Source organism: Actinomadura rugatobispora (assembly GCF_055379765.1).
Genome location: NZ_AP029191.1, coordinates 2,744,145 through 2,800,416, shown reverse-complemented (window position 1 = coordinate 2,800,416; position 56,272 = coordinate 2,744,145). Strand labels below are relative to the sequence as shown.

Here is a 56,272-nt window from a genome sequence, read left to right as displayed (position 1 = left end):
GCGCCGACATTCGGGATGACCAGCAGGTCACCGGGCCGGACGCCGGGCAGCTCCGCCCGCTGGTTGAGCAGGTCCAGGGCGGTGCAGAGCGGTCCCGCCAGCACCGTGCGGGACGCCGCTCCCGAGCCGCCGGCGCCGTTCGCGCCGGGGGCGGGCAGCGCCTCGGCCATGATCGGCGGGACGCGGCGCAGGCCCTGCATGCCGCCGAGCGCGTTGATGCCGCCGTCGGCGATCACGAACCGGGTGCCCTGGCTGGTCTTCACGTCCTGGACGCGCACGACCAGCGCACCGCAGCCGCACACCAGATAGCGTCCCGACTCGAACGCCACGACCGGCGGAGGACCACCGAACCCGCCCAGCGCCTCGGTGATCCGGCCGGCCAGGCCCGGCCACGGCGGGCGGGTTCCCGGCCGGGCGTACGGATGACCGAACCCGCCGCCGAGGTCGATGATCTCCAGGCGCAGGCGGAGCGCCTCCTGCGCCTGCCGCACGGCGTCCAGGGCCACCTCGAACCAGGTCGCGAGCCGCTCGACGTCGTCGATGTTGGTGCCGGCGTAGACGTGGTAGCCGACCAGCTCCACCCCGTCGGCGCGGAACCGGTCCGGCTGCTCGCGCACCCACGCCACGTCCGCGCCGAACTGCGAGGGCGCGCCGCCCATCGCCAGTCCGGCGCCGCGCGGGTAGTCCGCCGGGTTGAGTCGCAGGATCGCCTTGGCCGCCGTCCCCGCGCGCCGTGCGCACCGGCCCAGCCTGGCCAGGTCGGTCGGGGAGTCGACCGAGAAGAGGCCGACACCGCGGGCGAGCGCGTGGTCCAGCTCGGTCTCGGTCTTGGCCGGTCCCGTGTACAGGCAGGCCGACGCGTCCGCGCCGGAGTCCAGCGCGGTGTCCAGCTCGCTGGGGCTGCACACCTCGGCACGGGCGCCGAGGTCCAGCAACTCCCGTACCAGGGGCGGGTGGGGGTTGGCCTTGAGGGAGTAGAAGAGGTGACTGCCGGTCGGCAGGGCCCCGGACAGGTCGGCGTACGCGGCACGCAGCTCGTCCAGGTCGTAGACGTAGAGCGGGGTGCCGTACTCGGCGGCCAGCCGTTCCAGCCGCTCCGGCCCCAGGGAGCTCACACCGGCCTCCCGGATCCGGCCAGGGCGCGCACGGCGGGCCCGTCCACCTTGCCGTTGCGGTTCAGCGGCAGCCGGTCGACCGGCACGATCAGGTCCGGCACCTTGTACCACTCCAGGTGCTTCTGCAGTTCGACCCGCACCTGCATGGCGGTCAGCTCCGTCACCACCGCCAGCACCGGCGGATCGTCGCCGCGGGCGGCGGCGCAGTACGCCTCCAGGACGCCCGGGACCTCCTCGGCCGCCATCGCCACCTCGGTCGCCGACACGCGGAACCCGTTGGACTTGTAGATGTCGTCGTCGCGGCCCTGGAAGTAGAGGTAGCCCTCGTCGTCCAGCCAGCACTGGTCGCCGGTGAACAGCGCCACCTCACCGTTGGGCCCCCAGGGCCGGAACCGCAGCGCCGTGCCCTCGGGGTCGCCCCAGTAGCCCTGGGTGACGTGGGGGCCGCGCACGACCAGCTCACCGACCTCGCCCGGCGCGAGCGGGCGACCCTCGGGGTCCACGATCACGCATTCGGTGTCGTCCAGGGGACGGCCGACCGAGCCGGGTTTGCGCGGTAGTTCCTCCGGCAGCAGGATCGAGATGCGCTTGCACTCGGTGAGCCCGAACATCAGGAAGACCTCGAGCCGCGGGTAGCGGTCCCGCAGGCGGCCCAGCAGGTCCGCCGACATCGCCGCGCCGGTGTTGGTGAGGACGCGCAGCGGCGGCAGGGCGCCGGGGGAGCGGCGCGACAGCCGGTCCAGGTTGTGCGCCAGCCCGGGGACCGACGGAAGCACGGTGATGCCGTGCCGGTCGAGGAAGTTCAGCAGCCCGGGTCCGGCGTCGGTCCCCTTGCCCCACACCAGCGGGCAGCCGGCGATCATGCTCAGCAGGATCTGGTAGACGCCGTAGTCGAAGGCCAGCGGCAGCACGCAGCCGATGACGTCGTCCTCGCGCAGCCGGAACCGCCGCGCGATCGCGTGCGCCGCGAAGACCATGTTCCGGTGGGTGCCCGCGACGCCCTTCGGTCGGCCGGTCGACCCGGAGGTGTAGAGCACGCTCACCAGGTCGCGGGAGATCGGGCCGGGCCGCCACGGCTCCGGGGGCGGTGCCGGACGGCCGAAGCACGGCGGCGCCGCCACGGGAAGCCCCAGCGACACCGCGGTCCGCCTGGCCGGGCTGTCACGTTCCGCCAGCACCAGGACGGGCTCGCAGTCGCGCATCACATGCCCGGCCGCGTACTCGGTGGTGTCGCCGTTCATGAGCACGTAGACGCCGCCGAGCCGGGCCACCCCGAACATCATCGCGATGGCGTCGACGAACTCGTCGATCACCACGACCACCCGGTCGCCGCGGCCGGCGCCGAGCCGCCGCAGCTCGGCCTCGGCGACCAGGGAGGCGTCCCTGAGCTCGGCGAAGCGGCACCGGCGTTCCCCGCTGACCAGCGCGAGCCGGTCCGGCCACCGGCCGGCGGCGCGGTCGAGCATGTCCGGGAGGGTGGCGACCTCGCGCCCTGGCGGGGTGAACGCGGTCATGGCGCGGCGCCTTCCCGCAGGGCCGGGGCCACCAGGACCTCGGCGATCCGGGCGGGCGTCTCGAACGACTCGGGAGTGATCAGCTCGTCGGGCAGGGGCCGTTCCAGCTCGGCCTCCAGCCCCTCCACGACGGCCGCGAGGGCCAGCGAGTCGAATCCGGGCACCTCGAACAGGGGCGTCTCGGCGGTCAGGTCGGCCTCGTCGCCGAGCACCGCCTGCAGCACCCGGTTCACCAGATCCACGGCCGGTGAGCGCGTGGGCGTCATCAGTGCGTACCTCCCAGGGCGGAACGAGCGATCTTTCCCGTCGAGGTCGTCGGCAGCTCCCGGTGGACGGTCACCGTGGCCGGGACCATGTAGGCGGGCACCTGCCCGGCCAGCCACCGGCGCAGCGCGGGCGGCGTCAGCGGCGCCGCCCCGTCCGGGCCCGTGGTGAGGCCCGTGGTGAGGCCCGTGTTGAGGCCCGCGTCCAGGACGACGTGCGCCTGCAGCACCGTCCCGAACTCGGCGTGGGGGATCGGGCGGACCACAGCCTGGACCACCTGCGGGTGCCTGAGCACGGCCGCCTCCACGTCGCCGAGCTCGACTCGGAACCCGCGCGTCTTGACCATCCCGTCGCGGCGCCCCTGGAACCGCAGGACGCCCGCGCCGTCCGCGCTCGCGAGGTCGCCGGTGCGGTAGTAGACGCGCTCGCCGCCGTCGGAGGCGAAGGGCACCAGGGCGCGGGACGTCCGCTCCGGATCGTTGAGGTAGCCCGGTGTCACCGAAGGGCCGGACACCAGCAGTTCGCCCTCGGCGTCGGCCGAACGGAGCACGCCGTCCTCCCCGAGCAGCCTTACCTCGGTGCCGGGGACGGCGGAGCCGATGGGCATCCTGTCGCCCTCCAGCAGGGCGGGGGTCACCCACTCCCAGGTGACGACGTTGGTCTCGACCGGGCCGTACAGGTTCGCGACCTGGGCGTCCTCGGGGAGCGCCGCCACCAGCGCGCGCAGCCGGGGCACGTGGAACTCCTCCCCGGCGTACAGGAGCCGCCGGAGCCGGGGGAGGCCGTCCTCGGCCAGACCGGACCGCTGCAGCAGCGAGTTGAGCGCGGACGGCACCGCGTAGAGCGCGGTGATCTCGCGCTCGCGCAGGAACCGGTACGCCGACGCGGGGAACATCACCGTGCGCTCGTCCATCAGATGCAGGCACCCGCCGGAGACGAGCGTGACGAACACGTCGTAGACCGGGAGGTCGAAGTGCAGCGGCGCGTGCTGGGCCACCTGGTCGCCCGGCCCGAGGGGGAAGGCGGCGGCGGCCCAGTCGACGAAGTAGCCGGCGTTCGCCCTGCTGATCATCACGCCCTTGGGGGTACCGGTCGACCCCGAGGTGTAGAGCACGTACGCCAGGTCGTTGCGGGCGATCTCCGCCGACCCGGCCGCGGCGCGGCGCGCCACCCGCAGATCGTCGCCGAGGAGCGTTGCCGGCAGGCCCGGCAGGCCGCCGAACTCCTCCTCCGGCCAGTCATCGGCGGCGCCGGCCGAGACGACCAGCAGCCGGGGGTCGGCGTCGGCGAGGATCTGCAGGCGGCGCCGCGGCGGCGCGCCGGGATCGATCGGCACGTAGGGGACCCCGGCGATCAGGCAGGCCAGCATCATCACGATCGCCCGGTGGCTCTTGCGGATGCTCAGCCCCACGCACTCGCCGGGGCCGACGGCCGCGGCGATGGCGTCCGCGGCGCCGGTGGCCAGCGCGAGGCACTCGCCGTAGGTCAGGCTCAGCCCGTCACCCCGGACGGCCTCGTCCCCCGGCCGGGCCTTGGCGGTCTCGACGAACCGGCGCGCGATGTCGAACCGGGGGTTCATCCGGGCCTCCCCGGCACGGCGAACCGGGCGACGAGCTCGGCGGCCAGCGCCGCCTCCGCCGCTGCCGCCGCCTCCACCAGGCCCGCGAGACTGTCGTTCGGCCGCCGCCCGGCGCGCATCCGCCGCAGCGCCAGATAGGCGAACCGGTTCACCTCCGCCCACCGGGGGACGATCTCGGCCCGGAACCGCGCGGCCACCTCGGCCGCCTCGGCCGCGCCGCCGCCGGGCTCCGCGGCGAGATCGTCGAGCCAGGTGGCGTAGAGGCCGCGGCGGCGCTCGATCGTCCAGCACGCCTCGCAGAACGCCTCGAAGTCGCCCACCTCGACGCCGGCATGGCAGTAGTGCTCGGCGAACGGCCGGTACGAGGCGAAGCCGTTCCCATCCGCGAGCGCGGCGATGTTCGCCTGGAACAGGGCGGTCCGGTCGATCGCCGCGGTCGGCGGCACCGGGCGCAGCGTGACGACCCGGGTCGCCGGATCCCCTTCCAGGACGGCCAGGAGGTCGCGGTCCACGACGGCCTCCAGCGGGCGCGCGTCGCCCCACTCGGTGCGGTTGTCGTAACCGTCGACCACCCGGAGCTCCTCGCCGGCGGCGGTGACGGCGAAGCTGTGCTCGACGTGCTTGCGGCCCGCGTACGGGCACCAGGGCAGCAGGTAGGCGTCGGTGACCACCATGGGCGACTCGCCGCGGTCCAGCGCCGTCCGGCAGGTCTCGGCCAGCCGTCCCGGGCCGGGACGCCCGGTGTGCGGCCGGAGCCCGGCGAGCGCGGCGCACCGGTCGTCGACGGGCTCGAAGTCCAGGCGGGGCGCCCCTTCCCCGCCGGGGTCGAAGGCGAACCACCACTGGGAGCCCAGGACGGAGCGGACGTCGCGGCGGCCGCGGGCCAGCAGGGACATCGCGAGCGTCACCTCCCAGCAGTCCAGGAGGCGGCTGTCCAGGCCCGACTCCGCGAGCAGGCCGGGGGATGGGGTCGGCGAGGATGTCATGGGCAGTCGCTCCGCTCCAGCCGGTCGAACCGCTCGCGGACCCAGTTCAGCATCCGGAGCAACTCGACGGATCCGGGCGCCGGGTCATGTCCGGGCGCGCTTTCCGGGGTCGCCTCCAAGGGCATGGCTCCGACCGAGGCCCAGCACAGCCGGCCGTCTTTCCCGAGGTACGTGCGGGCCCGGTTCTTATTGTCATGGTGCAGGCAGTAAGGGACGTCCAGAAAACCGCGGCGGAAGCCTTCGAGCAAAGCCGCGCCGAGATCGTCGGAAAGGGCGAGAACCGTCTCGATCAGCGTCCGGGCCTCCCGGTACACAGTGGAACGGTGCACATCGCCGTTCCGGAAAGCGGCGCCGGGGGAGGCGTCCTGAAAACGCGCCGCCGCGGCGTGCGCGTCCTTGAGCGCCGCGACGTTGTCCTCGACGCTCGGAATGCGGAAGGCTTCGGCCCGCGTCTTCAGGACCAGGCGTTCGGTGCCGGTGGCCACGGCCAGCCTGACGCTTTCCCTGAGGAGCGCCGCGGCGCCATGTCGCGTTCGCGGAAAAACCCCCATGTAGGTGTACAGGACCACGTGCCAGTCCAGGTCTCCGAGAAATTCCCCGGCGAGCGTCCGCAAGGCGGCCAGCGCCTCGGCGTCCTGTCCGGAATCGGTCTGCTGCGCGTAGCTGAGCGAGACGCTGCGCAGGCCGTGCTGGCGGAAGAAGAGGCATTCCAGGACGTCCAGCGCCACCAGGAGCGAGGGCGGGCAGAGCTGGCCCAGCATGCAGCCGCCGAAGCTCTCCAGATGGGCGTCCGGATGCCGGGCGAGCATCGCGCACGCCCGCGCCCAGTCCGCGACCGCCTCGGCCAGCGGCACCCGGCTGTAGGGCAGGCAGTAGGAGACCGGCCCGCCTTCGGTGGCGGTCAGGCCGCACTCCAGCGCCGCCGCCACGAGCGCCGACGGCAGGGCCGAGCCGTGCCGGACCTGCACCGGGAAATCGGCGCCCGCGATCCCGGCGAGCACCCGCTCCGTCACCTCCGGAGGGTGCGTGACCAGCGGGTATCCGTTCAGCTCGGTGCCGCCCGCCAGCGCGATCGCCGCCTGCTCGTGCGCCCCCACGCGGGTGAAGCTGTCCACGGTGATCGTGCCGACCGTGCGTGGTCCGGCGGCCCGCACCGCGGCCAGCCCGCGCCGCATCTCGGCGGGCGCGCCGAAGCCCATCCTCGGCTGGAGCACCAGTTCCCCGGCCCGGGACCGTTCCGCGACGAACGCGCCGAAACGCTGCCCGGCCGCCGTCGCCGCGGGCGGCCGTTCAGCGGGCATCCGCGACGCCCCGGACGGCCGGCGAATCCAGGAAGAGACCGAAATCCGGCAGCGCCGAATCGCCGGTGAAGACCGCCTCATAACCGAGCCGGGTGAGGCTCGCGACCACCTTCTCCTGGTCCATCCGCCCGGTGGTCAGCATTCCCCCGATGACGGCGGGCACGTCCGACTCCCGCCGGACACTGGCGATCAACTCGGCGCCCTCGGTATGGCCGTGCCCGTTGACCGAACTCACCACGAGGAGATCGGGGCGGAGCCCGCGGCACGCGTCGAGCACGAGGGGAATCGGCGTGCACGCCCCGAGATTCCGGACGGCGAATCCGGCCTCCTCCAGCACCAGTTGCAGGAACACCAGATTCCAGGTGTGCGAGTCGGAGGGCGTCGAGGTCACCAGCGCGATGCCGGGACGTAGGAGGGCAGGGAGGTCCGGATTCCGTGGGAGCTCGACCATGACGTTCCTTACGTGCGCACCGGATATCGGTCGGTCGGCACAATCCGATGCCGGTTGACACACCGGCACCATCTTTGTCTCGGTCCCAGTCATCATCGGCGCGCACAGGCTAACCCGGTGTCACCCGGCTTGGTCCAACACAGATCGGGTACATATCGACAACTGATATTTGTCAGCCGAGGTGAGAGCCGTGGACCTGGATCTGGCCATAGTCCGAGCCTTCGTCATCGCCGCCGATCACCTGCATTTCGGCCAGGCCGCAAAAGAGCTATCTCTCACCCAGCAGGCCCTGTCCGCCCGCATCTCGCGTTTGGAACGCTCTCTCGGCGTCCGGCTGTTCGACCGGAGCGCGCGGGGCGTCGACCTCACCGCCGCCGGGCGGCTGTTCCTGGCCTCGGCCAGGCACCTGCTCATCGCGGGCGACCGCGCGGTGGCGTCGGTCCATCTCGGCGACCGCCCGCTGCGCATGGGCGTCTGGGGAGACCTCTTCTTCCCCGGGCCGGCCATCCGCGCCCTCACCGGCGGGCAGCCGGACCTCCGCCTGGAGGTCGGCACGTCCCAGCACGCGCGGGCCGCGGTCGCGGCCCTGCGCCAGGACGAGCTCGACGTGGCCTTCGGACGCGTGGCCGAACGCGACGAGCTCTCCACCGGCGCCCTGAGCCGATGCCTCGTCCGCCTGGACGCCATGGGCGTGCTCGTGCACGCCGACCACCCGCTGGGCTCCCGGACGGCGGTGCGCCCGGTCGATCTGCGCGGCACCCGCCTGTGGTTCCCCGGACGGCTCCGCCCGACCGACTTCCTCCACCAGCTCATCGACCACTTCGGCCTGGTCGGCGAGTCCGACGGCGTCAACCTCGGCCCGTACCACCTGCTCCACCTGATCCCGGACGACCCGGGCCTCGCCGCGATCGTCCCCTGCCACGTGAAGCCGCTCGTCGGCCCCGCCCTGCGCCTGATCCCCCTCACCGACCCGACGCCGCTGTACGGCTCCTCCCTCGTGTGGCGCAAGGACGAGCCGCACCCCGACTTCGAACGCCTCCTCCAGCGCGCGGCCGCCGCCGGCCAGCGCCACGCATGGCTCCGCTACGACGAGCACCGCCACTGGCTCCCCGCCGAAGAACTGGCCGACGTCTCGTCCACAAAGAGCCGCACGACCTGCGCGACCTGACGGGCTACCCGGTTCCGCGAGCCGCGGTGGCCGCCCGGCGCAGGTGTTCGTGGCGGGTGGTCACGGGGGTGAGCAGGTCGCCGTGGGTGATGGCGTAGCGCTCGCCGTTGAGCAGCGCGTCGATGACGTTGCCCGCCGCCTCCTCGGGGGACACCACGGCCTGCACCATGGCCGGGTTGCTGGCGGCCATCGCCTCGAAGTCCTCCTGCTCGCCGATCGGACGGCGCAGGTGGTCCGGCTGGGCGGCGGCGCTGGTCTCCAGGTGCCGCGACGCCATCCCGGAGGGGAAGAGGACGCACACGGCGATGCCGTCGTCGCCCAGCTCCAGGCGCAGCGTCTCGGCCAGGCCCAGTACCGCGAACTTGCTGGCCTGGTAGGCGGCCATCCGCCCGGCCGGGTCGAGCACCGACGAGGACGCGGTGAAGGCCAGCCGCCCGGCCGGGGCCGCGCGCAGCGGCGGGACGAAGGCGCGGGCGACGCGGGCCGCGCCGACGACGTTCACGTCCAGCACCCACCGCCACTCCTCGTCGGTGAGCCGCTCCACCGCCCCGAAGAGCTGGACGCCCACGTTCGACACCACGAGGTCGGCGCGTCCGAAACGGTCGAGCACCGCGCCCGCCGCGGCCCGCACGCCGCCGTCGTCCGCGACGTCGGCGGTCAGGCCGACGGCGTCGACTCCGTGCGTTTCCCGCAGGGCCTCGGCTTCGGCCTCGGCGCGTTCGCCGTCCCGGTCGAGCAGCGCCACGCGCAGGCCGCGCTCGGCGCAGCGGGCCCCGAGCGCCAGCCCGAACCCGGACGCGCCGCCGGTGATGACCGCGACCTCCGTCATGTCGCGGCCGGTTCGGTGATGTCCATGCGGAGGCGGGTCAGCGTCGAGGTCTTGATCCGCCACGTGCCGCCGGACTTCTCGTAGGTCTCGTGGTAGTGGCCGTAGCCGGTCAGCTCCCGCCCCTCGGCCCACTGGACGTGGTCCTCCATCGCCCAGACGCCGGTGGCCGTGGACGGGGAGGTGACGGTGATCTCGGGCGTGTGGCAGTGGTGCACGGTCACCCGGTCGCCCAGGGTGTCGAGGAGGAAGGCCATGAAGGCGTCGGCGCCGGTGATCACGGTGCCGCCCGAGCCGGTCGTGTCGATCACGACGTCGTCGGTGAAGACCCGGCGCATGGCGTCCCAGTCCTTGGTGTCCATCGTGCGGCAGTAGCGGGCCTTGAGCTGCTTGATGGCCTCGATGTCGTCCACGGGGATCTCCTCGTCTCGCGATCAGGTGAAGGCGGGCAGGACCTCGCGCTCGAAGAGGCGCAGGCTCGACCACGCCAGTTCCATCGGGATCCCTCCGCACAGCGGATGGAACTGCACGTAGGGGGACGGGGACGCCTTCAACTCCTCCACGAGCTGGGCGGGCGTCAGGACCCGGTACTGGCCGGTCTCCCGCAGCCGGTCGGCGCCGGCGGTGGTGCGGTAGGGCCCGGCGAGGTCGTCCTGGTCCCGCCAGGCGCCGTAGGCGTTGGTCTCGTGGAGGAAGAAGGGCGCCAGCTCCGCCCAGCCCTTCTCGGGGTCCTCGGTGAGCGCCACGACCCGGTTCCTGCCGATCGGGCTGGGGCCGGGGTCGGGACGGCCGAGCTTCTGGACCTCGTCCCGGTAGAACTCCCAGATCTCGGGGAGCGAGGGGATGAAGCCGTCGGCGATGCGGGCGGCCCGCCGGGCGGCCGGCTCGCTGCTGCCGCCGAGCAGGACGGCCGGCCCGCCCGGCCGGTACGGCGGCGGCGTGACGCGCACCGTGCGGCCCCGGTACTCGAACGGCTCGCCGGTGAACGCGGCCTTCATCGTGGTGACCGCCTCGGTCACCCGGCGCGCCCGCTCCTTCATGGGGATGCCGAACATCGCGAACTCCTCGCGCACGTAACCGCCGCCGACGATCAGGTCGGCCCGCCCCCTGCTCAGGTTGTCGAGGACGGTCATCTCCTCGGCCAGCCGCAGCGGGTCGTGGAAGGGGGCGATCAGCGCGGCGATGATGAAGCGGACGTCGGTGGTGCGCGCCGCCATCGCCGCGAGCAGCTGGATCGGGCTGGGCAGGTAGCCGTCCGGCGAGCCGTGGTGCTCGGAGACGGCCACGCTCGAACATCCCAGCCGGTCGGCCCACTCGACCATGTCCAGGGCCGCCGCGTACCGGTCGGCCATGGACGTCCCGGCGAAGTCGGGGTTGCGGAAGTCGAAGCGGAGGCCGAACGGCACGGCGGGACGGTTCATCGGTCCGCGGGTTCCTCTCGTTTCAGCATGGCGGGGGACTGGAGAAGCGGGCCCGGGTCAGGGGCGGGGAACGTGGCGGGACGCCTGGGTGGGCAGGTCCGCGTAGGTGACGATGCCCGGCCGCGCGGCGACCACCGCCGGGATGGCGTTGACGACGGGCATGGCCGTGATGACCGACCCGATCGCGAGCATGTCCTCCAGGCTCATCGACGTGAAGTCCTGCGGCAGGACCTCCACCCGCACGTTGACCTGCGGATGGCCGCGCACCTCGATGAGGTAGGCCATCGCGATCTCCCACGCGGGGTCGAGCTCCTGGGTCACGGCCCAGCGCACGTGCGCCTCGGTGACGTCCACGCCGCCGGAGACGCCGAACCACCGGACGTCCAGTCCGGCGACGGTTCCGGCCTTGACCGTGCGCCCGGGGATGTCCAGGTCCTTGGTGGCGTGGGCGAAGCCGACCTCGCAGCGGACGTCGTCGATCGTCGCGTCGAGCAGTTCGGCGAGGGCCTCGACGGCGTCGCCGAACGGCGCCGTCGCCTTCCGGACGTCGTCGGCGTGCCCGGGGTCCCCGGCCGGACGGCCCCAGCCCAGCTCGTCCTGGTTCGCGTCGCCCGCCCACATGCCGATGTCGAACGACTCCAGGACCCGGACGTAGTTCACCTCGCGGCAGACCCCGGACGCGACCGCGGCCAGCTGGTCGGCGTAACCGGGGTTGACGCCGCTGCCGAACAGGCTGGCGTTCCCCGCGCGGGCGGCCTCCTCCAGGGCCGCGCGGGCCTCCTCGCCGTACGCGCGCCCGGTGAGGAACGACGCGGTCGTGAGGACGTTGACGCCCGCGCGCAGCAGGCGGGTCAGCTGCTCCACGTCGGGATGCAGCGGCATGTGCAGGACGCAGTCCGGCGCCAGCGCGATGATCGCGTCGATGTCGTCGGTGGCGAGGATGCCGAGGAGGCGGCCGAGGCCGGCGAGCTCGCCGACGTCCCGGCCCGCCTTCTCCTTGCTGTAGGCGTACACCCCGACGAGTTCCAGGTCGGGGCGCTCCACGATGGCCGCGATCGACTGGCGTGCGACGTTGCCCGTCGTCCACTGGACCACGCGTAGGGGGCGGTCGGACGTGCGTTCCACTGTGCCTCCCTGGACAAGGGGGATCGTGCGAAGCGTCCGCCGTTCACCGGCGTCGCCCGAGCCTAAGCGGAGAATTTGACCACGGTCAACATTTGCGCGGCCGCCATTCCACGCGGTTCCGGCGGGCCGGGAGAAGGCACTTGCTGACCATGGTCAGCGCCCCGGCGTGAAAGAGGTGTGCCGGAAGTGGACGAGTGTGCCGTCCCGCCGCATCCCGCCTGGTATGACGTTGTGCGGGAGAGGAGGCGCCATGACCGGATCGATCGACGCGGCGGAGTCGTCCATCACGGCCCGGGCCGGGATCGCCGTCGCGCGCGTCGGCGTGGGGCTCATGTGGATCCAGAACTCCGGGTGGAAGACCCCGCCGGATTTCGGTGAGGACCGCGACGACGGCCTGTACGCGCAGACGCGCCTGGCCGTCGAGCACGAGGTGCTCGCGCCCTGGGCGTGGCTCGTCGAGCACGTCGTCCTGCCGAACTTCACGTTCTTCGCCTGGGCGACGATGCTTCTGGAGGCTTCACTGGGGGCGTTCCTCCTGGTGGGGCTGGCCACCAGGTTCTGGGCGGTGGTCGGGATCGGCCAGTCCGTGGTGATCACGCTGTCGGTGCTGAACGCGCCCGGCGAGTGGCACTGGTCGCGCTTCCTCATGGTGCTCGTCCACGTGCTGCTGTTCGCCGTGGCGGCGGGCCGGTACCACGGCCTCGACGCGCTGTGGCGCCCGCTGTGGCGGCGATCGCCCGGACGGGCCGGCCGGCTGCTGCTGAGGGCGTCATGAGGGCCGCCGACCGCGCCGTTGTGGCGCTCGGCGCGACCTCGCTGGCCAGCGTCCTGTTCGCCTTCACCGACGGGTATCCGTGGGAGATGGCGGCGATGCCGGGCCGGGCCGTGGTGGTCGCGGTGGTGCTGGGACTGGCGGCCTGCGCGGCGGTCGCGGTGCGCACCTCGATTCCGGTGCTCGTCGTGGGCGCGGCCTTCCTGGTCGCCGCCGTGGTGGTCGTGGTGGAGCAGACCCTCGGCGAGACGTGGATCGAGGGCACCGGGGCCACGTTCTCCCTGTGGCTCGGCCTGGGCGCGGGACTGGTGGCGGCGGGGCTCGCCCGCCGCCTGGAGTGAGGGCGCCCGCCGCTCAGCGGTCCGAGAGGAGGACCGGGCCGCCGATGTTGACCGTGCCCAGCGTCCAGAGAGCGCCGGAGACGGGATCGACGGTCAGGGCGTCCACGTGGACGTTGCTCCGGTTCGGGACGGCCGGGGTCGGCACGCGTTCCCAGGCGCCGCCCCGGTAGCGGATCAGGCCGGGCGCGGCGGGCTGGTCGCCGGCGTGGCCGTTGGCCCACAGCGTCCCGTCCGGCGCGCGCACGATGCTGCCGAGCGAGTTGAGCCCGGCGGGCACGGGGACGCTCTCCCAGGCGGTGCCGTCCCAGTGCAGCAGGATCGGCCTGCCCCCGCCGTCGCTCCAGTTGACGCCGACGGCCCACGCCTCGCCGGACGGCAGCGGCAGCACGTCGGTGATCGTCCCGAAGCGTCCTGGCTGGTGCAGCGTGGATCTCGTCCAGGACGTGCCGTCCCAGTGCGCCGCCTCGAGGGTGTCGGAGTAGTCGGAGACCTCGCCGAACAGCCAGATGTCGTCGGCCGACCGCACGCGCAGCGTGTGCTGCCACCGCAGTTCCGGGAGCGCGGTGAGGTGCGCCCAGGTCCCGTCCGTCCAGCGGTAGAGGTCGGTGGCCGTCGACAGCCAGACGCCGGACGCGTCGGCCTGCACATGCGCGGCGGTCGTCCCCGGGGGCAGCGCCACCTGCGTGAACGCCGAGCCGGTGAAGCGCGCCACGTAGGGCTGGTGCGAGTTTTCGGTGACGTGCTTGGTCCCGGAGATCCACACGTCCTCGGGAGCGACGGCGTCGACGCCGATGATCGTGGCGTGGCTGGGAAGCCCGCCGAGGGGGTACTCGACCCAGCCGCCGTCCTTCCAGCGCCGCACGACGGGGTTGCCGGGGATCGTCCGCCCGGTGCCGGGAATGGGGCCGGGCACGACCAGTTCGCCCTGGGTGCCGGCGATCCAGACGCTGTCGGGGGACGCCGCCGACACGTCGTAGAGGTAGTTGTTCGGCCAGAAGAAGGGCAGCGACACCCGTCTGAGGTCGCCGGGCGTGCCGAGCAGGGCGGTGCGCGCCGCGACGGCGGGCGGCGCGGCCGGTGACGCGGCCGCGGGGGAGACGAGCCCGGCGGCGGCGAGGACGCCGGCGGCCAGCGCGCCGGAGAGCGTGAGTCGGAGCATAGGCGCCAGTATTCACTGGCATGGTCGGGGGTTCTTGTCACCTCCCGCACAAGAACCCCCGACCGGCCTCCGCTCAGCGCAGGCGGGCCTCGATGGCCTCGATGATCCGCGGGCGCAGCTCCGCGGCGCGGATGACGGCGTCGACGGAGCCGACCTCGACCGCGCGCCGGATGCTGTGCACCCGGTCGAACTCGGCCGCCACCTCGCCCAGCTTCTCCGCCCGGACCGACGAGCGGAGCTCGTCCAGCTCCGCCGTCAGCGCGGCGCGGTCGGCACCCGAGGCGGGCGTGACCCGGGCCTCCAGCTCCCGCACCCGCGGGTCGGCCGCGGTACGGGCGTTGACGTCGCCGGAGAACACCGCCGCGGCGGCGGGAGCGCCGCCCAGCACCGACGCGAACGAGCCCTCCAGCGCCAGCACCGTCATGTTCGGGTTCAGCGCCTTGGAGAACACCACGAACGCGCCCCCGTGATACCGCGAGATCACGCAGAACACGATGGGCCCGCGGAAGTTCACGATCGCCCGGCCGATCTCCGCGCCGTACTCCAGCTGCAGCTTGCGCATCGACTCCGGCGAGCCGTCGAAGCCCGACAGGTTCGCCAGCACCACCAGCGGCCGGTTGCCGCTGGCCGCGTTGATCGCCCGCGCCGCCTTCTTCGACGACCGCGGGAACAGCGTGCCCGCGGTGTAGGCGTCCGGGCCGTCGGTCGGCGGGTAGCCGCGCCGCGGCACCGACCGCGACTCGATGCCGAGCAGGCACACCGGCAGGCCGCCCAGATGCACGTCCTGCACCACCGCGGTCTCCGCGTCGGCCATGCCCGCCCAGCGCTCCAGCACTGGGTGGTCCTGGTCGGACAGCGCCCGCATCACGGTCCGGATGTCGAACGGCTTCTTGCGGTCCGGGTTGGCCTCCGCGGAGAAGATCTCGCCGACGGTGGCGAAGTCGCTGCCCTCCACGGCGTGCGGGAAGCCGGAGATGTCGCGGTCGACCGGGTCGGACGTCGCCGCGCGGCGCGGCGCGTCCTCGCCGGGCGCGACGTAGGTGTGGTCGTAGTGCGCCATCAGGACGTTCCGCGCGGCGGCCAGGTTCGGCGCCCAGTACTGCGCCTGCCCGTTCGGGCCCATCACCCGGTCGTAGCCGCCGATGCCGAAGTTGTCCTCGGCCGACACCCCGCCGGAGAAGTCGAGCGCCTGCTTGCCGGTGAGCACCATCGCCGAGTCCGGCGTCATCACCAGGACGCCCTTGGTGTGCATGAGCATCGTCGCCTCGGCGTTCCAGTACGGCTGCGCGCCGACGGTGATGCCCGCGACCACGATGTTGATCTCGCCGCCGTCCTGGGTGAACTCGACGATCCGCTTGAGCGCCGCGGCCACCCAGTCCATGTTCTCGGTGCCCGACTCCATGGAGATCCGCGCGCCGGAGGACAGCGCGTACCACTCCACCGGCACCCGCATCCGCTCGGCCAGGTCCAGCGCGGCGATCACGCGGCGGCACTCCGGCTCCGACAGCGCGCCGAGCGACTTGGTCGGGTCGCCCAGCAGCACGACCCGGGTGACGCCCTGCGGGTGCCGCCGGGTCGGCGTGCTGACCACGCCCGCGACCATCGCCGCCTTGTTGCGGCCCTTCGGCCGGTCGACCGGCACCAGCGCGTGCCCGCCGTCCAGATCGTGCTCGACGAAGTCGCCGAGCAGGGCGGTCAGCTCGTACGGGTACACGGTGTTGCGGCTGCTCGCCCGCAGCACCTTCAGGCGGTAGTCGTCCACCGGCTCGACCGGCTCGTCCGACGGCTCCCCGATGTCCAGCGCGGCGCCGCCGGCGGCGTCGAAGGAGAGCCGGACGGCGACCTTGGCCGGCTCGCCGGTCGTCCGGTCGCGCTGCCGCGCGATGAACAGGATCTCCTCCAGCCCGGCGCCCGCGGTCGTCGGCAGCATCCGCTCGACCAGCACCTCCAGCTCCGCGCGGGTGATCTGGCTGGTCGGCCAGACGTAGACGACGATCCGGTTGGTGTTGAAGCGCTTCTTGGACGGCCGCAGCGACTGCGCGCGGCGGATCGAGTCCAGGCAGGCGGCCACGGTGTACTCGGCCGTCGGCAGCGCCGCCAGCCTGCCCTCGTTGTCGCGCAGCTCGGTCAGGTCCCGCACCTGCGCGAACGCGACGAGGCGGTCGTCGGACGGGTTCTCCCGCGCCGCGCACTGGAAGAGGTAGACCTCCTCGTCCGACGACGGCAGCCGGGTGAGGTCGAACGCGCTCAGCCGCTCCATCTGCATCCGCTGCGCGATGTGCGGGTGCAGGCCGCGGATCAGCCGGTCCTCGGCCATCCCGGTGCCGGCCGTGCGGAAGGTGAAGTGGTGGTGCATCACCCCGCCGCCGCTGCCCGCGACGGTGGCGGTCACCCTGCGGACCTGGGCGGGCAGCGGGTGCGCGTCGACGACCTCCTGCAGCGCGTCCGCCATCGCGTCGAAGTCCTCGGGCTGGTTCTCCCAGGCGAGGTAGATGTCGGCGTCGAGGGCGTCCTCGTCCTTGGCCAGCTCCGCGAGCCCGCGCAGCGCCCCGCCGAGCTCCTCGAAGCCGACCGCGGAGGAGACCAGGCACGAGCCCGCGCGCTCGGCGACCACGAACCTGCAGCCGGCGACCTCGCTGGTGCGGACGCCGGTCAGCCCCTTGTTGCCGTAGTACCGCCGGGTCAGGACCTCCAGCATGACCGAGTTGTCCCGGTCGTCGCGGCCGAGCCGCCGGCCGAGCAGCCGCACCAGCGGCTCGGTGCTGCGCACCATCTCGGCGATGCGCTCGGCGCGGTCCGGCGAGTCCGGGTGCGCGTCCAGATGGCGCAGGTGCCGGCGGACGTCGGCGTAGACGCGGGCGCGGTTGCGGCGCAGCAGCGGCTGGGCGAACCAGGCGAACACCATGCCCGCGGCGAGGTCGTATACCACGGGGAACCGCACCTGCGAGGCGGCCACCAGCCGCTCCAGCGCCAGCCCGACCGGCTCGCGCAGCGCCTGGCGCGGCGCCGGCTCCCGCAGCCACGCGCGCAGCAGCGTCGCGATGACCGTGGCGTCGGCGGACGCCCGCTGCTGGGCGAGGAAGATCCGGAACACCGCGGCCTCGAGCTCGGGGGTGCGTTCCAGATCCGTGACGCCGTAGTGCCCGAGCGCCTTGGCCAGCTTGGCCTGGAACGCCTCCGGCAGCCCGGCCCGCTCGACGTCCAGGCTCTGCAGGTAGGTGTGGAAGTACTCGCGGGCGCTGTGCACGTGGCCCTCGCCGCCGTCCCCGCCGTCGCCGCCCGCCGGGCGGTCGCGGCCCAGCTCGGCGAGGTCGGTGAACACCTCGAGGAGGCCGAGCTCCTCGGCCACCGTCCGGTGACCGTCCTCGGCGGCCGCCCGGCGCGCGGCGAGGTAGTCGTCCAGCACTCGGCGCTCGTCGTGCGGGTCGACGTCGTAGCCCAGCAGCAGGCTGCGCAGGTTCTCCAGGCCGCGCGTGGTGCGCACCCGCGCCGGGACCCCGGCGGGCGCGGCGGGCAGGTCCAGCTCGGCCGACTCGGCGGCCGCGGAGTCCTCGCCCGCGGCGTCGTCGTCGGCGAGCGGCTCCAGCCGCAGCAGCGGCGCGCCGGTCTCCACCTGGCTGCCCACCGACACGGCGCATTCCTTCAGCCGCGCCCTGAACGGCGCCCGCAGCACCGTCTCCATCTTCATGCTCTCCAGCACCAGCACCGGAGCGCCCGCCTCGACCTCGTCGCCGGCCTGCAGCGGCGTGGCGACGACCAGCGCCGGCGCGGGCGAGCGGACGACGCCGCCCTCGTCGCGGCTGACCCGGTGCGCCACGCCGTCCACCTCGACCAGGTGGGTCGGCCCGTGCGTGCCGGTGAGCAGCCGGTACCGGGTGCCGTTGACGACGATCTGCCCGGTGTGCCGGTCGAAGCGGTCGAGCTCGACATCGGCGGTGCGGACGTCCTCGCCCGCCTCGACGACCACGCGGAACCGGTGCGCGCCGACCCGGGCGACGCGCACCCGGTAGGCGGCGCCGCGCAGCTTGAGGTCCAGCGGCCGGCCGCTCTCGTGCCGCACCTGCGGGCGCCCGCCGAACGCCGTCGCCAGCAGCCGCTGCCGCTCGGCGCGCTCCTCCTCCTCGTACGCCTCGATCGCGGCGGCCGCCAGCGCGACGCCGGAGTGCCGGTGCGCGACGAGCCGTCCCCCCGGGCCCTCGCCGCGGACGCGGTCGATCCACCCGGTGTCGGCGGAGGCGTCGATCACCTCGGGCTGGTCGAGCAGGTCGAGCACGAAGCTCTTGTTCGTCGCGCCGCCCTCGATGATCACCGTGGTCTGCGCCAGCGCCCGGCGCAGCCGGCCCAGCGCCTCGTCCCGGTCCCGGCCATGGGCGATGATCTTCGCGATCATCGAGTCGAAGTCGGCGGGGATGGTGTCGCCCTCGCGGACGCCGGTGTCCACCCGGACGCCCGGCCCGGCGGGCAGGTCCAGCCGGGCGATGCGGCCGGGCGCGGGCGCGAAGTCGCGGTCGGGGTCCTCGGCGTTCAGCCGCGCCTCGATCGCGTGCCCCCGCTCCACCGGCGGCTCACCTTCCAGCCGCCCACCGGACGCCACCATCAGCTGCGCCTTGACCAGGTCGAACCCGGTGGTGGACTCGGTGATCGGGTGCTCGACCTGCAGCCGGGTGTTGACCTCCAGGAACGCGAACAGCTTGTCGGCCGGGTGGTACAGGAACTCGACGGTCGCGGCGCCGCGGTACCCGACCGCCACGGCCAGCCGCTCGGCCGACGCCTTCAGCTCGGCCGCCTGCACCGGGCTCAGCACCGGCGACGCCGACTCCTCGATGATCTTCTGGTTGCGGCGCTGCACCGAGCAGTCGCGGACGCCGAGCGCCCACGCCGTCCCCTGCCCGTCGGCGATCACCTGCACCTCGACGTGCCGGGCCCCGGTGACCAGGCGCTCCAGGAACACCACGCCGCTGCCGAACGCCCGCGCGGCCTCCTGGCTGGTGCGCTCGTAGGCGTCGGCCAGCTCGGCCCCGTTGTTGATCACGCGGATGCCGCGCCCGCCGCCGCCCGCGGTCGCCTTCAGCATCAGCGGATAGCCGATCGACTCCGCCGCCTCCAGGGCGGCCTCCAGGCTCTCCACCGCGCCGCGGCTCCACGGCGCGACCGGCACCCCGACCTCCTCGGCGATCAGCTTCGCGCCGATCTTGTCGCCGAGCTTGCGCATCGCGTCCGGGCTCGGCCCGACGAAGGCGACCCCGACCTTCGCGCACAGCTCCGCGAACGCCGGGTCCTCCGCGACGAACCCCCAGCCGACCCACGCGGCGTCCGCCCGGGTCTCCACCAGCGCGCGCTCCAGCACCTCCAGGTCGAGGTAGGGGCGCGCGGACGCGGGACCGAGGTCGTAGGACCGGTCCGCCTCCCGGACGAAGGCGGCCGTACGGTCGACGTCGGTGTACAGGGCGACCGTCTCGATCCGAGCCCCGGTCTCCGCGGCGATGTCCCGCACGGCGTGGATGAGCCGCATGGCGGCCTCACCGCGGTTGACGATGGCGACACGACTGAACACCCGACCGAGCCCTCCTGTAGACCACGATGTGCGCGCCGCGACACGGCGGCATCCCGGCAGTGTTCACCCTTCCGTCTACCGGGCGGCAGCGCCATGCCGTGAACAACGCAGGCTGGGCGGCCTCAATTTGTGGGAAACGTCCAAAAGCCTGCCGGCCGCACGGGCCCGATCGGGCCGCTCGCGAGCGGGGGAGCGACACGCTCTACCGCCCCCGACCGTGCCATGAGCAGGGCAGACGCGGATACCGGCCCACGCCGGCCGGCCCCGCTCCGGGCACGAGCGAGCGGCGCGAAAGCCCGCCGAGTTGTCTTCACTCCACGTGATCGCAGGATCACGATCCCGGAGGCTCCGGCCGGAGCCCGGTGAACGACGCCCCGGCCGGATCCGCCAGAATGATCACCTGACCGGTTGAGTCGACGAAGGGCGCGGGAGCGTAGATGAGCGAGCCGTCCCGCGAAGGAGACGCGGACCTGGCAGCCGAGCCCGGCCGGTCATCGTCCCGGTCGGCCATCGTGAAGCTGTCGGTCTTCGCCGCGATGCTGCTCGGGTTCGGTGTGCTGGTGGCGCTGGGCGGCGGCGCGCTGTGGGACGACATCAGCGCGTGGGTCGACTCGCTCGGCTTCTGGGGACCGCTGGTCTTCGCCGTCTGCTACGCGCTGGCGGTGACCGTGCTGATCCCCGGCTCGGTGCTGAACGCGTCCGCCGGCGCGCTCTTCGGCGTCGCCCTGGGCGCGGCGGCGGTGCTGGTCGGAGCCACCGCGGGCGCGGCGCTCTCCTTCGGCCTGGCCAGGCTCATGGGACGTCCGGCTGTGGCCAGGTACACCGGGTCGGGCCGGCTCGCGCGCCTGGAGTCCTACCTGTCGCGCCGCGGCTTCGAGTCCGTCCTGGTGCTGCGCATGGTGTCGATGTTCCCGTTCGGGGCGGTCAACTACGGCGCCGGGGTGGCCGGGGTCGGGTTCGGCCCCTACATGGCGGGCACCGCGCTCGGGATCGTGCCGGGCACGCTCGTCTACACCGGGCTCGGCAAGGCACTGAGCGAACCCGGCTCCCCGGCGGTGTGGCTGGCGCCGGTCGGCCTGGTGCTCCTGAGCGGGGTCGGCTGGTGGCTGGCGCGGCTCGCCCGCTCCCGGACGGACCGCGCCAAGACGACCGACCAGGAAGCCGGGACGAGCTGAGGCGCGGCCGTCACATCACCAGGCGCGCCGGGCCTTCCGGTCGAGGAGCCGATCCGTCGCCCACCACACGGCGACGAGCACCGACACGACCGCCGGAACCCCGAGCAGCGCCGGAGACCAGTCCCGGAGCAGGTAGAACACCACCGCGCCCACGACGTAGCCCCCGACCAGGACGTGGACGGACATCTGGCCGATCGGGTGGAAGAGCGCGCCGAGGACCAGGACCGCGCCCGCCCACGCCACCAGCCAGTAGAAGAAGAACTCCCGGAACAGCGGGATCCGCTTGCTCTCGGACCCGACCGTCAGCCGGGTGACGTGCCCGCGCCACATCTCGGCGTACCCGGACGTGCCGGGCCTGGCCCTGTCGTACAGCCCCTTGCCGACCTGGAACGTCCGGCGCCTGCCGTCGGGCGTCCGGACGGTCACGTCGTAGCGGAACCGGTCCGCGACCGCCGCCCGCACCGCGACCGCGGGCACGTCCCCGGCGGCGGGCAGCGCGTGGGCGGCGACGGGGATGAGCCTGAGCACGGGCATCGGAGGCTGCGGCGCGGGCGGCGGGGTCGGCACCTGGATGGGCGTCGGCGGGGAGTCGTCCTCGACGCGCCTGGACCTCTCCACCACCGTCACCGTGACCGTGGCGATGCACTCGCGCTGGTCACCGGGCAGGTGGGGGGCGCAGTGCAGCGCGCGTTCGTAACCCCGCATGTCGTGGTAGGCGTCAGAGGCCGCCATGCCGCACGCGGCGACCAGCGCCAGCCCGGCCGCCGCGACCACCAGCCGTGCCGCCACCAGGACGAGGACCCTCCGCATGGTCCGATGATGACGGCACGGGCGCGTCACGGAAAGCGTTTTTCCCATGACGCTGGGAAGCAGCGGGCGGCCGCGCCGCCGAGCCGGTCGAAACGAATGTTTTAGTTCGTGCTACGAATGAGATTGATGAAGGGGCTCATGCTCCCGGCATCCCGGCGATGATCAATCCGAATTCGTCGGCCGGGGCGCGGCCAACTCCGCTCCAGGGATCATCGCCTCGCCCTCGAAACGGCGCAGATACCGTTCGACGACCTTGAGAGTCTCCTCGTGGCCGCTGTCCATTCCCAGGGCGGTCTCCATGCCCACCACGCGGGACAGGCTCGTCACCAGCACTCCCAGGAAGCCGACCGGGAACCTCTCGAGGTCGATCCCGTGCTCTTCCGCGATGCGCGCCAGGGTCTCGTTCTGCATGCCGCGCAGCCGCTCGGCATAGTGGGCGATCTCGTCCTTCATGGACTTGCGGTGGTTGGCCAGCGCGCTGAACTCCATCGTCAGGGCGCTGGCGGCCGGATCGGTGGCGAAGGCCCACAGGGCCCGCAACGGCTGAGGCGAGGCCAATGCCTGCGCCTGTGCCTCCACTCCCGCCTCGGCGAGACGCCGGAAAACCTCAAGGAAGAGTTCGTCCATCGTGCGGAAGTAGTAGTGCACGAGCTGGGGTTTGAGACCGGCCTTGGCGGCGACCCGCCGTGAGGTCACCGCGGCATATCCCTCTTCCAGCATGAGCTGTTCCGCCGCATCGAGCAGGACCGTCCGATTCTTTGCGTCCGGTGCGCCAATTCTGCGCGGCGTTGACATCTGGCCGACCTCCACGGGTATTTCAGTAACGTCCCTGCTGGACCCGGCGACATCGTAGCGCCGAGCTCCAGGCGTGACCTTGACCACAGTCGCTCAGCAGTGCTAAGCAGGTGCCTAGCATCGCTGGGCGAGCGCTCAGCGGCGAAGGATCGGCGACCTCCACCGTGCGCGACGGCTGGCGGCGCACGTCTTCGAGGAGGGCCTGGGTGAGTGACTTCGCACCGGCTGACCCCGCCACCGAGGGTCCGGTGAACTCCCATGACCGCTGCGCCCATCGTGGGGTGCAGTGTCCATCACGGGTGGTAGCGCGGCAAGACCCTGAGCGCGGTCGGCATCGGCGGACATCCCCGGTACCGCACCGCGGCACGGGCTGCCGCGAGCGCGGCCGGGCCGCCGTCCCCGGTCCGGGACGGGCGAGGACCTGCGCGGTGGGCCGGTGAGCGCGGGCGTGCAGGCGGCCGCGGCTCGATACGTCGGGACGCGTGTGCCGCGGGTGGAGGATCCGCGGTTGCTGACCGGTCATGGCACGTATGTGGATGATGTGGTGCGGCCGGGGATGTTGCACGCGTGTTTTGTGCGCAGTCCGCTGGCGCGTGCGCGGATCACCGGTGTGGACGCCTCTGAGGCGTTGGCGCTGGAGGGTGTGCATGCGGTGTTCACGGCGGAGGATCTCCATCCGGGTGTGCACGAGGCGTGGTACACGCTGATCGGCAAGGACGTCCCGGACACGCCGCGGCCTCCGATGGCCGAGGGTGAGGTGCGTTTCGTCGGTGATCCGGTGGCGCTGGTGGTGGCCGATGACCGGTATCTGGCCGAGGACGCGGCAGAGTTGGTGGTGGTCGACTACGACCCGCTGACCCCGGTCGTCGACTACGTCACCGCGCGGGACTCCGAGGAACTGGTGCACGAGGCTTACCCGCGCAACGTCGCGGGCGAACTCGGCGGCGCCCCCGCGGACCAGCTCGCACCCGTCTTCGACGAGGCGGCGCTGGTGGTCGAGGACACGATCTACCAGCAGGCTTACGCCCCCGTACCGATGGAGACGCGGGGGATCGTGGCGGAGTGGTCGGCCACCGAGCGCGAGCTGACGATCTGGACGGCGACCCAGTCGCCGCACGAGGTGCGCCTGTTCTGCTCCCGGCTGCTGGGGCTCCCCGAGCACCAGGTGCGGGTGGTGATGCGCGACACCGGCGGCGGTTTCGGTCAGAAGGTCATCCCGATGCGCGAGGACATGTGCGTCATGCTCGCCGCGCTGAAGGTGCCGGGTCCGCTGAAGTGGATCGAGGACCGGCGGGAGAACCTGCTCTCGTCCAGCATGTCGCGGCACGAGCACGCCGACGCCCGGATCGCCTTCGACTCCGAGGGCGCGATCCTGGCCGCCACGATCGACTACGTCCAGGACGTGGGCGCCTACCCCGTGCCATGGCCGGTGGGCACGGCCGCGGCCGTCGGGATGTTCTACCCCGGGCCGTACCGCGTTCCGCAGGGCACCTTCACCACGACGTGCGTCTTCTCCAACACCCTCGGCCGCGCCGCGTACCGCGGGCCGTGGCAGTTCGAGTCGGTGGTGCGCGAGGTGCTCCTGGACCGCGCGGCGCGCCGGCTGGGCATCGACCCCGCCGAGTTGAGGCGCCGGAACCTCCTGCGGCGGGACGAGCTTCCGTACACCAACCCCATGGGGATGCCGTACAGCGATATCACGCCGTCGGAGACGTTCGAGCAGGCGTTGAAGATGCTGGATTACGAGGCGTTCCGGCGTGAGCAGGAGCTGGCGCGGGCGCAGGGCCGGTATCTGGGTGTCGGTACGTGCACGTATGTGGAGCCGACGACCAGTGCGATGGGGTTGCACGCGACCGAGGGCGCGACGATCCGGATCGAGCCCTCGGGCAAGGTGAACGTCTACGTCTCGGGGGGTTCGAGCGGGAACAGCATCGAGACGACGGTGGTGCAGCTGACCGCTGACGCGCTGGGGGTGGACATCGCCGATGTGCACACCATCCAGGGGGACACGGCGGTGACGCCGTTCGGTGGCGGGACGGCGGGGAGCCGGTCGGGGTCGATGACGGCGGGGGCGGTGGCCGAGACGGCCTCGGTGCTGCGGGAGCGGATCGTGGCGATCGCCGCGCACCGCCTGGAGGCCGCGGCCTCCGACATCGAGTTGTCGGGCGGGCGGGCGTCGGTGCGCGGTGTGCCCGGGTCGGGGGTGTCGCTGGCGGAGATCTCCAACCTGGCCTACTTCCAGCCCGAGGCGTTGCCGGCGGGGGTTCCGGCGGGGTTGGAGGCCAGTGGCCGCTACAAGCCCGAGCATCCGATCATCTGGGCCAATGCCACGCATCTGTGCACGTGCGAGGTGGACGTGGTGACCGGTGAGGTGCGGTTGCTGCGGTTCATCGTGAGCGAGGACTGCGGTCCGATGATCAATCCGAGTGTGGTGGAGGGGCAGATCGCGGGCGGGACGGTGCAGGGGATCGGCGGGGCGCTGTACGAGCATCTGGCCTATGACGGCGAGGGCAACCCGATCGCGACGACGTTCATGGACTATCTGCTGCCCACGGCGTTGGAGGTGCCCGATATCGAGTACGGGCACATCGAGACCGACTCGCCGGGTCCGGGCGGGTACAAGGGCGCGGGTGAGGGCGGTGCGATCGGGGCGCCGCCGGCGGTGATCAACGCGGTCGCCGACGCGCTGTCCCCCTTCGGCGCGGAGATCACCCGGCTGCCGATCACCCCGGAGTCGATCGTGGAGATCGTCCGCCACGGCACCGGGGCGGAGGCCAAATGAAACCGGCCGCTTTCGAGTACCACGCCCCCGCGAGCGTGGGGGAGGCGGTGGGGTTGCTGGCGGAGCTGGGCGAGGACGCCAAGGCCATCGCCGGCGGCCAGAGCCTGGTCCCCATGCTCGCCCTGCGGCTGGCCGTGCTGGATCACCTGGTCGATTTGCGCCGCATGGAGGAGTTGCGCGGCATCGAGCAACGCGATGGCGGGGTGTGGATCGGCGCGGGCACCACGCAGGCGACGATCCAGCGGTCGGCGGAGGTGGCGGCGTGGGTGCCGTTGCTGGCGCGGGCCACGCCGCTGATCGGGCATTTCCAGATCCGCAACCGCGGCACCCTGGGCGGCTCGATCGCGCACGCCGACGCCGCCGCCGAGTACCCCGCCGTCGCGCTGGCCCTGGACGCGCGGCTGGAGGCGACCTCGCCGCGCGGCGCGCGCACCATCGCCGCCCGCGATTTCTTCCAGGGCATGTGGAGCACCGCGCTGCAGGCCGATGAACTGCTGACGGGCGTGCTCTTCCCCCAGTGGGGGCCGCGCAGCGGGTTCGCGATCGAGGAGTTCGCCCGCCGCGGCGGCGACTTCGCCATCGCGGGCGCCGCCGTCGCCGTCCAGCTCGACACCGACGACCGGATCGCCCGCTGCGGCATCGGCCTGTTCGGGCTCGGGCAGGCCGCACTGCGCGCCACCACCACCGAAACGCAACTGACCGGCTCCGCCGCGGGCGAGGTGAGCGCCGAGGACATCGGGCGCACCGCGATGGAGGGGCTGGAGTCGGTGCCCTCGGATCTGCACGGGTCCGCCGATTACCGCAAACACGTCGGCGCGGCCATGGTGGCGCGCGCCTGGGAACGGGCCGTCCAGGAGGCCGGAGTGCAGGAGGCGAGCAATGCCTGAGGTCGAGATCGGGATGCGGGTCAATGGCCGGTCGCGGCGGGCGAGCGTGCCGGCCCGGCTCACCCTGGCCGACTACCTGCGCGAGGACTGCGGCCTGACCGGCACCCACCTGGGCTGCGAACACGGCGTCTGCGGCGCCTGCTCGGTCCTCATGGACGGCGAGGCCGTCCGCGCCTGCCTCGTCTTCGCCGTCCAGGCCGACGGCGCCGACATCACCACCATCGAAGGCATCGCCTCCCCCGACGGCACCCTGTCCCCCCTCCAGGACGCCTTCCGCGAACACCACGGCCTGCAATGCGGCTTCTGCACCCCCGGATTCATCGTCTCGGCCACCGCGTTCCTGCGCGAACACCCCGACCCCACCGACGACCAGATCCGCGAGGGCCTGTCAGGCAACCTGTGCCGCTGCACCGGCTACCAGGGAATCATCAACGCCGTCCGCGCCGCCGCAGCCACCAAGGAAACCTGATGAAACTCGAGAACACGCTGACCATCCCGGTGCCGGTGCGGGAGGCATGGCAGGTCCTGCTCGACATCGAGCGGATCGCGCCCTGCGTGCCCGGCGCCACCCTGACCTCCAACGACGGCGACACCTTCCACGGCAAGGTCAAGGTCAAACTCGGGCCCATCGGCCTGTCCTACAACGGCACCGTCACCTTCGTCTCCCTCGACGAGACCGAACGGGTCGCGGTCCTGGAGGCCAGCGGACGCGAGACCCGCGGCGGCGGCACCGCCAAGGCCACCGTCACCTGCCGCCTCACCGACCAGGGCGACACCACCGACGTCCACATCGAAACCGACCTGGCCATCACCGGAAAGCCCGCACAGTTCGGCCGCGGAGCACTCAACGACGTCGCCACCAACCTCATCGGCCAGTTCGCCGCCAACCTCGCCGACGAACTCACCTCCACCAACGACGCCGGCGGTGACGGCGAAGGTGACGGCGAAGGTGCCGGAGACCCGAGCCCCGCGCCGGCGCTCAACGGCGAGGCGCCGCGCGCCGAGCCGGCCCCACCGCGTACGGCCCCCGCCGCCCGCGCCCCCGCCGAACCGATCAACCTCCTGCCGGTGACCGGCGGTGGACTGCTCAAGGCCGCCGGCCCCATCGCGGCCGCGACCGCCCTGGTCGTCCTCCTGGTCACCATCCGGCGTCAGCGCTCGGCGACCAGCCCGCTCGACGCCTCGGCCAAGGCCCGCTGACCGCGGGCACCGCCACCCCGCCGACCGGTCCCGGTCGAGCGGAGACCGACCTCACCCCCCGACTGCCTGGAAAGAGGTAGTGATGACTGGACGAGTCGAAGGCAAGGTGGCCTTCATCACCGGTGCGGCGCGCGGCCAAGGGCGCGCGCACGCCGTGCGCCTGGCCCAGGAGGGCGCCGACATCATCGCGGTCGACATCTGCAAGCAGCTCGACAGCGTGCCCATCCCGATGTCCACTCCCGAGGACCTGGACGAGACCGTCGCCCAGGTCAAGGCGCTGGGCCGGCGCATCATCGCCTCCCAGGTCGACGTGCGCGACCTGGACGCGCTGAAGGCGGCGGTCGACGACGGCGTGACCCAGCTGGGCCGCCTGGACATCGTCATCGCGAACGCCGGTCTGGCCGCCTCCGGTGCCCAGATCGAGGAGATGGACGCCAACCTCTGGAAGGACTCCATCGACGTCAACCTCACCGGCGTCTACCACACCGCCAAGGTCTCGGTTCCGCACCTCATCGAGGGCGGCCGCGGCGGCGCCGTCGTCCTGACCAGCTCGGTCGGCGGTCTCAAGGCCCACCCCCACGTCGGCAACTACGTGTCGGCCAAGCACGGCGTGGTCGGGCTGATGCGCACCATGGCGGTGGAGCTCGCCCAGCACAGCATCCGCGTCAACTCCGTCCACCCCACCCAGGTGAACACGCCGATGCTGATCAACGACATGACCTTCCGCATGTTCCGCCCCGACCTGGAGAACCCGACCGCGGAGGACATGGCGCCGATCTCGCAGATGATGAACGCGCTCCCGGTTCCGTGGGTGGAGGCGGAGGACATCGCCAACGCGGTGCTCTTCCTGGTCTCCGACGAGGCCCGTTACATCACCGGCGTCACCCTGCCCGTCGACGCCGGAAGCATGCTGAAGTAACCGCCCACGCGCTCTCCGCAGGCTCCGAGCGGCGGTTCGGAACAGCCATCCCGCCGTACCGGCTGCTCATCACCGCTCGCCGCGCGCGCCGCCGTGACAGAGACCCGCGGAGCGGTCCGGGCCGGCCCGTCGGGCCGGCCCGGTCCACCGCGAATCCGCCGGGCGTCCCCCTTGACCGGGCGGGCGCAAACCGAGGAGGCCAGCGCAGGAAAATGGTCGTCAATGTCCTCGGCGGCGCACCCTTGACCCTCGCTGACGCCAGTGATACAACTCACTATTAAGTGTGCTGAGCGATCGCTCAACACAGCGTGTTGGCATCTCAGAACGGCACGTAGGAATACCTGCCGTAAAGCTTTCAACAACCCTCGGCACGCGACTCGAAGGAAAACACGTGAGCACTGAACAAGTGAGCACTGAAAGCGCCGTCTACTGGGATCCGTACGACCCGCGATTCTGGAGCGACCCCTACCCGACGTACCGCCGTCTCCGGGAGGAGGCGCCGCTCTACTACAACGAGAAGCACGACTTCTACGCGGTCACGCGCTTCGCCGACGTCGAGCGCGGCCTGCCGGACTGGAAGACGTTCTCCTCGGCCCGCGGTGGAATTCTCGAGCTCATCAAGTCCGGCATCGAGATCCCGCCGGGCACGCTCATCTTCGAGGACCCGACCATCCACGACGTCCACCGGCGCCTGCTCGCCCGGGTCTTCACCCCGCGCCGGATCTCCGCCCTCGAGCCCAAGGTCCGCGACTTCTGCGTGAAGACGCTGGACCCGCTGGTGGGCGAGAAGAGCTTCGACCTCATCGAGGCCGTCGCCATCGAGATGCCGATGCGCGTGATCGGCATGCTCCTCGGCATCCCCGAGGCCGACCAGGTCGCCATCCGCGACGCCGCCGACGAGAGCCTGCGCACCGAGGCCGGCGGCCAGATGGACTTCAAGGGCGGCGCGGTCATGAGCAACGAGATGTTCCGCGACTACATCGAATGGCGCGCGAACAACCCGTCCGACGACCTGATGACCGAGCTGCTCAACGCCGAGTTCGAGGACGAGGACGGCACCCGGCGCACGCTCACCCACGACGAGGTGCTCACCTACATCACCGTCGTCGCCGGCGCCGGGAACGAGACCACCGGACGGCTCATCGGGTGGACCGCCTCCCTGCTGGCCCAGAACCCCGAGCAGCGCCGCGAACTGGTGGCGGACCCGTCGCTGATCCCCGGCGCCATCGAGGAGGTCCTGCGGTACGAGCCGCCGGGCCCGTCGATCGCCCGCTACGTCACCAAGGACACCGAGTTCCACGGCCAGACCGTGCCCGAGGGCGCCGCCATGCTCTTCATCGTGGCCGCCGCCAACCGGGACGAGAACCGCTACCCCGACCCCGACCGCTTCGACATCCGCCGCGAGATGCCGCAGCAGCTGACCTTCGGCCTGGGCCCGCACTACTGCCTGGGCGCCGCGCTGGCCCGCCTCGAGGGCCGGGTGGCGACCGAGGAGATCCTCAAGCGCTTCCCGGAATGGGACGTGGACTGGGACAACGTGAAACTGGCGCAGACCTCCACGGTCCGCGGCTGGGAAACGCTCCCGCTCGTCGTCAACTGACCCGCCGGAGCCGCCCCTCGAAGGCGGCTCGACTCCCTATTCAAATAACGAGCAAACGGCATCATCTGGCCGGCCCGGTATTCGCGATCAGAAGTCGCGCGGCCGGGCCGGGACCAGACGGGGTCGCCACCGCACCGACCCCTTTTCGGGACGACCGAGCTCGATCGGCCGTCACAGGAGAACAGCTCCACTTGCACCGTGACACGGCTCCGGTTCCGCCCGCATCGATTCCAGGGGCACGGACATTCCGTCCGGGAGAATTCATCCTCTGGAGGGGGCGCCGCCGTATGACCGGCTGAGCCGCGTCACCGGAGAACGCAAGGCGCAGGACGGGCGTGGTACCAACCTGCGGCCCCACCCCACCCCCCACTGGAGGCCACCCATGGCTCACATACGTGCACAAGCGCCCCCCTGGGCTCTCCGGGGTCGCCGGCCATGAGCGCCGTGCCGAGCCGCGTCACTGGGTGGGGTCTCGGTGCTCTGGTCGCGATGGGTTCGTTGTTCGCGATCGGGTTGGAGGCGTTGCGGCGGACGTGGGATGTGCGGGACTGGTTCTGGGAGTTCGTGGAGCAGTCCTGGTTTCTGGCGCGGGTGACGATGTTGCCGTCGTTGCTGGTGGCGTTGCCGTTGGGGGCGACGGTGGCGTTGCAGGTGGGTGATCTGGCGGGGCAGTTGGGTGCTCAGTCGGCGACCGGTGGTGCGGTGGTGGTGGGGTTGGTGCGGCAGGTCGCGCCGATCGCGTCGGCGTTGATCATCGCGGGTGCGGGTGGTTCGGCGATGACCTCGGACATGGGCGCGCGCAACATCCGGGATGAGTTGTCGGCGATGGAGGTCATGGCCGTCAATCCGGTGCACCGTCTGGTGACACCACGCATGTGGGCGGCCAGCATGATCTCGTGCATGCTCGCCTCCCTGGTGATCCTGTCGGGTGCGGTGGGCGGTTTTGTGTTCAACGTGCTGCTGCAGGGCGTGACCCCGGGCGCCTATTTCGATGGGGCTTTGGGTCTGCTGCGGGTGTCGGATCTGTTCGTGACGTTGGGCAAGGCGTGGTTGTTCGGTCTGATCGCTGCGCTGGTGGCCTGTTATATGGGGATGAATTGTGAGCGGAGCCCTGCCGGGGTTGGCCGGGCGGTGAACCGGGCGACGGTGGTGGCGTTCATGCTGGTGTTCGTTTTCAATTACGTGATCACGACGGTGTATTTCGTCGCGTTCCCGCCGAAGTTGTGAGTGGGGGCGGCTGATGTTGGTCAATGCTCCGCGTAAGGCGGCGTTGGGGACGACGCGGGTGGCGGTGGCGGGTGCCGAGCGGGTGGCGGCGTTGTCGGCGTGGCCGCGTTTCATCGGTGCGGTGCTGTTGTATTCGCTGCGTGACATCGTGTTCCGGTTCAAGTACGCCAAGACGGTGGCGTTGCAGGTCAGTGACATCGTCGTGGGTGTGGGCGCGACGGTGGTCGGCGGCGGCATGATCTTCGTGATCTTCACGATGTCGCTGTTCTTGGGCACCGAGATCGGTATGCAGGTGTACACGGGTCTGGAGGTGATCGGCGCCGAGTCGTTCATGGGCTTGGTGGGGGCGTTCATCAATGTCCGTGAGACGACTCCGGTGATCGCGGCGATCGCGTTGGCGGCGCAGTGCGGGTCGTCGTTCACGGCGGAGCTGGGGGCGATGCGGATCTCGGAGGAGATCGATGCCCTGGAGGTCATGGGCATTCACTCGTTCGTGTATCTGATCTGCACGCGGGTGGTGGCGGCGCTGATCGCGCTGGTGCCGTTGTATCTGATCGCCTTGTTCGCGAGTTTCTTCGCGACCCGGTTCATCAGTACCGAGTTCTTCGATCTGGCGCCCGGGGTTTACGACTACTACTTCCATCTGTATCTGCCGTTGATCGATTTGATCTATAGCGCGATCAAGGTGGCGGTGTTCGCGTTCGCGGTGATCTCGATCCACTGCTACTACGGCTACTACGCCACCGGCGGCCCCGTCGGCGTCGGGCAGGCCGCCGGCCGCGCGATCCGCCTGTCGATCATCGTCATCGTCACGCTCAACCTGCTGCTGTCGTATGTGTTCTGGGGGCAGGGCGGAACAGTGAGGCTGGCCGGATGACCACCAACGAACCCGACTCGCTGACCCGGCGCCTGGCCGTCTCGCTGCTGACCCTCGTGGTCGCCGCCGGTGTGCTGTACGCGCTGATCACCAAGCCGTGGGAGGCCGAGGGCACGCGCCTGACCGCCGACTTCGACAAGGCGAGCCAGGGGCTGACCACCACGTCCCCGATCAAGGTCCGCGGGGTGCAGGTGGGTCAGGTCGAGTCGATCGACCTGCTGCCCAACGGCCGCGCCCGCCTCATTCTTCGCATCAACGAGGGCGTCCAGGTCCCTCGGACGGCCCGGGCCTCCCTGGAGCCGGAGTCGGTGTTCGGGCCGAAGTTCATCAACCTCGTCCCCGGCCAGGGCGAGGGCGCCGGCCCCTACTACGCCGACCGCGCCCACATCGCCGCGACGGCCGGTTCGGAGGATCTGGACGATCTGGTGTCCAGCGCCGATCGGATACTGACGGCGATCGATGCCCGGGATGTGTCGATCATCGTGGGCACCCTCGCCCAGGGCCTGGGCGGGCAGGCCACCCCGGTCCGTGAGCTGCTGGACGATGCGGACACGATCGTGGCGATCGGTCATAAGCAGCGGCAGCGGGCGGTGCGGTTCACCGCTGATCTGGCGCGGTTGGCGCAGGTGCGCGGTATCGGTGACAGCGTGGCCGGGTTGGCGGGTGACACCAATGCGATCGTGGGCACGGCCGCTTCGGGTCAGGACCGGTTGCGGCGTTTGACCGGGGAGACCGCGCGCCTGTCGGGGATGCTGGCCGGTGGCCTGAACCGGCATGGCGGCCAGCTCGGCCAAGCAGGCCGCTCGGCCGAGCGCGCGACCTCGTTCATCTACGCCCAACTGGGCGTGGGGGGCGGGATCGTGGGCCCCTCGATCGATTCGATCATCGATCAGTTGCCGATCTACCGGGCGGTCTCGTGGCCGGCCGCTCCGCAAGGCAAGCACATGCTCGCAGCCAAGATCATGCTTCCCACCGATCCCTGCGAGCTCATCCTGGGCATCTGCGGCTCCGGCTCCGGCACTGCCACCAGTACGGGCACCGCCGGCGGCGGAGGCACGGGCGCGGGCACCGCGCCTCGTCCCACCTTGCCGCTCCCATCCATAGGAGGGCGGTGACATGGCGGCGCGTCCTGAGAAGGCGTTCTCCTCGCTCGCGCGGTTGTTGTTGTTCCTGGCCGTGACGGTGACGTTGACCGGGTTCATCGCGATGCAGATCGCGCGGCTGGACTTCTCCGATTCCTACCGGGTCACCGCGACCTTCGACGATGTCGGGGGGCTGCGTGAGGGCGACCGGGTCAAGATCGCCGGGGCCCCGGTCGGGCAGGTCGACCAGATTCACGTCCGCAAGGGCCGCGCCGAGGTCACCCTGTCGGTGCGTGAGCGGCACCGCCTCCCCTCCGACAGTGAGGCCGCGGTGCGGTGGCGGGATCCGATCGGGCAGAGGGTGGTGTATCTGATCCCGGGCACGGCGGGCGCGATGCTCAAGGACGGCGACAAGATCACCCGGACCCGGTCGGTGGTGGATCTGGGTGAGCTGATCAACCAGATCGCGCCGCTCACGCGGACGCTGGACCCCCAGCAGATCAACCAGCTGATGACCTCGCTGCACCAGGCGCTGGAGGGCAACGAGGCCAACATCCACCAGCTGATCGGCAACATCGATCAACTGTCCTCCACGATCGCGGCGCGCCGGCAGAGCCTGCAGTGCACCCTGGACGACTTCGCCGCCGTCACCCGGGTCCTGTCGCGGCGTGACAAGCAGATCGCGGCGATGACCGACAACCTGGTGACGCTGTCGGGTGCGTTCGTGGACAACCGCAGGCTGGTGGATCAGGCGATCACGCAGCTGGCGGCGATGGTGCGGACCTCCGACCGGTTGACGGCGGGCAACGCGCGGGAGTTGGAGGAGGTGGTGGGCCGGATGGCGGTGGTGATGGGCGGCACCAACCGCAATCTGGACCGTTTGACCCCGATCCTGAAGTCGGCGGGCCCCAAGATGTCGCGGCTGTTCGATCTGATCAACGAGGGCGAGCTGTTCGTCGGGACCACCCCGTGCCTGACCCTGGCGCCGGGGCCGTGCCCCTACAAGACCGAGTTGAAGAAGTATCCCGAGCGCGGTTCTTCGGAGGATGTGCTGCGGGGCCTGGTGGTCGGAGAGGGGAACTGATGGCGCGCACGTCCTTCCGTGACCGCAACCCCCTCATCGTCGGCATCGCCGGACTGACCGTCCTGTCGCTGGGCGTCACGATCTCCTTCCTCACCGGCACCCTCGGGCTGCTCAAGGAGCGGTACACCATGACCGGGGTGTTCGCCGACACCGGCGGGCTCCGCTCGGGGCATGAGGTGGAGGTGGCGGGGGTCGCGGTGGGTGAGGTGACCGAGGTCAAACCCGATTTCCGCAACGGCCGCGTGGTGGTGACCTGGAAGGTCGACGCCAACGTCGAACTCGGCCCCAGGACGCGGGCGGAGATCCGGATGTCCAACATCCTGGGCGGCCGGTACCTGCGGTTGAGCGGCCCGGTCGGCGAACCCTACATGGCCGATGTGTCCGAGGGGCGCCGGCGGATCCCGCTGGAGCGGACCGCGACCCCGATCACCTTCAACGATCTGCTGAACGAGGGCACCGGCACCCTGGCCAAACTCGACGCCAAAGCCGTCTCCTCGGTCCTGGACCAGCTCCGGGACGTGTCCCGCCAGGGCCGCGGCCGCCTGGGCGGTGCGTTGCAGAATCTGACGGCGTTGGCGGAGGCGGTCAATGAGAGCGATCCGCAGATTGCGCGGTTGCTGGCCGATGGGGACCGGTTGATCGGGCTGGTCAATTCCAAGGACCGGCAGTTGTCGCAGCTGGCCCGCAACGCCAGTGTGCTGCTGGGGCAGTTGCGTGACCGGCAGGCCGAGCTGAGTGTGCTGCTGGGCAGCGGTGACCGGACGGTGCAGAGTCTGTCGCGGTTGATCAGCACCAAGCAGGCGGAGCTGGTGGAGATCGTGGATGAGCTGGGGACGACGATGAAGACGCTCGAGCCGCAGATGGACGATCTCAACGAGACGCTGGCGTGGTCGGGGCCGACGATGGCGGGGTTTGTCAGTACCGGGGTGAACGGGCCGTGGTTCAACGCGGTGTTCTCCCAGCTCGGTCCGCTGGCGGCCAGTGATCTGCAGGGCCTGACCCAGATGCTGCAGAGTGGACGGACCGCCCGATGAGACGTTTGATCCCCCTCCTTGCCGCCGCGGTGATGCTGTTGTCCATCGGCGGCTGCGCCGTGGTCCCCGGCGGGAACGGCACCTACCGGATGAGCGTGTACTTCGCGAAAACCCCGTCGTTGTATGAGAAGTCGCGGGTGAAGGTGATGGGTGCCGATGTCGGCAGCATCACCGCCATCGGGGTGCACAACCGTCAGGTCCGCGTCGATCTGCGGATCCGCGAGGACGTCCCCGTCCCGCGTGATGTGCGCGCGACGATCGTGGCGGCCAGCACCATCGGCGAACGCAGCGTGGTCCTGCATCCGGCCTGGCGTCCGGGGACTCCGCGGGCGCCTGCGGGGTCGGTGATCCCGAAGGAGCGGACTGACCTGCCGGTGGAGATCGATGAGGCGTTGACGGCGTTCACGGCGTTGACGCAGTCGATTGATCCGGGGGCGTTGGGTGAGGTGTTCGAGGGGGGTGCGCGGGCGGTCGATGGGCGTGGTGACGATGTCAACCGGGCGTTGCAGTCGACCGGGACGCTGGCGGGGAATCTGGCCGCCCAGGACCGCAAGCTCGCCGGGATCGCCCGCGACCTCAACCAGCTGGCCACCTCCCTCAACCGCCGCGATGAGAAACTCACCGCCTTCATCGGCGACTTCTCCGCCGCCAGCCGCGCGCTGGCCGATGAGCGGGCGCGGCTGCGGACCTTCCTCGCGGGTCTGGAGGCGCTGATCCGCCAAGGCGGCGCGGTGGTGACCGCCTACCAGGAGAAACTCCCCGCCGTTTTGACCGAGGCGTCGGAGATGGTGATGACGCTCAAGGCCAACAGCGCCTCGATCTCCCAGGCCATCACCTCGCTGGCCGGGGTCACCGACGCGGTCATCAAAGCCTGGGACCGCAAGACCGGGACGATCACGGTGCGGGCGCAGATCAACGCCACGCTGCGGATCTGGCTGCAGCCGATCTTCACCGCGATGGGCTGGGGCAAGGTGCCCTGCCTGGACGGGCAGAACGGGTGCCGGTCCACCGTGCAGCGGAAGGGACGACCATGAGGATCACACCGGTGGTCGCCGCAGCCGCGCTAGCGGGCACCTGCACCGCATGCTCGGTGCAGACGCTGGGGGCGCCCAAGGGCGACTTCACCCTGTACGCGTTGTTCGGTGATGTGCAGAACCTGGTGACCGGGCACAGCGTGCAACTGGCCGATGTGCGGATCGGGACCGTGATGACCGTCCAGCTGCAGGGCTACAAGGTCCGGGTGAGGATGTCGATCACCAACGGCCGCCGCGTCCCCGCCGGGACCACCGCCGCCATCGCCAAGACCTCCCTGCTGGGCGAGAACTTCGTCCGCCTCACCCCGCCCAAGGGCGCGGCGATGAGCACCGGGCCGTTCCTGGCCCAGCGCGCCACCATCACCCAGACCACCCTGGCCCCCGACCTGGAATCGGTCACCCAGCGGGTCGGCCCGATCCTGGCCGCGGTCGGCGGCCAGGACATCGACGCCATCGTCACCACCCTGGCCAGCGCCACCACCAACAAAGGCCCCCAGCTCAACCGCATCATCAAACGCTCCACCGAACTGTCCGACAGCTACGCCGCCGCCGCCACCGACCTGGGCAAGGTGATCGACGGCCTGGGGCGGCTGAGCAGTTCGCTGGAGAAGGGGTCGCGGGACCTGGACCGGCTGCCCGGCATGGTGTCCTTGGCCACGGAGCGGGTGCGCAAGGACCGGGCGGAGTTGAAGGGGTCGGTGCAGGAACTGGTGCGGCTGGGCAACTCCTTCAACACCACCTTCCAGCAGCGCCACGCCACCCGGCTGCGCGCCCTGCTGCTGCGCATCGACCAGATCATGACCTCCATGACCCGCGGTAAGGAACAACTCAAAGAGGTGGTGGACCTGCTGGACAAGGGCCTGGTCAACGCCCCCTCCATGACCTACGACGGGCAAGCCCTGGCCCATGCCTGGGTCGCGGGGTTCCTGCCCGACACCGGACCCAAACCGGTACGCGATCCGGCCCGTGAACTTCGACGCCTGCTGGCACCCAGGTAAAAGGGAGAGCGGTCGTGACCTCACGCATCCTGGCCAACCTGGCCTTCTTCACCGCCCTCGGCGTCGCTCTGATCGTCTGGGCGCTGACCAGCATCATCAGTGTCGACGCCGTCCGCCGCCCCTACACCCTCACCGCCGAGTTCGCCTCCTCACCCGGCCTGCGCCCCGACCTGGAGGTCGCCTACCTGGGCGTGCGCGTCGGCAGCATCGGCAACGTCGCCCTGCGACCGGGCAAGGTCGCCGTCCAGCTCAAGATGGACCGCGGCACCACCATCCCCACCGGCGCCCGCGCCGCCGTCCTCCGCAAATCCGCCGTCGGCGAACCATATGTGGAACTGTCGCCCCCATCGGGGCCTGATGGGGCGCCGATGCGGGCCGGGGACAACATCCCCCTCGCCCGCACGTCGGTGACGGTGGAGTACAAGCAGCTGTTCGACAACGCCGGCAAACTGCTCCGGGCGACCCGGCCGCAGGACGCCAACACGCTGCTGCGCGAGCTGTCCAACGGACTGGAAGGACGCGGCACCACCCTGCGCGACCTGATCGGCGACACCCACCAGCTCGCCGGCACCCTGGCCGACAACGCCGGCACCCTCGACAGCCTGGCCGTCCAGCTCACCGCCCTCACCGCCACCCTGGCCCCCACCGCCCCCCAACTGGGGTCGGGGGTCAACGACCTGGCCGCCTTCACCCACACCCTCAAGCAATCCCGCCACGACCTCGACAGCATCCTGCAACGCGGCCCCGCCATGGTCACCCAGACCAACAACCTCCTCACCGCCGCCCGCCCCGGCCTGCGCTGCATCCTCCACGCAATGAGCGCGCCCGCACCGCCGGTGTTCACCCCGGCCAACACCCGCCATTTCGACCACGCTCTGACCGTGCTGGCCAAACAACTCCCCATCGCCACCGACTCCTTCATCGAGAAACGACCCGAGGGCAGCTACGTGCGGCTCAGGCCGCTCATCTCCATCGGGAACGGCGTCCCCACCCCTGATGGCCGGCTCTACTCGCGTGAGACCCCCGGGCCCGTCATTCCGCCGCTTTATGAGTGCACCGGCCAGGCACAGAGCACCAACACCGGCCAGCAGGGCAACCCGCAGCAGGGCACGGCTGCTCCCTCGGCGCCCGGTTCCACGGCGGGCACCATCGCCAAGGGCCCGTTCATCACCGCCGACAAACGGGCCGCCGACACCCCACACGACTCCCCGTGGTCGCGGTGGCTGCCGCTGCTGCCCGTGGCCGCCGCCGCACTCGTCCTGGCCTACGCCGCCTACCGGATGAGCGCCACCGTCCGACGCCGACCCCGAAGCTGACCGGAGGCAGTATGACCACCAAAACCAAGAAGACCGGCACCGACGACAAGAAGGCCACCGGCGACGAGGAAACCCGGGACGAGGAAACCCAGGACACCCCCACCGCAACGGCGACCGAGAACGCCGCCACGGACGACAAGACCGACGCGGACGGCAAGAGTGCCGCGGCCGAGAAGGCCGACGCGGATGGCAAGGCCAAGGGCGAGGTTGTGGACGGCGACGCCGGCGATGAGGGCGACGACGACACGAAGACCGCCAAAGAGCGGCCGCGGCGGCGGACGCCCCCGCGCGGCCGCGGCCTGCTCGCCGGACGACGCGACAAACTCGGCACCGCCCTCATCCTCATCGTCCTGGCCGCCGTCACCACCACCGCCGTCCTGCAATGGCGCCAAGCCGACCACCTCAACCAGCAAGCCCACACCCAGCAGCAAGTCCGCACCCGCGCCGCCCAATTCGGCCAAGCCCTCCTCGCCTACGACCACACCGACCTCAACAGCGCCCGCACCCGCATCCAACAACTCACCGCCACCGACTTCGGCAAAACCTACGAAGCCGCCTTCACCGGACTCGCCGACACCATCGGCAAATACAAAGCCACCGCCACCGCCACCGTCCGCGACACCTACATCAACCACATCGACGGCGACCGCGCCAAAGCCCTCGTCGTCCTCGACTCCGAAGTCCGCTCCACCGCAGGCACCCGCCGCGTCCTGGGCACCAAACTCCTCCTCGAACTCATCCGCGAAAAAGGCCAATGGCGCGTCAGCGGCCTCGCCTCACTCGAAGCCGACGACGAGACCATGACCAAACCCGACGGCACCCCCACCACACCCAAGGACACCGGTGGGGCCCCCGCCGTCCCGTCCCCTTCCAGCGGTCCCTGACCCGCGGGCGTCAGCCACCGAAGGAGATCCGCGCATGCCCAGGGCGATTCTCTATCTCGCATCCCGACCGAACCCGGACCGGGCCGTCCCACCCGAGCCTCCCGACCAGGACCGCCTCCGGCAGATGCTCGCCGTCGACGAGTTCGTGTCGGCGCACTCGTTCGCGCCGCTGGGCACCGACGGCCCGTATCTGGCGATCTACGAGATCGACACCGACGACGTCCAGGCCCTCCAGGCCAGGCTCGCTCCGGGACGGCTGGGGGAGATGACCCTCTACGCGCTGTGATCCCGCACTGACCGTCCTGGATCGTCGTGCACGCCACGATGCCTTCCGCGCCGGGCTCGTACTCGTCCCGGCCGTCGGCACCCCCGGCCGGCCATCCGCTCGCCCGGTGACCCGGGCAGCCCCTGCGTCCATGTGACTCGCCGCAGCGACGCGGATTCCGGCGCCCGGTGACCCCGGCCGCCGCGGAAGGGCCGACGCCGTCAGGTACTCCACGTGACCATCGAGGCTGAAATGACCGATCGTTCCACCGCACACGTTCTCTTGGAGCCCACGCCGCTGCGGCTCGATCTCGCGGCGGCCCTCAGGCCCGAGCTGCCCTCCGTCGCCGAGGAGATCGTCCAGGCGATCCGGGACGAGGTCCCCGACTTCGCGCGCAGGCTCGGCGGCCGATCCGGAACGAGCGTACGGCTGTGCGTCGAACGCGGCCTGCGCCAGTTCCTCGATCGGACCGCCGCCCCCGGCAGGCCCAGGCCGACCGGCGCCACCGGCAAGATCTTCCGCTCGCTCGGCCGCGGCGAGTATCTCGCGGGACGCAACCTGGACGCGCTGCAGTCGGCCTACCGCATCGGCGCACGGGTCGCCTGGAGCCGCTTCGCCCGCGCGGGCCGCGAGGCGGGTGCGCCGCCGGACCAGCTGTACATCCTGGCCGAGGCGCTCTTCGGCTACCTGGAGGAGATCTCCGCCCACTCGGTCGACGCCTACACCGAGCTGGCGACACGGGCGAGCGACCAGAAGCAGCGCGCCCGTGAGCGGCTGCTGGAGCTGCTGCTGGCCGAGCCTTCGGTCTCGCCGGCCAGGCTGGGTGAGCTGGCCGCCCAAGCGCAGTGGCGGCTGCCCCATCGCATCGCCTGTGTCGCGCTCAGCGACCGCTGGAACTCCGAGCACCGGCTCAGCCCCGGCATGGGCGCCGAGGCCCTCGTGGACCTGGACCGTCCCGATCCGTGCCTGCTGCTGCCCGACCCCGACGGCCCCGGCCGGATGGACGCCCTCCGGCACGCCCTGAACGGCGTCGAGTTCGCCGTCGGCCCCACGGTCCCGCTCACGGGCGCCGCCTACTCCCTCCGGCTGGCGCGCCAGGCGCTGTCCCTGATGCGCCGCGGCCTGCTGCCGGCCGAGGGGCAGATCCGCTGCGAGGACCACCTGTCCACGCTGCTGCTGCTCAGCGACGAGGAGTCGGCGCGGCTGCTGGTCGAGCACCGGCTGGCCGCCCTGGGGTACCTGGAGTCGGAGCGGAACCAGCGGCTGGCCGAGACCCTGCTCGCCTGGCTGACCAGCGGCGTCTCCACGATGAACGTCGCCGAGCGGCTGCGCGTCCACCCGCAGACCGTCCGCTACCGCATGCGTCAGCTCAAGGAACTCTTCGGTGATCTGCTGCACGACCCGGAATGGAGGTTCGAGACCGAGCTCGCGCTCCGCATGCACCGCCTGTTCCAGACCGAGGAGAGCGAGGAGGCGGTCGATGAGCCCCGGTCGCCTGCCGCGGGACGCAGCGCCGCGTCCCGGCACTCGTCCGCCGACCGGCGCTTCCGGCCGCTCGAACTCGCCACCCGGCACAACGGCAGGTGACGACGCCCGCACCCGCGCGGAACCGCCCGCCGGTCCCGGGGTCGCTCCCGGGACGGCGCTCTCGGTAGATTCGACGCGAGGACGTTTCGGATTGCGGGGGCGCGGGTGTCGGACGAAGGCGGTTGGCGGGTGCGGCGGCCCTACGGGTGGATGCTCGGGCTCGCCGCGGTGATCGTGATCGCGGACCAGACCTCCAAGTTGTGGGCGGTCTCGGCGCTGGCCGACGGCGCGCACATCACCGTCATTCCGCAACTGCTCCACCTCCGGCTGCTGTTCAATCCCGGCGCCGCGTTCTCCATCGGCACCGAGGCGACCTGGCTGTTCACGCTGGCCACGGCCGCCGCGGTCGTCGGCGTCCTGTACGTGGGGCGGCGGCTGCGCTCGCGCGCCTGGACGATCGGGCTGGCCGCGCTGCTGGGCGGCGCCGCCTCCCACCTCCTCGACCGCCTCTTCCGCGAGCCGGGCTTCGCGCAGGGCCATGTCGTCGACTTCATCGACTACGGCGGGCTGTTCGTCGGCAACCTCGCCGACATCGCGCTCACCGGAAGCTGCGCCCTGCTCATGCTGCTCAACCTGCGCGGCGTCCCCCTCGGAGCCGCGCCCGCGTCCGACTCCGAGAGCGCGCCCGACCTCGAGAAGGCGCCGGACGAGGAGCACCCGCGTTCGTAGGCGCGGCCGGACGGCACCTCAGCCGCCCCCCGGCAACGGCGACAGGGTGACGGGCAGGCGGTCGAAGCCGCGCACGGTGAAGCTCGGGCGCCGTACGGGATCGCCCGCCGGTGCCGGGTCGTAGCGCCGTACCAGGAGCGTGAGGAAGACCTGCGCCTCCAGCCGGGTGAGGTGGGCGCCCAGGCAGAAGTGCAGCCCGGAGGCGAAGGCGAGGTGCGATCCGTCGTCGCGGCCGAGGTCCAGCCTGTGCGGCTCGGTGAAGCGGTCCGGGTCGTGGTTGGCGGCGCCGAACATGGTGAGCACCAGCCGTCCCGGTTCGAGGTCGGCGCCCGCCACGGTGACCGGTTCCAGGACGGTGCGCGCGCTGAACTGGACGGGGGAGTCGTAGCGGAGCAGCTCCTCGATCGCGGTGGGCATCAGGTCGGGGCGGTCGCGGAGTCTGCGCAGCTCGTCGGGGCTGTTCAGCAGCGCGTGCAGGCCGTTGCCGAGCAGGTTGGTGGTGGTCTCGAAGCCGGCGGCGAACAGCAGCAGCGCCGTCGAGATCATCTCCTGCTCGTCCAGGGCGTCGTCCTCGTGCGAGGCCACCAGGCGGCTGAGCATGTCGTCGGCCGGGCGGGCCCGCTTGTCGGCCAGCAGCGCCGTGAAGTAGTCGACGAGTTCCCGTCCGGACCGTTCGCCGAGGGCGACGGTGTCCCGGTCGGCCGTCGGTTCCAGCGCGGCGATCAGCGCGTGCACCTTCGGGGTGAAGGCCAGCCGGTCGGCCTCGGGGACCCCGAGCAGGTCGGAGATGACGTTGACGGGCAGGGGGAGCGCGACGGCGTCCATGAAGTCGCCGCCGGGCTCGGCGGCCAGCGCCTCCAGCATCGCCTGGGTGCGGGCGGTCACCGCGGCGCGCAGCGCTTCGACGTGGCGGCCGGTGAAGGCCGAGCTGACCAGCCGGCGCAGCCGGGTGTGGTCGGGCGGGTTGGCGAACAGCATGCTGTCGCGCAGGAGGTCCACCATCGTGCCGGGACGGTCCATCGCTTCGTCGCCGATGCCGAGGTCGAGGACGTCGTCGCTCTTGCCGATGGAGCGGTGGCGCAGCGCGGTGTCGCAGTCCTCGAAACGGGTCAGCACCAGGGTTCCGTCACCGGTCACCAGGGCGGGGGCCTGTTCCCTGAGCCTGCGGTAGCCGTCGTAGGGGTTCTCGTTTCCCGGGTCGAGCATGAGCTCGTAGAGGAGTTGTTCGGCGTCCGGGTCGGTGCGGGCCATCGTCGGGGCCGCGTCGTGGGGTGGGGGGCTCGGGGCCATCGGCTGCTCCTTCCGCCGGCGGGGGCGTCCGCCCGTCCCCAGTAGCATTGACAACCGGGCGCCGATCGTCAATGGCGCGGACAAAATTGTGTTTTTGTCTTCACTGGGTCTGGTCGGGGCACCCGTGTCATCGAGGCGGCGGTGCCCCTTGGTAATGTCCGTGGGGTGAACACCTCAGCGCCCGGGGCCGGGACCTTCCGTTCCCGGGTCCGGCGCCAGCTCCGCGAGGACGCGCTCGACGCGGCGTACCGGGTGGTGGAGGAGCGGGGCTGGGGCGCGGTGCGGATGACGTCCGTCGCCTCCTCCGTCGGGGTCAGCCGGCAGGTCCTCTACAAGGAGTTCGGGTCCAAGGACGGGCTCGGCGAGGCGCTGCTGATGCGCGAGGCCCAGCGGTTCATCGACGGCGTCGCCGACGAGATCCGCCGGCACGCCGACGTGGAGGCCGCCATCGAGGCGAGCCTGCGGTTCGGCATCAGCCAGGGAGCGGCCAGCCCGCTGCTGCGGGCGGTCCTGACCAGCACCCTGGAAGGCGGGGACGACACGCTGCTCCCGCTGGTCACCACCAGCTCCGAACGCCTGGTGGCGCTGTCCCGCCAGGTCCTGCAGGAGCACATCACCACCCGGGCGCCCGGCCTGGACGCCGAGGACGTCGAGTCCACCGCGGACGCCGTCGTACGGCTGCTGGTCAGCCACCTGCTGCTGCCGCTGGACGACCAGGAGACCACGGTGCGCCGCCTCACCCGCCTGGCCGCCCGCAACCTCGGGCTCTGACCCTCACTCCACAACCGGACCCCGCCGGTTGCCGATGACGACCATGTCGCCGGGGCGCGCGGCAGCGCGCCGGGCACGATACCGGCGGGAACGGGATGAGCGCCGGGCCTGTCCGGCTCAGGCCGCACCGCCTCGCGGGCGGGATGGGATGCCACCATGAGCGCTATGCCGGACCCATCCCCCGCCGTGCGGCACGATGCGCTGGTCGGTGAACTGCGCGCGATCCGCGAGCGCGGCCTGCTGCGGCTCCGGGACGTGCGGCTTCCCGCGCTCGCCGCGGCCGCCACCGCGCTGGGGCTGCCCGTGGGCGACGACCTGCTGCCCTCGTCGATCACCCGGCTGCTCGGCGAGGTGGTCGAGCGGCTGGACGGCTCGCTGGCCACCGCCACCGCCTACACGCTCGGCGTCGCCCCCGGCACCCGGGACTGGCCGGCGCACGACCGCAGGCAGCGCGCCGCCCAGGTGTACAGCGTCAGCGTCGAGCGCTTCCGCAAGTCCCACGAGCGCATGCTGCTGGACAACGTCGCGCAGGAGATCCTCGCGCTCTGCGCGAAGGAGACGAGCGAGGCGGAGGAGCCGGAGCCCGCCGCGCCCCCGCTCGGCAGCACCTCCGTGGTGTTCGACCTTCCGGGCCGTGGTCGGTCCACCGGGGTCGGGGGCGGGAGGATCACGGTGCTGTGCCGCCCGGTGGAGACCCTGCGGGATGTGGACGTGGTGGTCTCCTCCGAGAACGTCTACCTGCAGATGTCCAAGACGTACCAGTCCACGTTGTCGGGGACGCTGCGGAACGCGGCGGCCCGGTGGGACGGGGCCGGGGCGCTGACCGACGACGTGCTCCAGCGCGAGCTTCAGGAGTGGCTGCGCCGCCGGGGACGCCTGGGGGCGGCGGTGGCGCCCGGCACGGTCGTGCCCACGGGCTCCGGGGAACTCGCGGCGCAGGGGATCCGCCGGGTCTACCACGCCGCCGTGGCGATCCCCCGGCCGCGCTCGCACGGTTACGCGATCGAACCGGGCGCGGTCGTCCGGGCGGTGCGCCAGGCGTTCGCGCTGCTCCGGCACGAGCGCGACCAGTACGACCCGCCGTTGAGGTCGCTGTGCTTCCCGCTGTTCGGCGCGGGACGCGGCGGCCTGGCCTTGGAGACGAGCTGGTCGTACCTCTGGGCCGGTCTGGAGGCCGAGCTCGGCGCCCGGGACGTCCCGGACGTCTACCTGCTCACCCGCCGGGACGAGGTCATGCGCACGGTGTCGGACGCCCTGCGCGGTCTCGGCGCGCATCCCGTTCAGAGCCCCTGATGGGTGAAGGCGGCCCAGGCGTGCATCGCCAGATGAAGCAGGGACGCCTTCGGCGTCCAGGCGAGGTTCAGGCGTCGGATCCCCGCGGTATTCCGAGGGTGGCGAGCAGGTCTTCGTGGAACTGGATCCACAGCATGTGGCAGGAGTCCCGGTCGTGGCCGTCCACCCAGGCGCGTTGCCCCAGGTCCACCTTGCGCAGCGCGGAGGCGTACCGGTCGGCGTAGCCGTCGAAGCGCGCCAGGCACTCGGTGAGCCGGCCGCACAGGCCGGCGAAGGACTCGCCCACCTTCGCCAGTGTCCGGAGCACCCGTTCGTCCCAGGGCCAGTCGGTGTGGTCGTTGAACGCCATGGGGTCGTACGGTGTCGGCCGTATCTGCCAGTTGGTGCAGGCGGTGCCGAAGCGGCGGTTCAGGGGCACGAACGCGGCGTGCACATCGGTGACGGCGGCCCGTGCGCCCGACCGGTCGAGTTCGGCGGCCTGCCGCCGCTCGTTCTCCACCCGGCCGGCGTCGGTCAGCGACCAGTCCGTCCTGCCGGCGAAGCTCGACTGGCGGGCCCAGCCCAGGGCCTCGAAGTCCAGCAGCGCCTCGTGGACGGTGTCGGCGGAGAGCCCGTAGCGGGCGGCGACGCGGGACGGCGTCGCGGCGCCCAGCACCCGGACGCCGTGCAGGGCCAGGTCTTCCGGCTCGGACCGGTAGGTCACCTCACGCCTCCCCTCGGCGGTTCTCGACGCGGCCCGTCACGCGGCCGAACCGCTGCTGCGCGGCCTGGGCGGAGGCCAGTCCCATCGCGCGCGAGATCCGCGGCCACGACAGGCCGCGGGCGCGGGCGGTGAACATCAGTGCCGCCTCCGCCTGGTCCACTTCGGCGCGGGCGGCGGGCAGCAGGGTCAGGGCCGCCATCACGACGCTCTCGTCGACGTCGTCGTTGCCGGCACGCCACAGGGCGAAATCGATCAGGTCGGCCGCCGAGGGCGGCCGGCCGCCGTGCAGCCAGGGCGCCCGGGGGAGGGACGCCGCCCCCGCCTCCATCAACCGCCTGCGGGCATCCGCCTCGCGGGCCGCCTGCCCGTGGTCGGCGTCGCTGTTCTCCATGGCGGCCCACCCTGGCCTATCAACATGTTGTTGTCAACGGAACGTTGATGGCGCTCCCGGGGGCCTAGCATGATCGCCGTCAATGCTTCCAGGGGGAGTCGATGGACCCACTGCGACCGCACGATCCGCGCCGGATCGGCCCGTACCGCCTGCACGGCCGGCTCGGCGCCGGCGGGATGGGCGAGGTCTTCCTGGCGGGCTCGCCGGGCGGCCGCGACGTGGTGGTGAAGGTCATCAGGCCCGAACTGGCCGACACCCCCAACGCGCGCCGCCGCTTCGCCCGGGAGATCGCGGCGGCGCAGCGGGTCGGCGGGTTCCACACCGCGCAGGTGGTGGAGGCCGCGCCGGACGCCGACCCGCCGTGGATGGTCACCGAGTACATCCCCGGCCCGTCCCTGCGGCAGATGGTGCAGGAGACCGGGCCGTTCTCCGAGGAGAACGTGCGCGCCCTGGCCGCGCAGCTCAGCGAGGGGCTGGCCGCGATCCACGGCTGCGGGCTGGTGCACCGCGACCTCAAGCCGGGCAACGTGATCATGGCCGACGACGGGGCGCGGATCATCGACTTCGGCATCGCGCGCATGGACGACGCGAGCGTGCTCACCGAGAGCGGCGCGGTGGTCGGGACGTACGCGTTCATGTCTCCCGAACAGGTCGATTCCGGTGACATCGGGCCGTCGAGCGACGTCTTCTCGCTGGGCGCGGTGCTCACGTTCGCGGCCACCGGCCGCAGCCCCTTCGCCGCCGGGACCATCCCGGCGATGGTGCTCCGGATCGTCAACGCCGAGCCCGATCTGGGGACGGTCCACGGCGAGCTGCGCGGGCTGATCGCGGCCTGCCTGGCCAAGGACCCGGCCGACCGGCCGACCGCCGCCGACCTGCTGGGCTGGCTCTCCGGCTCGGGCGAGGCCCCGCGCGTACCCCCGGCGCCGGCCCCCTCGGTCGGCGCACCGACCGGCGGCCCCGAGACGACCCCGCCGGGCTCGGTGCCGCGCCGCCGGTTCCTGCTGGTCGGTCTCGCGGGAGCGGCCACGGCGGCCGCGGTGACCGTCCCGGCCGTCATCCTGTCCACGCGCGACACCGACGCGAAGAGCGGCGGGACGAGCCCGTCCGCGACCCCGCGAGCACCGGTCCGGGAGATCCCCGCGAGAGTGATCACCGGGCACGGCGCCGTGGTCACGCACGTGACGTTCAGCCCGGACGGCTCGACCCTGGCCAGCGGCGGCGCCGACGGCCCCATCCACCTGTGGGACGTCACCACCGGCAGTCGCACCCGTACGTTGCAGGGCCACAGCTACCCGCTGGTGTCGATGGTCTTCGGCCCGGACGGCAGGACCATGACCACCGGGGCGGAGGTCGTCAGGTTCTGGGACCTGGCGACCGGCCGGGAGACGCGCAACATCGCCACCCAGCAGCGCACCGGGCACGACACCGCACTGTTCGCGATGGCCTGCGGCCCCGACGGGAAGTACCTGGCCACGGACGGCCCCGACGGCAAGGCGCTGCTGTGGGACGCGGCCGGCGGCAGGATCGTCCGCACCTTCACCGGGAACGCCGGCAGTGCGCTGGTCTTCACCCCGGACGGCCGCGCGCTGGCCGGCGGCGGCGGCGATCTGCGCCTGTGGGACGTGGCCAGTGGCGCGACCATCCGGACCTTCCCAGGGATGGCGGGGCAGGTCCACGCGATCGCCCTCAGCAAGGACGGACGCTTCCTGGCGGGCAGCGGCGCGACCAGCCCGGTCGTGCTCTGGGACGCCGCCACCGGCAGGAAGATCCGCGAGTTCACCGGCATGGGGAAGGCCACCGGCCCCATCGCCTTCAGCCCCGACGGCAGGCTCCTGGCCAGCGCTCCTCCCGAAGACGCCGCCGGGACCTCGGAGCACGCTGTGGAACGTGGCCACCGGCGCGGTCGACCGCACCCTCGAGGGACACACCGGCGCCGTCAACGCCCTCGCCTTCCACCCCGGCGGCTCAGCGCTGGCCAGCGCGAGCCAGGACCGGACCGCGCGGCTGTGGAAGCTGGCCTGACCCCCGGACGGATCTCCTCGGGCGGGTCAGGCGTTCTGCCGGTCGTACTCCTCGCGCGCCCTGTCCACGTCGGCCATGTGCGCCTCGGCCCACTCCTTGAGGTGGCGGATCGTGTCCAGCAGTGACATGCCCAGCGGCGTGAGCTCGTAGTCGACGCGGACGGGCACCGACGGGGTCACCGTGCGGGTCAGCAGCCCGTCCCGCTCCAGGCCCCGCAGGGTCTGGGTCAGCATCTTCTGGCTCACCCCGGCGATCCGCGCGGAGAGCTCGGAATAGCGCATCCGGCCCTGCAGGCCCAGCGCCACGATCACGAGGCTCGCCCACTTGTTGCCGATCGTGTCGAGCAGCCGCCGGCTGGGGCAGGAGGCGGCGAACGCGTCGAACCGGGCCGGCGGGGCGTCAGCGGTGGTCACGTCCATGGCATACCTCCGGGTTCCTACACCACTTCAAAGTGCCTTCTTTCCAAAGGAGAGCAGGGAACCGATGGTTGTGCAATCCACCCATCGGAAGGGGAACCCTCATGACGCTCGCACTGGTGTCCAAGGCCGGCGGCTCCGCGCCCGTTCTGGAGGACGTGGCGCCGCCCCCGCTGGAACCCGGTGACCTGCGGGTCCGTGTCACGGCGGCCTCGGTCGAGCCCGTCGACACCCTCATCGCCCGCGGGCCGGGCCGGGAGATCTTCGGGCTCACCGGAACGGCCGGTCTCGGCCTCTCCCTCACCGGCGTCGTCACCGCGACCGGTGCCGGGGTCACCGGCTTCTCGGCCGGCGACGCGGTCGCCGCCCTGCACCGCGACTTCGCCGCCCCGGTCCGCGCGCACGCCGTCGAGACCGTCGTGCCGGCGGCGACCGCCGCGCCGCTTCCGGACGGCCTCGACCCGGTCGACGCGGCCGCCCTCCCGATCACCGCCCTGACCGCGGCGCTGATGGTGGACGCGCTGGGCCCCGCCGCCGGGCGCACCCTGCTGGTCATCGGCGCCGCCGGCGGGGTGGGCGGGTACGCGCTCGCGCTGGCCGCCCACGTCGGCTGGGCCGTCACCGGGCTGGCGCGCGAGTCCGACCGCGACTTCGTGCTGCGGGCCGGGGCCCGGCGGCTCGTCACGGACCTGCCGGGGCCGTCGTTCGACGCCGTCGTCGACGGTGCCGTCCTGAACGCGGCGGGCCTCGCCGCGGTCCGCGACGGCGGGACGTTCGTCAGCGTGCCCTCGGCGCCTCCGGCGGCGTCCGAGCGGGGCATCGAGATCGGCGTCCCGGACGGCGACCCCGGCCGTGCCAGGCTCGCCGAGCTGCTCGCCCTCGCCGCCTCGGGCGTCCTGGAGCCGCGGGTGGCCGGCCGGGTGCCGCTGGCCGAGGCCGCGACGGCGTACGACAAGGTCGCCGGGGGCGGTCAGCGGGGGCGGTGGCTGCTGGTGCCGTGACCGCCGTCCCGCCTGACACGTCCACGACACACGTGCGAACGCCCGCCCGGGGAGCCCTGGGCGGGCGTTCGCTCGTCCTGAGGTCCCTCAGTGGGACAGGTGGGGTGTGGGACGCGGCCAGGGGCGTCCGGCGAGGTGCTCTATGTCGGTGTTGAACCGTCGCAGGTAGGACGCGAACGCGGCGATGTCGTCGTCGGTCCAGCCCGCCATCACCTTGTCCAGGCCCCGGATGATGTCCCCCCGCTCCTCGTCGAGCATGCGCTCGCCCTTGTCGGTGATGCGGAACTTGCGGGCGATGCCGCCGGTCGGGTTGGGGATGCGCTCCACGAGCCCGGAGCGCAGGGCCGCGGCGGTCTGCCGGTGGACAGTGGAGACGTCGAGCCCGAACGCGTCGCTGAGCTCGCCGATCGACATGGGGCCCTGGACGCGGATGCGGCTGAGCAGGATGTACGCGCTGCGGTCCAGGGTGCGGGGCCGATCGCGCAGGGCCTCGTAGCGGCTGAGCAGCATCTGCTCGTACTCGACCTCGTGGGTGGGGGTGGGGGTCGTCATGTGCGTGTGCCTCCTGCCGTGCCGGCGGATGCCCGCTCCATCCGTGTGGCACTGGTCTCATCCGGGCTCGACATCATATGTATCAGCCACGTCATATGTACGATACATAACGCATGTACGATGCACATTAAGTCTCCCGGAGGGCGAGCTGAGGCGCCGCGGCGCGTCCACCTCCAGGCCCGCGCCCCCGGGACGTCTCACTCCAGACCTTCATTGAGGAGAGCACCTATGCACGCAGCCAGACCCGCGGGCCAGGCGGCACGTCCGGGCGGCGTGATCGCCACGCTGGCCCTGGCCGGCATCACGGCGGCGATCATGCAGACGCTGGTCACCCCGCTGATCGCCGAGCTGCCGAGGATCCTGAACACCACCTCCGCCAACGCCGCCTGGGTGATCACCGTGACCCTGCTGGTCGGGGCCGTCTGCGTGCCGGTCGTCGGCCGGCTGGGCGACCTGGTCGGCAAGCGCCGGATGCTGCTGGCGTGCTCGGTGCCGCTGGTGGCCGGCTCGGTGGTGTGCGCGCTGTCGTCCGCGGTCGTCCCGATGATCATCGGGCGCGGGCTGCAGGGCATGGGCATGGGCATGGTCCCGCTCGGCATCGCCCTGCTGCGCGACGTCGTCCCGGCGGAGCGGCTGAGCTCGTCCATCGCGCTCGTCAGCGCCTCCATGGGCATCGGCGGCGGGCTCGGCCTGCCGATCGCGGCCGCGATCGCCGAGTACTCCAGCTGGCGCGTCCTGTTCTGGGGCTCGGCCGGCATGGCGATGCTCGTCGCGGTCCTGATCTGGTTCCTGGTCCCGGACGTGCCCGCCGCCGCCAAGGGCCAGCGGTTCGACGCCCCCGGCGCGGTCGGCCTCGCCATCGGCCTGGTCAGCCTGCTGCTGGCGGTGTCCAAGGGCGCCGACTGGGGCTGGGCCTCGGCGACCACGCTCGGCCTGTTCGCCGTCGCCCTCCTGGCGCTGGTGGCCTGGGGGTTCTGGGAGACCCGCACCCGTGAGCCGATCGTGGACCTGCGCACCACCGTCCGCCCCCGGGTGCTGATGACCAACCTGGCCTCGATCTTCGTCGGCTTCGGCATGTACGCCTCGATGCTGATCGTGCCGCAGCTGCTGCAGTTCCCGAAGGAGACCGGGTACGGCCTCGGCCAGTCGATGCTCGCGGCGGGCCTGTGGATGGCCCCCGGCGGGGTCATGATGATGCTCGTCTCCCCGCTCGGCGGCCGGCTCACCAACGTCCGGGGCCCGAAGTTCACCCTGATCAGCGGCATCCTGGTGCTCGCCGCCGGCTACGGCGCGTCACTGGCCCTGATGGACACGGCCTGGGGCCTCATGCTCGCCATCATGATCATCAACGCCGGGGTCGGGCTGGCCTACGGCTCCATGCCCGCGCTGATCATGGGCTCGGTCCCGCTCCACGAGACCGCCGCCGCCAACGGCTTCAACACCCTGATGCGCTCGCTGGGCACCTCGGTGGGCGCCGCGGTCGTCGGCGTCGTCCTGTCCCAGCTCACCATCAGCATGGGCGGCCACACCCTCACCTCCGAGCAGGGCTTCCGCACCGGCCTGATGATCGGATGCGGCGTCGCGCTGGTCTCCGCGCTGATCGCCGTCGCCATCCCGAAGGGCCGCGACGAGGACGCCGACCAGCTCGCCGCGGCGGCCACCGTCACGGTGCCCGAACAGGTCAAGATCAGTAACTGAGCGCCGCGGGCGGCCGGCCCGTCAGCCTCCCTGCCGGCCCGCCAGCCCGCCGAGGAGCGGGGAGGTGAGGTGCCCGACCAGGTCGGTGACGGGCTTGAGGGGGCCGTCCGGGCTCGAACCGCCGTCCGGCGGCTGCTGCTCGGGCGACTCCTGCGGGGGCGCGGAGGCGGTCTGCCGCGAGTCCGGCTCCCTGACCGACGGCGTGGACGGGGCCGGCTCCTCGCGGGGCTTGGCCGGGCCGGTCGAGCCGCCGCCCGACCCCGCGGGCTCGTCGGCGACGGGGGCCCGCGCGGCGGTCGTCGGCGTCGCCGCGGGGGCGGTGCCGTCCGGCTCTCCGCCCGGACGCTCCGGGGTGCCCGGATCGTCGGTGATGTTGCCCACCGGGGCGGGGCCGGGACGGGTGCCGCCGTTGGACGGCCCGAGGGCGTTCACCGTGCCGTCGCCGGCGGACGGCCAGGTCATCACCAGGCCGGCCGCGACCGAGGCGGCCACCCCGGCCACGCCGCCGACGCCCTTGAGGGCGCTCCTGCGGCGCCGGGAGCGTTCCCGTCGCGGGTCTTCGTCGCCGGCGGAGCCGATCACCACGACCTCCCCGGCCGGGACCGCGGGCTCGGCGTGGCCGATCTCCTCGCGGTCGGCGGCGGCCAGCACCTGGTCGCGCAGCGGCGCGGGCGCCATGGCGGGCGCGCGACGGGCCAGGAGGTTGGGGAGCCGCCCCCGCTCGAACGCCTCGATGACGTCCATGTGCCGGGCGGGATCGGCGGCGCCGCGCATGAGGGCGTCCAGGACGACGCGTTCCAGCCCGGTCCGCGCCTCGTGCAGCAACTCACGCACGGTGCCCGGCGAGCAGCGCAGGACGGCCGCGATGTCGCGGACCTCCAGCCACTCGCCCGCCGACAGCAGCAGCGCCTCGCGGTGGCCGGCGGGCAGGTTCGCGACCGCGTCCAGCAGCGGGTCGGCGGCCGCCTGCGCGAAGACGGGACGGCCCTGGCGGCCGAACGCCCCGCGCTCGGAGCAGACCGCACGGGCCAGGCCGTGCAGCCACAGCACCGTCTCGCCGCGCGGCGGGATCCGCGACGCCTCGGTGAGCGTCTCCCTGAGCGCGCCGGCCGCGCCGCGGTCGCCGACCAGCGACCAGCAGTGCGCGTACAGGCGATGTGCGTGGGCGTCGTAGAGGGTTTCCAGGTCCGCGCGCATGTGACCTCCTCGTGAGGTGGCCGTGGGAGCAGCCGTTCCGAGAGCAATCAAGGGGACGGGCCGTTCCGGTGGCACGCCTGGGCACGGGACTGTAGTGCACGACGTGACGGATGAGAAGTGAGCGATGTCTGAGTGTAGCGGGTTTCACACTCGGTAAGGCATTGGTCGTTGCCTGTCATTGTTGGCCGGGATTGGTCCTTGGTCCCGGCCGACGATCCGGTTCGGTCGCGGAAAAAAGATCCGATTCTCTAGTACCGGTTCGTCTCGGCGTCCCGGTCCAGGTCGGCGTCGATCTCGGCCGCGGACAGCTCGGTGATCCCCATGTGGTCCTTGGCGATCCGTCCGAGCGTCGGCAGGCCCTTGCGGTCCGGCCAGGTCTCGGGGGCCCACAGCGACGAGCGCAGGAACGCCTTCGCGCAGTGCATGTACAGTTCCTCGACGTCGACGAGGACCGCCAGCCGCGGCCGCTTCCCCTGCACCGTCAGGTCGTCGAAGAACGGCGCGTCCGACACGAGCGTCGCGCGCCCGTTCACCCGCAGCGTCTCGTTCATCCCCGGCACGATGAACAGCAGCCCGACGCGCGGGTTGTGCAGCACGTTGCGGAGGCTGTCGACCCGGTGGTTGCCGGGGCGGTCCGCGAGCACCAGCTGCCGGTCGTTCAGGACGAGCACCGACCCGGCGGGGTCGCCGCGCGGCGAGACGTCGCAGGCCCCCTCCGCGTTCGAGGTCGCCAGGAGCACGAACGGCGAGTGCGCGATGATCGTGCGCGCGTGCTCGTCGATCCGGGCGATGTCCTTGTCCCAGATGACCTGCGACGGCTCCGCGACGATCTCCCGGAGCTCGGCCTCGGTCCTGACCGCGCGAATCTCAGAAGGATGCACCGTCCGAATATAAGGTAAACCTGACCTCTTAGGTAAACCTGGTATCACCCTGGGTCTCCGGCCTCAGCGGTCCAGGGCGCGTTTGATGACCTTGCCGGTGGGCGTGCGGGGGAGTTCGTCCAGGAAGACGACCTCGCGGGGCACCTTGTAGCGGGCCAGGTTGGCGGCGACGTGCGCCTTCACCCGCTCCGCGTCCAGGGGCCCGGAGGCGACCACGTAGGCGCGCAGCCGCCGGCCGAACTCGGGGTCCGGGACGCCGACGACGGCGCACTCGGCGATGTCGGGATGGGCGGCCAGCAGCTCCTCGATCTCGGCGGGGTGCACGTTCTCGCCGCCCGAGACGATCATGTCGTCGGCCCGGCCGTCGATGTGCAGGCGCCCGCCCGCGTCGAGATGCCCCAGGTCGCCGACGGGCAGCAGGGGCCCGGTCACGGCCGCGCCGGAGGTGTAGCCGTCGAACCGCGTCGGGCTGCTCACATGGACCTGCCCGACCGTGCCCGGCGGTACGGGGCGCCCGTCGCCGTCCAGGATGGTCACCGCCGTTCCGGGCGGCGGCGTGCCGGCGCAGCCGGGGGCCGCGACCAGGTCCTCGGGCGTCGCGATGGTGATGCAGGACGCCTCGGTGGAGCCGTAGAAGTTGTAGAGGACCTTCCCGAACGCGGCCATCACCTCGCGGGTCAGGTGCGGTGTGAGCGGGCCGCCGCCGGTGGCGATGACGCGCAGGGCGGACAGGTCGTGGACGCCCAGGTTCGGGGCCTCCAGCACGCGGCCCAGCATGGTCGGCACCGCGATCAGGGCGGTGCAGCGGTGCCCGGCCAGGTCCGCGACGGTCCGCTCGGCGTCGAAGCGGCGGTGCAGGACGAGCGTCGAGCCCAGCGCGAGCGCCAGCGTCGCGGAGGTCAGGCCCCAGCCGTGGAAGAGGGGCGGCGCGACGAAGACGGCCTCCTTCCGGCGGAACGGGATCCGGGTGAGGATCCCTCCGGGCAGCGCCAGCGGCTCGCTCGGCGCCGACGACCGGGCCGCGCCCTTGGGCCGGCCGGACGTACCGCTGCTCAGGATCACCAGCGTGCTCGCGCGCGGCGGCGCGGGCGGGGTGAGGGCGCGGCCCGCCGACAGCCCGTCCAGGTCGGAGCCACCGTCGTCGGACCAGGCGGTGTACGTGCCCTGCGGGACCTCGATGCCCTGCAGCAGCGGCGCGAACTCCTCGTCGTGGACCAGGGCGGTGATGCCCTCCTCCTCGACGGTGCCGCGCAGTTGCGGGGCGGCGAAATCGGTGTTGAGCAGGACGATCCCGGCCCCGAGCTTGGCCGCCGCCGACATCGCCAGCAGCAGCCCCCGGTGGTTGCGGCACAGGACGGCGACCCGGCTCCCGGGGCCGATGCCGCGCCGGTGCCAGGCGGTCGCCAGCGCCTTCGCCGCGGTGTCGAGCTCGCGGTAGGTCACCGGGCCGTGATCGTCCACCACGGCGGTGCGGTCGCCGAAGCGCGCCGCGCCGACGGTGGTCGCCGCGCCGATCGGGCCGTACGCGCGCATCGCCCGTGCCACCGCCGCCAGCGTCCGCGGAGGCATCGGGGCGAGCAGCCCGGCCCGCCACGCGGCGCGCAGCCACGCGAGCCGCGCGCGGTTGGACGTCATCGCCCACCGCGCCGGCGCTCGCGGGCGAACGCCCTGCGGGCCTGCGGAACGTACCGCACGGCCTCGGGAAGCAACGGCCACACCCGGTTCAGGCCCCGGACGGCGGCCGCGAACCGCCGGTAGCGGCGCTCGTCCGCGGCGCTCCAGGGCGTGCCGAGCAGCTCGCGCATGCGCGGGTGCAGACCGCCCACGGTGACGAAACGGGCGACCGAGTTCAGCGGCGGGCTGACCGCGCGCCATACGGGCGCGGGAACCTGCTTCGGCCTGGGGAGCCCCTTGAACACGTAACCGACGCCGTAGCGCGCGGTCTTGTGCGCGACGATCTCCTCGTCGAGCATCCGCTTCCAGTACGCCTGGAAGGACTCCCAGTCCTCCGGCATGACCCGGTCGCTGACCCCGTACATGCGGTACCAGGTCTTGGACTCCTCGTAGACGCGGCGCTTCTCGGCCTCGCTCAGGGGACGGATGAAGGTCTCGACGCAGTACAGCATGGTGTCGAGGAACGTCGCGTGCGCCCAGTAATAGGTGTCGGGATCCAGCGCGTGGTAGCGCGTCCCGTCCGGCATGGTGCCCTTGATGCCGGTGTGGTAGTCGCGGACCTTCATGCCCGTCCGGTTC

General features: G+C 72.0%; 51 protein-coding genes and 1 pseudogene (2 of these 52 only partly in view). 28 read left to right on the top strand and 24 right to left on the bottom strand.

Going from position 1 to position 56,272, the window contains the following annotated elements; all coding sequences use genetic code 11:
* The 7 genes in view from ACZ466_RS11540 to ACZ466_RS11510 are tightly spaced (each overlapping or abutting the next) and all read right to left on the bottom strand, a layout consistent with a single transcriptional unit that may run on beyond the window.
* Positions 1–1,115, bottom strand: partial view of a type III PLP-dependent enzyme domain-containing protein gene (locus ACZ466_RS11540; protein WP_378279644.1) — the 5' portion only. It extends 181 nt beyond the left edge of the window; only the first 1,115 of its 1,296 coding nucleotides appear in the window; its start codon is at positions 1,113–1,115; its stop codon lies off the left edge, out of view.
* Positions 1,112–2,629, bottom strand: coding sequence for a class I adenylate-forming enzyme family protein (locus tag ACZ466_RS11535; protein ID WP_378279642.1), 1,518 nt, complete (start codon positions 2,627–2,629; stop codon positions 1,112–1,114). Before ACZ466_RS11535 ends, ACZ466_RS11540 begins: the two co-directional genes overlap by 4 nt.
* Entirely contained in the window at positions 2,626–2,895 is a 270-nt protein-coding gene (locus ACZ466_RS11530; RefSeq protein WP_378279640.1) for an acyl carrier protein, read from the bottom strand. The genes ACZ466_RS11535 and ACZ466_RS11530 overlap by 4 nt, the downstream gene beginning before the upstream one ends.
* Positions 2,895–4,472, bottom strand: a complete 1,578-nt coding sequence (locus ACZ466_RS11525) for an amino acid adenylation domain-containing protein (RefSeq protein ID WP_378279638.1) — start codon at positions 4,470–4,472, stop codon at positions 2,895–2,897. The genes ACZ466_RS11530 and ACZ466_RS11525 overlap by 1 nt, the downstream gene beginning before the upstream one ends.
* Positions 4,469–5,458, bottom strand: coding sequence for a hypothetical protein (locus ACZ466_RS11520; protein WP_378279636.1), 990 nt, complete (start codon positions 5,456–5,458; stop codon positions 4,469–4,471). Before ACZ466_RS11520 ends, ACZ466_RS11525 begins: the two co-directional genes overlap by 4 nt.
* The gene (locus ACZ466_RS11515) at positions 5,455–6,759 is read right to left on the bottom strand and encodes a methylaspartate mutase (protein ID WP_378279634.1); all 1,305 of its coding nucleotides are present in this window, start codon (positions 6,757–6,759) and stop codon (positions 5,455–5,457) included. The genes ACZ466_RS11520 and ACZ466_RS11515 overlap by 4 nt, the downstream gene beginning before the upstream one ends.
* Positions 6,749–7,210: a cobalamin B12-binding domain-containing protein gene (locus ACZ466_RS11510; RefSeq protein WP_378279632.1), complete on the bottom strand. Its 462-nt coding sequence runs from the start codon at positions 7,208–7,210 to the stop codon at positions 6,749–6,751. Before ACZ466_RS11510 ends, ACZ466_RS11515 begins: the two co-directional genes overlap by 11 nt.
* A gap of 190 nt (positions 7,211–7,400) precedes the next feature.
* Between ACZ466_RS11510 and ACZ466_RS11505 the strand changes: the two genes are divergently transcribed.
* Positions 7,401–8,378: a LysR family transcriptional regulator gene (locus ACZ466_RS11505; protein WP_378279630.1), complete on the top strand. Its 978-nt coding sequence runs from the start codon at positions 7,401–7,403 to the stop codon at positions 8,376–8,378.
* Positions 8,379–8,382: 4 nt separating this feature from the next.
* Here the strand turns inward: ACZ466_RS11505 and ACZ466_RS11500 are convergent, their stop codons facing one another.
* Genes ACZ466_RS11500 through ACZ466_RS11485 form a run of 4 tightly spaced genes read right to left on the bottom strand, consistent with a single transcriptional unit; the run spans position 8,383 to position 11,750 of the window.
* A complete protein-coding gene (locus ACZ466_RS11500; RefSeq protein ID WP_378279629.1) occupies positions 8,383–9,207 on the bottom strand; it encodes an SDR family oxidoreductase in 825 nt (274 codons plus the stop codon).
* Positions 9,204–9,617, bottom strand: coding sequence for a nuclear transport factor 2 family protein (locus ACZ466_RS11495; RefSeq protein WP_378279627.1), 414 nt, complete (start codon positions 9,615–9,617; stop codon positions 9,204–9,206). Before ACZ466_RS11495 ends, ACZ466_RS11500 begins: the two co-directional genes overlap by 4 nt.
* Before the next feature lie 21 nt (positions 9,618–9,638).
* A complete protein-coding gene (locus tag ACZ466_RS11490; RefSeq protein WP_378279625.1) occupies positions 9,639–10,625 on the bottom strand; it encodes an LLM class flavin-dependent oxidoreductase in 987 nt (328 codons plus the stop codon).
* A 57-nt stretch (positions 10,626–10,682) separates the two neighbouring features.
* On the bottom strand, positions 10,683–11,750 hold the full coding sequence (locus tag ACZ466_RS11485; RefSeq protein WP_378279623.1) for an NAD(P)H-dependent amine dehydrogenase family protein: 1,068 nt from the start codon (positions 11,748–11,750) through the stop codon (positions 10,683–10,685).
* A 250-nt stretch (positions 11,751–12,000) separates the two neighbouring features.
* Here ACZ466_RS11485 and ACZ466_RS11480 point away from each other — a divergent pair, with 250 nt between their 5' ends.
* Positions 12,001–12,525: a DoxX family protein gene (locus ACZ466_RS11480; RefSeq protein WP_378279621.1), complete on the top strand. Its 525-nt coding sequence runs from the start codon at positions 12,001–12,003 to the stop codon at positions 12,523–12,525.
* Positions 12,522–12,863 (top strand): Rv1678 family membrane protein, encoded by a 342-nt coding sequence (locus ACZ466_RS11475; RefSeq protein ID WP_378279619.1) that lies wholly within the window; start codon positions 12,522–12,524, stop codon positions 12,861–12,863. The genes ACZ466_RS11480 and ACZ466_RS11475 overlap by 4 nt, the downstream gene beginning before the upstream one ends.
* Before the next feature lie 13 nt (positions 12,864–12,876).
* On the opposite strand, the gene ACZ466_RS11470 is transcribed toward ACZ466_RS11475, so the two are convergent.
* Positions 12,877–14,022: a hypothetical protein gene (locus ACZ466_RS11470; RefSeq protein WP_378279617.1), complete on the bottom strand. Its 1,146-nt coding sequence runs from the start codon at positions 14,020–14,022 to the stop codon at positions 12,877–12,879.
* Positions 14,023–14,095: 73 nt separating this feature from the next.
* Positions 14,096–19,576, bottom strand: coding sequence for an ATP-binding protein (locus ACZ466_RS11465; RefSeq protein WP_378279615.1), 5,481 nt, complete (start codon positions 19,574–19,576; stop codon positions 14,096–14,098).
* Positions 19,577–20,013: 437 nt separating this feature from the next.
* Between ACZ466_RS11465 and ACZ466_RS11460 the strand changes: the two genes are divergently transcribed.
* Positions 20,014–20,751 carry a TVP38/TMEM64 family protein gene (locus ACZ466_RS11460; RefSeq protein ID WP_378279613.1) on the top strand — a complete coding sequence of 246 codons (738 nt, stop codon included), beginning with the start codon at positions 20,014–20,016 and terminating at the stop codon, positions 20,749–20,751.
* Positions 20,752–20,766: 15 nt separating this feature from the next.
* On the opposite strand, the gene ACZ466_RS11455 is transcribed toward ACZ466_RS11460, so the two are convergent.
* Together ACZ466_RS11455 and ACZ466_RS11450 are read right to left on the bottom strand one after the other, a co-directional pair.
* A complete protein-coding gene (locus tag ACZ466_RS11455; protein WP_378279611.1) occupies positions 20,767–21,561 on the bottom strand; it encodes a hypothetical protein in 795 nt (264 codons plus the stop codon).
* A 162-nt stretch (positions 21,562–21,723) separates the two neighbouring features.
* Positions 21,724–22,371: a TetR/AcrR family transcriptional regulator gene (locus ACZ466_RS11450; RefSeq protein WP_378279609.1), complete on the bottom strand. Its 648-nt coding sequence runs from the start codon at positions 22,369–22,371 to the stop codon at positions 21,724–21,726.
* A 421-nt stretch (positions 22,372–22,792) separates the two neighbouring features.
* Between ACZ466_RS11450 and ACZ466_RS11445 the strand changes: the two genes are divergently transcribed.
* From ACZ466_RS11445 to ACZ466_RS11360, 18 genes are all read left to right on the top strand, one after another.
* Complete coding sequence (locus ACZ466_RS11445; protein WP_464043413.1) at positions 22,793–25,138, top strand: xanthine dehydrogenase family protein molybdopterin-binding subunit; 2,346 nt, start codon at positions 22,793–22,795, stop codon at positions 25,136–25,138.
* Positions 25,135–26,025 carry an FAD binding domain-containing protein gene (locus tag ACZ466_RS11440; RefSeq protein ID WP_464043411.1) on the top strand — a complete coding sequence of 297 codons (891 nt, stop codon included), beginning with the start codon at positions 25,135–25,137 and terminating at the stop codon, positions 26,023–26,025. The genes ACZ466_RS11445 and ACZ466_RS11440 overlap by 4 nt, the downstream gene beginning before the upstream one ends.
* Positions 26,018–26,494 (top strand): (2Fe-2S)-binding protein, encoded by a 477-nt coding sequence (locus tag ACZ466_RS11435; protein ID WP_464043410.1) that lies wholly within the window; start codon positions 26,018–26,020, stop codon positions 26,492–26,494. The genes ACZ466_RS11440 and ACZ466_RS11435 overlap by 8 nt, the downstream gene beginning before the upstream one ends.
* Positions 26,494–27,225 (top strand): SRPBCC family protein, encoded by a 732-nt coding sequence (locus ACZ466_RS11430; RefSeq protein ID WP_378293485.1) that lies wholly within the window; start codon positions 26,494–26,496, stop codon positions 27,223–27,225. The genes ACZ466_RS11435 and ACZ466_RS11430 overlap by 1 nt, the downstream gene beginning before the upstream one ends.
* 82 nt (positions 27,226–27,307) lie before the next feature.
* Positions 27,308–28,144, top strand: coding sequence for a mycofactocin-coupled SDR family oxidoreductase (locus tag ACZ466_RS11425; RefSeq protein ID WP_378293487.1), 837 nt, complete (start codon positions 27,308–27,310; stop codon positions 28,142–28,144).
* A gap of 391 nt (positions 28,145–28,535) precedes the next feature.
* On the top strand, positions 28,536–29,744 hold the full coding sequence (locus ACZ466_RS11420; RefSeq protein WP_378293489.1) for a cytochrome P450: 1,209 nt from the start codon (positions 28,536–28,538) through the stop codon (positions 29,742–29,744).
* 435 nt (positions 29,745–30,179) lie between these two features.
* Entirely contained in the window at positions 30,180–30,971 is a 792-nt protein-coding gene (locus ACZ466_RS11415; RefSeq protein WP_464043406.1) for an MlaE family ABC transporter permease, read from the top strand.
* Positions 30,972–30,984: 13 nt separating this feature from the next.
* Positions 30,985–31,848 (top strand): ABC transporter permease, encoded by an 864-nt coding sequence (locus tag ACZ466_RS11410; RefSeq protein WP_464042409.1) that lies wholly within the window; start codon positions 30,985–30,987, stop codon positions 31,846–31,848.
* Positions 31,845–32,963 carry an MlaD family protein gene (locus tag ACZ466_RS11405; protein WP_378293582.1) on the top strand — a complete coding sequence of 373 codons (1,119 nt, stop codon included), beginning with the start codon at positions 31,845–31,847 and terminating at the stop codon, positions 32,961–32,963. The genes ACZ466_RS11410 and ACZ466_RS11405 overlap by 4 nt, the downstream gene beginning before the upstream one ends.
* 1 nt (position 32,964) lies before the next feature.
* Positions 32,965–34,014 carry an MCE family protein gene (locus tag ACZ466_RS11400; RefSeq protein WP_464043404.1) on the top strand — a complete coding sequence of 350 codons (1,050 nt, stop codon included), beginning with the start codon at positions 32,965–32,967 and terminating at the stop codon, positions 34,012–34,014.
* Positions 34,014–35,048 (top strand): MCE family protein, encoded by a 1,035-nt coding sequence (locus tag ACZ466_RS11395; RefSeq protein WP_464043402.1) that lies wholly within the window; start codon positions 34,014–34,016, stop codon positions 35,046–35,048. Before ACZ466_RS11400 ends, ACZ466_RS11395 begins: the two co-directional genes overlap by 1 nt.
* A complete protein-coding gene (locus ACZ466_RS11390) occupies positions 35,045–36,082 on the top strand; it encodes an MCE family protein (RefSeq protein WP_464043400.1) in 1,038 nt (345 codons plus the stop codon). The genes ACZ466_RS11395 and ACZ466_RS11390 overlap by 4 nt, the downstream gene beginning before the upstream one ends.
* Positions 36,079–37,080 carry an MCE family protein gene (locus ACZ466_RS11385; RefSeq protein ID WP_464043398.1) on the top strand — a complete coding sequence of 334 codons (1,002 nt, stop codon included), beginning with the start codon at positions 36,079–36,081 and terminating at the stop codon, positions 37,078–37,080. Before ACZ466_RS11390 ends, ACZ466_RS11385 begins: the two co-directional genes overlap by 4 nt.
* 14 nt (positions 37,081–37,094) lie before the next feature.
* Positions 37,095–38,396, top strand: a complete 1,302-nt coding sequence (locus ACZ466_RS11380; RefSeq protein WP_464043397.1) for an MCE family protein — start codon at positions 37,095–37,097, stop codon at positions 38,394–38,396.
* 11 nt (positions 38,397–38,407) lie between these two features.
* Positions 38,408–39,280, top strand: coding sequence for a hypothetical protein (locus ACZ466_RS11375; RefSeq protein WP_464043395.1), 873 nt, complete (start codon positions 38,408–38,410; stop codon positions 39,278–39,280).
* A gap of 34 nt (positions 39,281–39,314) precedes the next feature.
* Entirely contained in the window at positions 39,315–39,566 is a 252-nt protein-coding gene (locus ACZ466_RS11370; RefSeq protein WP_378292226.1) for a hypothetical protein, read from the top strand.
* Positions 39,567–39,797: 231 nt separating this feature from the next.
* Positions 39,798–41,132 carry a PucR family transcriptional regulator gene (locus tag ACZ466_RS11365; RefSeq protein WP_378292224.1) on the top strand — a complete coding sequence of 445 codons (1,335 nt, stop codon included), beginning with the start codon at positions 39,798–39,800 and terminating at the stop codon, positions 41,130–41,132.
* Between the two features lie 129 nt (positions 41,133–41,261).
* The gene (locus ACZ466_RS11360) at positions 41,262–41,801 is read left to right on the top strand and encodes a signal peptidase II (RefSeq protein WP_378292222.1); all 540 of its coding nucleotides are present in this window, start codon (positions 41,262–41,264) and stop codon (positions 41,799–41,801) included.
* Positions 41,802–41,819: 18 nt separating this feature from the next.
* Here the strand turns inward: ACZ466_RS11360 and ACZ466_RS11355 are convergent, their stop codons facing one another.
* Positions 41,820–43,091, bottom strand: coding sequence for a cytochrome P450 (locus ACZ466_RS11355; RefSeq protein WP_378292220.1), 1,272 nt, complete (start codon positions 43,089–43,091; stop codon positions 41,820–41,822).
* A gap of 165 nt (positions 43,092–43,256) precedes the next feature.
* Here ACZ466_RS11355 and ACZ466_RS11350 point away from each other — a divergent pair, with 165 nt between their 5' ends.
* Both ACZ466_RS11350 and ACZ466_RS11345 read left to right on the top strand, forming a co-directional pair.
* Complete coding sequence (locus ACZ466_RS11350; RefSeq protein ID WP_378292218.1) at positions 43,257–43,862, top strand: TetR/AcrR family transcriptional regulator; 606 nt, start codon at positions 43,257–43,259, stop codon at positions 43,860–43,862.
* Positions 43,863–44,027: 165 nt separating this feature from the next.
* On the top strand, positions 44,028–45,155 hold the full coding sequence (locus tag ACZ466_RS11345; protein ID WP_378292216.1) for a macro domain-containing protein: 1,128 nt from the start codon (positions 44,028–44,030) through the stop codon (positions 45,153–45,155).
* Positions 45,156–45,222: 67 nt separating this feature from the next.
* Here the strand turns inward: ACZ466_RS11345 and ACZ466_RS11340 are convergent, their stop codons facing one another.
* Together ACZ466_RS11340 and ACZ466_RS11335 are read right to left on the bottom strand one after the other, a co-directional pair.
* The gene (locus ACZ466_RS11340; RefSeq protein ID WP_378292214.1) at positions 45,223–45,858 is read right to left on the bottom strand and encodes a transcriptional regulator; all 636 of its coding nucleotides are present in this window, start codon (positions 45,856–45,858) and stop codon (positions 45,223–45,225) included.
* Between the two features lies 1 nt (position 45,859).
* Positions 45,860–46,249: a DNA-binding protein gene (locus ACZ466_RS11335; protein WP_378292212.1), complete on the bottom strand. Its 390-nt coding sequence runs from the start codon at positions 46,247–46,249 to the stop codon at positions 45,860–45,862.
* Positions 46,250–46,350: 101 nt separating this feature from the next.
* Between ACZ466_RS11335 and ACZ466_RS11330 the strand changes: the two are divergent.
* Both ACZ466_RS11330 and ACZ466_RS11325 read left to right on the top strand, forming a co-directional pair.
* Positions 46,351–47,748: pseudogene (locus ACZ466_RS11330) on the top strand (WD40 repeat domain-containing serine/threonine protein kinase); the annotation flags it as partial.
* 58 nt (positions 47,749–47,806) lie between these two features.
* Positions 47,807–48,274: a WD40 repeat domain-containing protein gene (locus tag ACZ466_RS11325; RefSeq protein ID WP_378292230.1), complete on the top strand. Its 468-nt coding sequence runs from the start codon at positions 47,807–47,809 to the stop codon at positions 48,272–48,274.
* 26 nt (positions 48,275–48,300) lie between these two features.
* On the opposite strand, the gene ACZ466_RS11320 is transcribed toward ACZ466_RS11325, so the two are convergent.
* Positions 48,301–48,693, bottom strand: coding sequence for a winged helix-turn-helix transcriptional regulator (locus tag ACZ466_RS11320; protein WP_378292210.1), 393 nt, complete (start codon positions 48,691–48,693; stop codon positions 48,301–48,303).
* 101 nt (positions 48,694–48,794) lie between these two features.
* Here ACZ466_RS11320 and ACZ466_RS11315 point away from each other — a divergent pair, with 101 nt between their 5' ends.
* Positions 48,795–49,691 (top strand): zinc-binding dehydrogenase, encoded by an 897-nt coding sequence (locus ACZ466_RS11315; RefSeq protein WP_378292208.1) that lies wholly within the window; start codon positions 48,795–48,797, stop codon positions 49,689–49,691.
* An 87-nt stretch (positions 49,692–49,778) separates the two neighbouring features.
* On the opposite strand, the gene ACZ466_RS11310 is transcribed toward ACZ466_RS11315, so the two are convergent.
* Positions 49,779–50,243, bottom strand: a complete 465-nt coding sequence (locus ACZ466_RS11310) for a MarR family winged helix-turn-helix transcriptional regulator (protein ID WP_378292206.1) — start codon at positions 50,241–50,243, stop codon at positions 49,779–49,781.
* Positions 50,244–50,471: 228 nt separating this feature from the next.
* On the opposite strand from ACZ466_RS11310, the gene ACZ466_RS11305 reads away from it, so the two are divergent.
* Positions 50,472–51,941, top strand: a complete 1,470-nt coding sequence (locus ACZ466_RS11305; RefSeq protein WP_378292204.1) for an MFS transporter — start codon at positions 50,472–50,474, stop codon at positions 51,939–51,941.
* A gap of 21 nt (positions 51,942–51,962) precedes the next feature.
* On the opposite strand, the gene ACZ466_RS11300 is transcribed toward ACZ466_RS11305, so the two are convergent.
* The 4 genes from ACZ466_RS11300 to ACZ466_RS11285 form a co-directional block, all read right to left on the bottom strand.
* Entirely contained in the window at positions 51,963–53,138 is a 1,176-nt protein-coding gene (locus ACZ466_RS11300; protein WP_378292201.1) for a sigma factor-like helix-turn-helix DNA-binding protein, read from the bottom strand.
* 248 nt (positions 53,139–53,386) lie between these two features.
* Complete coding sequence (locus tag ACZ466_RS11295; RefSeq protein WP_378292199.1) at positions 53,387–54,019, bottom strand: pyridoxamine 5'-phosphate oxidase family protein; 633 nt, start codon at positions 54,017–54,019, stop codon at positions 53,387–53,389.
* A gap of 63 nt (positions 54,020–54,082) precedes the next feature.
* The gene (locus ACZ466_RS11290) at positions 54,083–55,654 is read right to left on the bottom strand and encodes an AMP-binding protein (RefSeq protein WP_378292197.1); all 1,572 of its coding nucleotides are present in this window, start codon (positions 55,652–55,654) and stop codon (positions 54,083–54,085) included.
* A protein-coding gene (locus ACZ466_RS11285) for an oxygenase MpaB family protein (RefSeq protein WP_378292195.1) crosses the window boundary here: on the bottom strand, positions 55,651–56,272 show its 3' portion. Its footprint extends 212 nt past the window's final position; only the last 622 of its 834 coding nucleotides appear in the window; its start codon lies off the right edge, out of view — the gene reads right to left on this strand; its stop codon occupies positions 55,651–55,653. Before ACZ466_RS11285 ends, ACZ466_RS11290 begins: the two co-directional genes overlap by 4 nt.

What these genes read in the sequence shown, in the direction of transcription:
- ACZ466_RS11535 (WP_378279642.1), bottom strand. Translation starts at nt 2,629, where the DNA reads ATGACCGCGTTCACCCCGCCAGGGCGCGAGGTCGCCACCCTCCCGGAC.
- ACZ466_RS11530 (WP_378279640.1), bottom strand. Translation starts at nt 2,895, where the DNA reads ATGACGCCCACGCGCTCACCGGCCGTGGATCTGGTGAACCGGGTGCTG.
- ACZ466_RS11525 (WP_378279638.1), bottom strand. Translation starts at nt 4,472, where the DNA reads ATGAACCCCCGGTTCGACATCGCGCGCCGGTTCGTCGAGACCGCCAAG.
- ACZ466_RS11520 (WP_378279636.1), bottom strand. Translation starts at nt 5,458, where the DNA reads ATGACATCCTCGCCGACCCCATCCCCCGGCCTGCTCGCGGAGTCGGGC.
- ACZ466_RS11515 (WP_378279634.1), bottom strand. Translation starts at nt 6,759, where the DNA reads ATGCCCGCTGAACGGCCGCCCGCGGCGACGGCGGCCGGGCAGCGTTTC.
- ACZ466_RS11510 (WP_378279632.1), bottom strand. Translation starts at nt 7,210, where the DNA reads ATGGTCGAGCTCCCACGGAATCCGGACCTCCCTGCCCTCCTACGTCCC.
- ACZ466_RS11500 (WP_378279629.1), bottom strand. Translation starts at nt 9,207, where the DNA reads ATGACGGAGGTCGCGGTCATCACCGGCGGCGCGTCCGGGTTCGGGCTG.
- ACZ466_RS11490 (WP_378279625.1), bottom strand. Translation starts at nt 10,625, where the DNA reads ATGAACCGTCCCGCCGTGCCGTTCGGCCTCCGCTTCGACTTCCGCAAC.
- ACZ466_RS11480 (WP_378279621.1), top strand. Translation starts at nt 12,001, where the DNA reads ATGACCGGATCGATCGACGCGGCGGAGTCGTCCATCACGGCCCGGGCC.
- ACZ466_RS11475 (WP_378279619.1), top strand. Translation starts at nt 12,522, where the DNA reads ATGAGGGCCGCCGACCGCGCCGTTGTGGCGCTCGGCGCGACCTCGCTG.
- ACZ466_RS11470 (WP_378279617.1), bottom strand. Translation starts at nt 14,022, where the DNA reads ATGCTCCGACTCACGCTCTCCGGCGCGCTGGCCGCCGGCGTCCTCGCC.
- ACZ466_RS11460 (WP_378279613.1), top strand. Translation starts at nt 20,014, where the DNA reads ATGAGCGAGCCGTCCCGCGAAGGAGACGCGGACCTGGCAGCCGAGCCC.
- ACZ466_RS11455 (WP_378279611.1), bottom strand. Translation starts at nt 21,561, where the DNA reads ATGCGGAGGGTCCTCGTCCTGGTGGCGGCACGGCTGGTGGTCGCGGCG.
- ACZ466_RS11440 (WP_464043411.1), top strand. Translation starts at nt 25,135, where the DNA reads ATGAAACCGGCCGCTTTCGAGTACCACGCCCCCGCGAGCGTGGGGGAG.
- ACZ466_RS11435 (WP_464043410.1), top strand. Translation starts at nt 26,018, where the DNA reads ATGCCTGAGGTCGAGATCGGGATGCGGGTCAATGGCCGGTCGCGGCGG.
- ACZ466_RS11430 (WP_378293485.1), top strand. Translation starts at nt 26,494, where the DNA reads ATGAAACTCGAGAACACGCTGACCATCCCGGTGCCGGTGCGGGAGGCA.
- ACZ466_RS11425 (WP_378293487.1), top strand. Translation starts at nt 27,308, where the DNA reads ATGACTGGACGAGTCGAAGGCAAGGTGGCCTTCATCACCGGTGCGGCG.
- ACZ466_RS11415 (WP_464043406.1), top strand. Translation starts at nt 30,180, where the DNA reads ATGAGCGCCGTGCCGAGCCGCGTCACTGGGTGGGGTCTCGGTGCTCTG.
- ACZ466_RS11410 (WP_464042409.1), top strand. Translation starts at nt 30,985, where the DNA reads ATGTTGGTCAATGCTCCGCGTAAGGCGGCGTTGGGGACGACGCGGGTG.
- ACZ466_RS11405 (WP_378293582.1), top strand. Translation starts at nt 31,845, where the DNA reads ATGACCACCAACGAACCCGACTCGCTGACCCGGCGCCTGGCCGTCTCG.
- ACZ466_RS11400 (WP_464043404.1), top strand. Translation starts at nt 32,965, where the DNA reads ATGGCGGCGCGTCCTGAGAAGGCGTTCTCCTCGCTCGCGCGGTTGTTG.
- ACZ466_RS11395 (WP_464043402.1), top strand. Translation starts at nt 34,014, where the DNA reads ATGGCGCGCACGTCCTTCCGTGACCGCAACCCCCTCATCGTCGGCATC.
- ACZ466_RS11390 (WP_464043400.1), top strand. Translation starts at nt 35,045, where the DNA reads ATGAGACGTTTGATCCCCCTCCTTGCCGCCGCGGTGATGCTGTTGTCC.
- ACZ466_RS11385 (WP_464043398.1), top strand. Translation starts at nt 36,079, where the DNA reads ATGAGGATCACACCGGTGGTCGCCGCAGCCGCGCTAGCGGGCACCTGC.
- ACZ466_RS11375 (WP_464043395.1), top strand. Translation starts at nt 38,408, where the DNA reads ATGACCACCAAAACCAAGAAGACCGGCACCGACGACAAGAAGGCCACC.
- ACZ466_RS11370 (WP_378292226.1), top strand. Translation starts at nt 39,315, where the DNA reads ATGCCCAGGGCGATTCTCTATCTCGCATCCCGACCGAACCCGGACCGG.
- ACZ466_RS11365 (WP_378292224.1), top strand. Translation starts at nt 39,798, where the DNA reads ATGACCGATCGTTCCACCGCACACGTTCTCTTGGAGCCCACGCCGCTG.
- ACZ466_RS11355 (WP_378292220.1), bottom strand. Translation starts at nt 43,091, where the DNA reads ATGGCCCCGAGCCCCCCACCCCACGACGCGGCCCCGACGATGGCCCGC.
- ACZ466_RS11345 (WP_378292216.1), top strand. Translation starts at nt 44,028, where the DNA reads ATGCCGGACCCATCCCCCGCCGTGCGGCACGATGCGCTGGTCGGTGAA.
- ACZ466_RS11335 (WP_378292212.1), bottom strand. Translation starts at nt 46,249, where the DNA reads ATGGAGAACAGCGACGCCGACCACGGGCAGGCGGCCCGCGAGGCGGAT.
- ACZ466_RS11320 (WP_378292210.1), bottom strand. Translation starts at nt 48,693, where the DNA reads ATGGACGTGACCACCGCTGACGCCCCGCCGGCCCGGTTCGACGCGTTC.
- ACZ466_RS11315 (WP_378292208.1), top strand. Translation starts at nt 48,795, where the DNA reads ATGACGCTCGCACTGGTGTCCAAGGCCGGCGGCTCCGCGCCCGTTCTG.
- ACZ466_RS11310 (WP_378292206.1), bottom strand. Translation starts at nt 50,243, where the DNA reads ATGACGACCCCCACCCCCACCCACGAGGTCGAGTACGAGCAGATGCTG.
- ACZ466_RS11305 (WP_378292204.1), top strand. Translation starts at nt 50,472, where the DNA reads ATGCACGCAGCCAGACCCGCGGGCCAGGCGGCACGTCCGGGCGGCGTG.
- ACZ466_RS11300 (WP_378292201.1), bottom strand. Translation starts at nt 53,138, where the DNA reads ATGCGCGCGGACCTGGAAACCCTCTACGACGCCCACGCACATCGCCTG.
- ACZ466_RS11290 (WP_378292197.1), bottom strand. Translation starts at nt 55,654, where the DNA reads ATGACGTCCAACCGCGCGCGGCTCGCGTGGCTGCGCGCCGCGTGGCGG.